Annotated in this window: 56 protein-coding genes, 8 tRNA genes and 1 pseudogene (1 of these 65 cut by a window edge); 19 read left to right on the top strand and 46 right to left on the bottom strand. The window is 46.7% G+C overall.

The window, feature by feature from the left end; translation table 11 throughout:
- The 8 genes from ASG16_RS06325 to ASG16_RS06290 all read right to left on the bottom strand — a co-directional run.
- Window positions 1-981 carry the 5' portion of a sensor histidine kinase gene (locus tag ASG16_RS06325; protein WP_056491621.1) on the bottom strand. 429 nt of this gene lie to the left of the window's left edge, so 981 of the gene's 1410 nt are visible here — the first part of the coding sequence; it begins with the start codon at window positions 979-981; its stop codon lies beyond the left edge, outside the window.
- The gene (locus ASG16_RS06320; protein ID WP_048036069.1) at window positions 978-1658 is read right to left on the bottom strand and encodes a response regulator transcription factor; all 681 of its coding nucleotides are present in this window, start codon (window positions 1656-1658) and stop codon (window positions 978-980) included. The genes ASG16_RS06325 and ASG16_RS06320 overlap by 4 nt, the downstream gene beginning before the upstream one ends.
- A gap of 272 nt (window positions 1659-1930) precedes the next feature.
- On the bottom strand, window positions 1931-2548 hold the full coding sequence (locus ASG16_RS06315; RefSeq protein WP_198674188.1) for an alpha/beta hydrolase: 618 nt from the start codon (window positions 2546-2548) through the stop codon (window positions 1931-1933).
- Window positions 2545-3495, bottom strand: a complete 951-nt coding sequence (locus ASG16_RS06310; RefSeq protein WP_056491623.1) for a ring-cleaving dioxygenase — start codon at window positions 3493-3495, stop codon at window positions 2545-2547. Before ASG16_RS06310 ends, ASG16_RS06315 begins: the two co-directional genes overlap by 4 nt.
- A 19-nt stretch (window positions 3496-3514) precedes the next feature.
- Entirely contained in the window at window positions 3515-4156 is a 642-nt protein-coding gene (locus tag ASG16_RS06305; protein ID WP_048036066.1) for a nitroreductase family protein, read from the bottom strand.
- A 213-nt stretch (window positions 4157-4369) separates the two neighbouring features.
- A complete protein-coding gene (locus tag ASG16_RS06300; RefSeq protein WP_056491627.1) occupies window positions 4370-4873 on the bottom strand; it encodes a DinB family protein in 504 nt (167 codons plus the stop codon).
- A gap of 35 nt (window positions 4874-4908) precedes the next feature.
- Window positions 4909-5997: a saccharopine dehydrogenase family protein gene (locus ASG16_RS06295; RefSeq protein ID WP_056491628.1), complete on the bottom strand. Its 1089-nt coding sequence runs from the start codon at window positions 5995-5997 to the stop codon at window positions 4909-4911.
- Entirely contained in the window at window positions 5994-7391 is a 1398-nt protein-coding gene (locus ASG16_RS06290) for an MFS transporter (protein ID WP_056491630.1), read from the bottom strand. The genes ASG16_RS06295 and ASG16_RS06290 overlap by 4 nt, the downstream gene beginning before the upstream one ends.
- Before the next feature lie 134 nt (window positions 7392-7525).
- Between ASG16_RS06290 and ASG16_RS06285 the strand changes: the two genes are divergently transcribed.
- Window positions 7526-8611, top strand: coding sequence for a helix-turn-helix transcriptional regulator (locus ASG16_RS06285; RefSeq protein ID WP_056491632.1), 1086 nt, complete (start codon window positions 7526-7528; stop codon window positions 8609-8611).
- A gap of 82 nt (window positions 8612-8693) precedes the next feature.
- On the opposite strand, the gene ASG16_RS06280 is transcribed toward ASG16_RS06285, so the two are convergent.
- The 4 genes from ASG16_RS06280 to ASG16_RS06265 form a co-directional block, all read right to left on the bottom strand.
- The gene (locus tag ASG16_RS06280; RefSeq protein ID WP_241970704.1) at window positions 8694-9236 is read right to left on the bottom strand and encodes a GNAT family N-acetyltransferase; all 543 of its coding nucleotides are present in this window, start codon (window positions 9234-9236) and stop codon (window positions 8694-8696) included.
- Window positions 9237-10340 carry a threonine aldolase family protein gene (locus tag ASG16_RS06275; RefSeq protein WP_056491634.1) on the bottom strand — a complete coding sequence of 368 codons (1104 nt, stop codon included), beginning with the start codon at window positions 10338-10340 and terminating at the stop codon, window positions 9237-9239. It abuts the gene before it with no gap.
- Window positions 10337-11563 (bottom strand): serine hydrolase domain-containing protein, encoded by a 1227-nt coding sequence (locus ASG16_RS06270; RefSeq protein ID WP_056491636.1) that lies wholly within the window; start codon window positions 11561-11563, stop codon window positions 10337-10339. The genes ASG16_RS06275 and ASG16_RS06270 overlap by 4 nt, the downstream gene beginning before the upstream one ends.
- 104 nt (window positions 11564-11667) lie before the next feature.
- The gene (locus ASG16_RS06265; protein WP_048036058.1) at window positions 11668-12237 is read right to left on the bottom strand and encodes a bifunctional transcriptional activator/DNA repair enzyme AdaA; all 570 of its coding nucleotides are present in this window, start codon (window positions 12235-12237) and stop codon (window positions 11668-11670) included.
- 169 nt (window positions 12238-12406) lie between these two features.
- Between ASG16_RS06265 and ASG16_RS06260 the strand changes: the two genes are divergently transcribed.
- The 3 genes from ASG16_RS06260 (at window position 12407) to ASG16_RS06250 (ending at window position 14861) form a co-directional block, all read left to right on the top strand.
- Complete coding sequence (locus tag ASG16_RS06260; RefSeq protein ID WP_056491638.1) at window positions 12407-13339, top strand: DNA-3-methyladenine glycosylase 2; 933 nt, start codon at window positions 12407-12409, stop codon at window positions 13337-13339.
- Window positions 13340-13358: 19 nt separating this feature from the next.
- Window positions 13359-14477, top strand: coding sequence for a deoxyribonuclease IV (locus tag ASG16_RS06255; RefSeq protein WP_056491640.1), 1119 nt, complete (start codon window positions 13359-13361; stop codon window positions 14475-14477).
- Between the two features lie 84 nt (window positions 14478-14561).
- Window positions 14562-14861, top strand: a complete 300-nt coding sequence (locus tag ASG16_RS06250; protein WP_056491642.1) for an Ada metal-binding domain-containing protein — start codon at window positions 14562-14564, stop codon at window positions 14859-14861.
- On the opposite strand, the gene ASG16_RS06245 is transcribed toward ASG16_RS06250, so the two are convergent.
- The 3 genes from ASG16_RS06245 to ASG16_RS06235 all read right to left on the bottom strand — a co-directional run bounded on the left by ASG16_RS06245 (window position 14858) and on the right by ASG16_RS06235 (window position 16986).
- Window positions 14858-15253: a hypothetical protein gene (locus tag ASG16_RS06245; protein WP_241970703.1), complete on the bottom strand. Its 396-nt coding sequence runs from the start codon at window positions 15251-15253 to the stop codon at window positions 14858-14860. The genes ASG16_RS06250 and ASG16_RS06245 overlap by 4 nt on opposite strands.
- A gap of 10 nt (window positions 15254-15263) precedes the next feature.
- A complete protein-coding gene (locus tag ASG16_RS06240) occupies window positions 15264-16043 on the bottom strand; it encodes a cyclase family protein (protein WP_056491644.1) in 780 nt (259 codons plus the stop codon).
- Window positions 16044-16182: 139 nt separating this feature from the next.
- Window positions 16183-16986 carry a MerR family transcriptional regulator gene (locus tag ASG16_RS06235; protein WP_056491722.1) on the bottom strand — a complete coding sequence of 268 codons (804 nt, stop codon included), beginning with the start codon at window positions 16984-16986 and terminating at the stop codon, window positions 16183-16185.
- Between the two features lie 93 nt (window positions 16987-17079).
- On the opposite strand from ASG16_RS06235, the gene ASG16_RS06230 reads away from it, so the two are divergent.
- Window positions 17080-18090, top strand: coding sequence for an alpha/beta fold hydrolase (locus ASG16_RS06230; RefSeq protein ID WP_056491646.1), 1011 nt, complete (start codon window positions 17080-17082; stop codon window positions 18088-18090).
- A 181-nt stretch (window positions 18091-18271) separates the two neighbouring features.
- A complete protein-coding gene (locus tag ASG16_RS06225) occupies window positions 18272-18823 on the top strand; it encodes a dihydrofolate reductase family protein (protein ID WP_056491648.1) in 552 nt (183 codons plus the stop codon).
- 67 nt (window positions 18824-18890) lie between these two features.
- Here the strand turns inward: ASG16_RS06225 and ASG16_RS06220 are convergent, their stop codons facing one another.
- Together ASG16_RS06220 and ASG16_RS06215 are read right to left on the bottom strand one after the other, a co-directional pair.
- The gene (locus ASG16_RS06220) at window positions 18891-20210 is read right to left on the bottom strand and encodes a hemolysin family protein (RefSeq protein WP_056491649.1); all 1320 of its coding nucleotides are present in this window, start codon (window positions 20208-20210) and stop codon (window positions 18891-18893) included.
- A 198-nt stretch (window positions 20211-20408) separates the two neighbouring features.
- The gene (locus ASG16_RS06215; RefSeq protein WP_056491725.1) at window positions 20409-21170 is read right to left on the bottom strand and encodes an exodeoxyribonuclease III; all 762 of its coding nucleotides are present in this window, start codon (window positions 21168-21170) and stop codon (window positions 20409-20411) included.
- Window positions 21171-21395: 225 nt separating this feature from the next.
- On the opposite strand from ASG16_RS06215, the gene mphJ reads away from it, so the two are divergent.
- The 3 genes from mphJ to ASG16_RS06200 all read left to right on the top strand — a co-directional run bounded on the left by mphJ (window position 21396) and on the right by ASG16_RS06200 (window position 23408).
- The gene (gene mphJ / locus ASG16_RS06210) at window positions 21396-22322 is read left to right on the top strand and encodes a macrolide 2'-phosphotransferase MphJ (RefSeq protein ID WP_056491650.1); all 927 of its coding nucleotides are present in this window, start codon (window positions 21396-21398) and stop codon (window positions 22320-22322) included.
- Window positions 22323-22463: 141 nt separating this feature from the next.
- Window positions 22464-22781, top strand: a complete 318-nt coding sequence (locus ASG16_RS06205; protein ID WP_056491651.1) for a hypothetical protein — start codon at window positions 22464-22466, stop codon at window positions 22779-22781.
- Between the two features lie 117 nt (window positions 22782-22898).
- A complete protein-coding gene (locus ASG16_RS06200; RefSeq protein ID WP_056491653.1) occupies window positions 22899-23408 on the top strand; it encodes a PepSY domain-containing protein in 510 nt (169 codons plus the stop codon).
- Between the two features lie 56 nt (window positions 23409-23464).
- On the opposite strand, the gene ASG16_RS06195 is transcribed toward ASG16_RS06200, so the two are convergent.
- Entirely contained in the window at window positions 23465-23989 is a 525-nt protein-coding gene (locus ASG16_RS06195; protein WP_048036047.1) for a DUF420 domain-containing protein, read from the bottom strand.
- A gap of 187 nt (window positions 23990-24176) precedes the next feature.
- Window positions 24177-25556, bottom strand: a complete 1380-nt coding sequence (locus tag ASG16_RS06190; protein WP_056491656.1) for an amino acid permease — start codon at window positions 25554-25556, stop codon at window positions 24177-24179.
- Between the two features lie 386 nt (window positions 25557-25942).
- Between ASG16_RS06190 and ASG16_RS06185 the strand changes: the two genes are divergently transcribed.
- Window positions 25943-26287: a carboxymuconolactone decarboxylase family protein gene (locus tag ASG16_RS06185; protein ID WP_056491659.1), complete on the top strand. Its 345-nt coding sequence runs from the start codon at window positions 25943-25945 to the stop codon at window positions 26285-26287.
- 68 nt (window positions 26288-26355) lie between these two features.
- Here the strand turns inward: ASG16_RS06185 and ASG16_RS06180 are convergent, their stop codons facing one another.
- From ASG16_RS06180 to ASG16_RS06170, 3 genes are read right to left on the bottom strand one after another with little or no spacing between them, the layout of a single operon-like run.
- Window positions 26356-27303 (bottom strand): alpha/beta hydrolase, encoded by a 948-nt coding sequence (locus ASG16_RS06180; protein WP_056491662.1) that lies wholly within the window; start codon window positions 27301-27303, stop codon window positions 26356-26358.
- A gap of 13 nt (window positions 27304-27316) precedes the next feature.
- Window positions 27317-28387 (bottom strand): LLM class flavin-dependent oxidoreductase, encoded by a 1071-nt coding sequence (locus ASG16_RS06175; RefSeq protein WP_056491665.1) that lies wholly within the window; start codon window positions 28385-28387, stop codon window positions 27317-27319.
- Between the two features lie 53 nt (window positions 28388-28440).
- Window positions 28441-29658: an MFS transporter gene (locus ASG16_RS06170; protein WP_056491668.1), complete on the bottom strand. Its 1218-nt coding sequence runs from the start codon at window positions 29656-29658 to the stop codon at window positions 28441-28443.
- A gap of 249 nt (window positions 29659-29907) precedes the next feature.
- On the opposite strand from ASG16_RS06170, the gene ASG16_RS06165 reads away from it, so the two are divergent.
- Window positions 29908-30489, top strand: a complete 582-nt coding sequence (locus ASG16_RS06165) for a TetR/AcrR family transcriptional regulator (RefSeq protein WP_048036042.1) — start codon at window positions 29908-29910, stop codon at window positions 30487-30489.
- 72 nt (window positions 30490-30561) lie between these two features.
- On the opposite strand, the gene ASG16_RS06160 is transcribed toward ASG16_RS06165, so the two are convergent.
- Window positions 30562-32532, bottom strand: coding sequence for a methyl-accepting chemotaxis protein (locus ASG16_RS06160; protein WP_056491671.1), 1971 nt, complete (start codon window positions 32530-32532; stop codon window positions 30562-30564).
- Between the two features lie 304 nt (window positions 32533-32836).
- On the opposite strand from ASG16_RS06160, the gene ASG16_RS06155 reads away from it, so the two are divergent.
- Window positions 32837-33625 carry a hypothetical protein gene (locus tag ASG16_RS06155; RefSeq protein WP_056491674.1) on the top strand — a complete coding sequence of 263 codons (789 nt, stop codon included), beginning with the start codon at window positions 32837-32839 and terminating at the stop codon, window positions 33623-33625.
- Between the two features lie 256 nt (window positions 33626-33881).
- Window positions 33882-34943, top strand: a complete 1062-nt coding sequence (locus tag ASG16_RS06150) for an SDR family oxidoreductase (RefSeq protein ID WP_056491676.1) — start codon at window positions 33882-33884, stop codon at window positions 34941-34943.
- A gap of 129 nt (window positions 34944-35072) precedes the next feature.
- On the opposite strand, the gene ASG16_RS06145 is transcribed toward ASG16_RS06150, so the two are convergent.
- The 3 genes from ASG16_RS06145 to ASG16_RS06135 form a co-directional block, all read right to left on the bottom strand.
- Entirely contained in the window at window positions 35073-36278 is a 1206-nt protein-coding gene (locus tag ASG16_RS06145) for an MFS transporter (protein WP_198674190.1), read from the bottom strand.
- Window positions 36279-36373: 95 nt separating this feature from the next.
- On the bottom strand, window positions 36374-36676 hold the full coding sequence (locus ASG16_RS06140; protein ID WP_048036094.1) for an ArsR/SmtB family transcription factor: 303 nt from the start codon (window positions 36674-36676) through the stop codon (window positions 36374-36376).
- A gap of 78 nt (window positions 36677-36754) precedes the next feature.
- A complete protein-coding gene (locus ASG16_RS06135) occupies window positions 36755-37147 on the bottom strand; it encodes a RidA family protein (protein ID WP_056491679.1) in 393 nt (130 codons plus the stop codon).
- A 105-nt stretch (window positions 37148-37252) separates the two neighbouring features.
- Here ASG16_RS06135 and ASG16_RS06130 point away from each other — a divergent pair, with 105 nt between their 5' ends.
- Window positions 37253-37612, top strand: coding sequence for a winged helix-turn-helix transcriptional regulator (locus ASG16_RS06130; protein WP_056491681.1), 360 nt, complete (start codon window positions 37253-37255; stop codon window positions 37610-37612).
- A 144-nt stretch (window positions 37613-37756) separates the two neighbouring features.
- Here the strand turns inward: ASG16_RS06130 and ASG16_RS06125 are convergent, their stop codons facing one another.
- On the bottom strand, window positions 37757-39277 hold the full coding sequence (locus tag ASG16_RS06125; protein ID WP_056491684.1) for a chitinase: 1521 nt from the start codon (window positions 39275-39277) through the stop codon (window positions 37757-37759).
- Between the two features lie 412 nt (window positions 39278-39689).
- Between ASG16_RS06125 and glpT the strand changes: the two genes are divergently transcribed.
- The 4 genes from glpT (at window position 39690) to ASG16_RS06105 (ending at window position 42973) form a co-directional block, all read left to right on the top strand.
- Window positions 39690-41054, top strand: coding sequence for a glycerol-3-phosphate transporter (gene glpT / locus ASG16_RS06120; protein WP_056491687.1), 1365 nt, complete (start codon window positions 39690-39692; stop codon window positions 41052-41054).
- 502 nt (window positions 41055-41556) lie between these two features.
- Window positions 41557-41976 carry a MarR family winged helix-turn-helix transcriptional regulator gene (locus tag ASG16_RS06115; RefSeq protein WP_056491689.1) on the top strand — a complete coding sequence of 140 codons (420 nt, stop codon included), beginning with the start codon at window positions 41557-41559 and terminating at the stop codon, window positions 41974-41976.
- Between the two features lie 27 nt (window positions 41977-42003).
- Window positions 42004-42645, top strand: coding sequence for a nitroreductase family protein (locus ASG16_RS06110; protein ID WP_056491692.1), 642 nt, complete (start codon window positions 42004-42006; stop codon window positions 42643-42645).
- A gap of 31 nt (window positions 42646-42676) precedes the next feature.
- The gene (locus ASG16_RS06105) at window positions 42677-42973 is read left to right on the top strand and encodes a putative quinol monooxygenase (protein WP_056491695.1); all 297 of its coding nucleotides are present in this window, start codon (window positions 42677-42679) and stop codon (window positions 42971-42973) included.
- Window positions 42974-43117: 144 nt separating this feature from the next.
- Here the strand turns inward: ASG16_RS06105 and ASG16_RS06100 are convergent, their stop codons facing one another.
- From ASG16_RS06100 to sigW, 10 genes and pseudogenes are all read right to left on the bottom strand, one after another.
- A complete protein-coding gene (locus ASG16_RS06100) occupies window positions 43118-43684 on the bottom strand; it encodes a TetR/AcrR family transcriptional regulator (protein ID WP_056491698.1) in 567 nt (188 codons plus the stop codon).
- 60 nt (window positions 43685-43744) lie between these two features.
- Entirely contained in the window at window positions 43745-44563 is an 819-nt protein-coding gene (locus ASG16_RS06095) for an alpha/beta fold hydrolase (protein WP_056491701.1), read from the bottom strand.
- Between the two features lie 326 nt (window positions 44564-44889).
- Window positions 44890-46170 (bottom strand): MFS transporter, encoded by a 1281-nt coding sequence (locus tag ASG16_RS06090; protein ID WP_111914385.1) that lies wholly within the window; start codon window positions 46168-46170, stop codon window positions 44890-44892.
- Window positions 46171-46431: 261 nt separating this feature from the next.
- Window positions 46432-47221, bottom strand: a pseudogene (locus ASG16_RS31180) (oxalate:formate antiporter).
- A 612-nt stretch (window positions 47222-47833) separates the two neighbouring features.
- Complete coding sequence (glmS, locus tag ASG16_RS06080) at window positions 47834-49666, bottom strand: glutamine--fructose-6-phosphate transaminase (isomerizing) (RefSeq protein ID WP_056491704.1); 1833 nt, start codon at window positions 49664-49666, stop codon at window positions 47834-47836.
- 482 nt (window positions 49667-50148) lie between these two features.
- On the bottom strand, window positions 50149-51495 hold the full coding sequence (gene glmM / locus ASG16_RS06075) for a phosphoglucosamine mutase (protein WP_056491707.1): 1347 nt from the start codon (window positions 51493-51495) through the stop codon (window positions 50149-50151).
- A 43-nt stretch (window positions 51496-51538) separates the two neighbouring features.
- Window positions 51539-52786 (bottom strand): CdaR family protein, encoded by a 1248-nt coding sequence (locus ASG16_RS06070; protein ID WP_056491710.1) that lies wholly within the window; start codon window positions 52784-52786, stop codon window positions 51539-51541.
- On the bottom strand, window positions 52779-53603 hold the full coding sequence (cdaA, locus tag ASG16_RS06065) for a diadenylate cyclase CdaA (RefSeq protein ID WP_007725283.1): 825 nt from the start codon (window positions 53601-53603) through the stop codon (window positions 52779-52781). The genes ASG16_RS06070 and cdaA overlap by 8 nt, the downstream gene beginning before the upstream one ends.
- A 105-nt stretch (window positions 53604-53708) precedes the next feature.
- Window positions 53709-54332, bottom strand: a complete 624-nt coding sequence (locus tag ASG16_RS06060; protein WP_007725281.1) for a zf-HC2 domain-containing protein — start codon at window positions 54330-54332, stop codon at window positions 53709-53711.
- Between the two features lie 17 nt (window positions 54333-54349).
- Window positions 54350-54913, bottom strand: coding sequence for an RNA polymerase sigma factor SigW (gene sigW, locus ASG16_RS06055; RefSeq protein WP_016742677.1), 564 nt, complete (start codon window positions 54911-54913; stop codon window positions 54350-54352).
- Window positions 54914-55083: 170 nt separating this feature from the next.
- On the opposite strand from sigW, the gene ASG16_RS06050 reads away from it, so the two are divergent.
- A complete protein-coding gene (locus tag ASG16_RS06050) occupies window positions 55084-55242 on the top strand; it encodes an aspartyl-phosphate phosphatase Spo0E family protein (RefSeq protein ID WP_007725277.1) in 159 nt (52 codons plus the stop codon).
- Between the two features lie 93 nt (window positions 55243-55335).
- Here ASG16_RS06050 and rocF read toward each other — a convergent pair whose 3' ends face one another.
- From rocF to ASG16_RS06005, 9 genes are all read right to left on the bottom strand, one after another.
- Window positions 55336-56232: an arginase gene (gene rocF, locus ASG16_RS06045; protein ID WP_012684013.1), complete on the bottom strand. Its 897-nt coding sequence runs from the start codon at window positions 56230-56232 to the stop codon at window positions 55336-55338.
- A 170-nt stretch (window positions 56233-56402) separates the two neighbouring features.
- Window positions 56403-56476: transfer RNA gene (locus ASG16_RS06040), tRNA-Gly, on the bottom strand.
- 9 nt (window positions 56477-56485) lie between these two features.
- Window positions 56486-56562 (bottom strand) — tRNA-Pro (locus ASG16_RS06035).
- Window positions 56563-56567: 5 nt separating this feature from the next.
- A tRNA-Arg gene (locus tag ASG16_RS06030) sits at window positions 56568-56644 on the bottom strand.
- A gap of 20 nt (window positions 56645-56664) precedes the next feature.
- A tRNA-Lys gene (locus ASG16_RS06025) sits at window positions 56665-56740 on the bottom strand.
- A 6-nt stretch (window positions 56741-56746) separates the two neighbouring features.
- Window positions 56747-56821, bottom strand: a tRNA-Gln gene (locus ASG16_RS06020).
- Window positions 56822-56842: 21 nt separating this feature from the next.
- Window positions 56843-56927: transfer RNA gene (locus tag ASG16_RS06015), tRNA-Tyr, on the bottom strand.
- A gap of 8 nt (window positions 56928-56935) precedes the next feature.
- Window positions 56936-57011: transfer RNA gene (locus tag ASG16_RS06010), tRNA-Val, on the bottom strand.
- Between the two features lie 86 nt (window positions 57012-57097).
- A tRNA-Glu gene (locus ASG16_RS06005) sits at window positions 57098-57171 on the bottom strand.
- Window positions 57172-57232 lie beyond the last annotated feature (61 nt).

Raw genomic sequence — 57232 nt, 5'->3', positions numbered from 1 at the left:
CTGCAAAACTAAGAGGACTTGCCTGATCTGCTCATCCAGACGAAAACGTGTCGGTTCGTACAGACCTGTCTCTTTGTCCAGGGAAGCGAGCGTCAACAGTTGCTTGCTCAAGGAAGACAGCCGCCTGCTCTCCTCTTCGATGATAGTCAAGTACGTTTCCCGCTGCTCGTTTGTCACACCACCGCTGCGGATGGCTTGAGAAAAGCCTTGGATCGATGTCAATGGAGACTGGATTTCGTGAGAGACATTGGAGACAAACTCTTGGCGCATCTCGTCGAGTTGTTTGAGTGACTCTGTCATCCTGGCAAAATGCATGGCCAACTCGCCGATTTCGTCCCGGCGAGCGATGTCCAGGTGGATGTCGTACTGGCCTTCTGCCAGCCTTTTGGTCGCATGGCTTAGCTTCTCGATCGGCTTCACCAAATAACGGGTAAATATCAAGATCAGGATTAGGCTAAGCACAAACATCGCTGCCAACAGCAAGGCAAACATAATATGCACCTCACCAAACTGCTGCTCAATATTTGGCCGTACAAACAGGGCGTAATTTTTCCCTTCTGCTGTAAGCGGCAAGCCAATGCTGTTTTTTAATGTATTCTCAAAAAATCCGGTCACAAACAAACCGTGCTGTTCTTCTGTAATCCCTCTGTAAGTCTCACCCGCCAACACTTTTTGAACGATGGCAGGCTCTATCTGCTGATCGCGAAAAGGTGCTCCGAATTGGCTTACTTCGCCATTCTCATCCACGAGGTACAATTGAAAATTCAAATTGGCAACGTGGGTCATGTAGGCGGGCAGGTCGAGTGTGGATTTATGCTCGTACAAATCGATTATTTGCTGGCCGATGCTCGTGATTTTTTGTTCATTATAAGCACGCAAATTCCGTTGATAATACTCATTTGCCAACAAAAATCCAAGTGTGCCACTGATCAGTACAATGGCGACGAAGGTAAGAACTACCCGGACGTAGAGAGATTTCACGTGCCTCGTACCTCCAGCTTGTAGCCTAAACCGCGAACGGTAGAAATGACAAAGTCATTTGTTTTCTCCGTAAATTTATCTCGCAGCCGCTTAATATGCACATCGATGGTACGACTATCACTCTCAGTATCGCCGCCCCACACGAATTCCAACAGTTGATCCCGAGTAAAAATCCGATCAGGAAAACTGGCAAGCTGGGCAAGCAGTTCAAATTCCTTTAACGGTAAATGAATCAACTCATCTTTTACCTTCACCACATGGCTGATACGATCGATGACAGTATCGTTTATGACGATGATTTGTTTGCTGACCATCTGATAACGACGCAGCAAGGCCTTGATGCGGTACAGCAATTCGGTAGGCTCAAATGGCTTGGTCAAATAATCATCCGTCCCCGCCAAAAAGCCTTTTTCCTTATCCCGCACCTCTCCCTTTGCCGTTAGCATAATGACAGGGAGGTCGTAAAATTCCCGGATCTCCCGGCACAGCTCCCAGCCGTTTTTGCCTGGCATCATCACATCCACGATGGCGAGCTGGACAGATTCCTGTTCCAACAGCTCCGAAGCCTCATTTCCATCCACACAAGCCAAGACGTTATATCCCTCTTTTGCTAAGTAAAATCGCAATAGCTCACGTACATGTGGATCGTCATCTGCAATCAGAATCGTCAGTTTCATCAAGCTGGCCCCCTTGTTACTCCGCCCTCTGGTTCTCCTGCTTCATTATTTTGAATGATACTCACTTGTTTACCATCCTGCAAATCGTCACTACGTGGATCAATAGTAAAGAAGCAATATGAACAAGAGATGAACGAATCCTGCTGGCTCTTGTAGACTCTTACACATCTGATTAAATCTACGGGAAACATGCTCTTTTCCCGGAAAAACAGCCGTTTGCGCACACAAAAAAGCGGCAGACACCTAAGCCCGCCGCTCTTGTTATTCATCGATTACTTGCGAAACATCTCTGTAAACCACGCAGCCGAAGCCTCTACTTCCTTCACCGTCAGCTGATGACCATACGAATCCCAATGCACAGTCACGTCAGAACCTGCTTCTGTCAGTAGTTGGTTCAGCTCCTCCGTCTCTTGTGCAGTACAGATCGGATCGTTCGTGCCCGCTCCGATGAAAACCGGGATGGCTGACATATCAGGCAGAGCGATCCCACGTCGTGGAACCATTGGGTGGTAAAGAATCGCCCCTTTTAGCGGATTCGGGTAATGGAACAGGAGACTGCCTGCGATATTCGCCCCGTTCGAATAGCCGACTGCCACGATATTATCTCGCTCGATCTGATACGTAACCGCCGCCTGATCCAAAAACTCATGCAGCTCCTGCGTGCGGTAGACCAAATCCTCTTCGTCAAAAACTCCCTCTGCTAGGCGTCGGAAAAATCGCGGCATACCGTTTTCGAGAACATTCCCACGGACACTCAGTACAGAAGCGCCTGGATAAATGCGATTGGCCAGTGGCAAGAGGTCGTTTTCATCTCCGCCCGTTCCGTGAAGCAGCAACAGTGTCGGTACTTCTGAATCGGTTCCTTTTCGAAAAATATGCTTCAAATTCATGATTTATCTTCCTCCAACACTCTGACTGTAATCGGCGGCAAGCCTTGCTCAATCTGGGCACGACGTGGCTCATACCACTCAGGGAGCATCAGTTTTTCACCCAATGTGTCAAATGGCTCATCTCGTTCAAAGCCTGGAGGATCGGTTGCAATCTCAAACAAAATCTCGCCCGGCTCGCGGAAGTAGATGGCGTTGAAATATTGACGGTCAATAATATCTGTCGGATGGAGACCGGATTGAGCCGCACGCTGCTGCCACAGTTGGTGATCCTGATCATCTACTGCACGCCATGCGATATGGTGGATGGTACCTGCGCCACCTGCTCCTCTTGGTATTGGTTCGGCATTCACGTCAATGATATTGCCCAAATCGCCGTGAGCCTGGAAGCGGACAAGGCCGTTTTCTTCGCCAACTCTAGTCAGTCCCATCAGTCTCTCGAGAACATCCATGGTATGGGCTGGAGCCATGCTGTACAGGATCGCACCGCCGAAGCCTTTGATCGCCTTGTCAGCCGGTACTCCGCCAAAGGACCATTTGCTTGCTTGGCCGCCTTCACGTTCTACGATCTCCAACTGTAAGCCGTCTCTGTCCGTAAATTGCAGATACGTTTCGTTAAAACGCTCCACGCGGCGGTACTCGATTCCGAATTTATTCAGTCGATCCTCCCAGAAGGAAAACGCCCCCACCGGAATCAAGAAAGTCGTATATCCCACCTGCCCACCGCCCACGCGTCCGCGGCGACCAGATTCCCACGGGAAAAAGGTGATCGCGGTACCTGGGCTGCCGACCTCATTCCCGAAGTACAGATGATACACATCTGGCGCATCGAAGTTAATCGTTTTTTTCACCATGCGCAATCCGAGAAACCCTGCGTAAAAATCAACGTTATTTTGGGCGCTTGTAACAAAAGCCGTGATATGGTGAATTCCTGCTGTTTGCTGTGTCATTTTGAATAGCCTCCTCAAATTATGATTTACTTGCTTGGAATGTGTTGTAGCTCACGAACTCTCCAACGGGCTTGCGGTATCCTCTGACACGCTGGCTGGATGTATCTTCTTTTCCAATCGTGATCATCAGAGCTGGCACAAAGCTGTCCGGAACCTTTGCTATCTCTTGGACGGCTGCTGGATCGAAGCCGATCATCGGGCACGTATCCCAGCCTTTATCCTTTGCAGCGAGCATGAACAGCATTGCGGACAAATTGGCATTGCGGATCGCTTCATCTCGCTTGAACTGCTCTCCTCCTGACTCGTACATCGCTCTGACTGAAGAATTGTTGTGGTCGTACTCGCGTTGATCCATGATCCCTAAATGAAGAAGACCTTCATTGATGCGCTCTACGCTTTGGTATGCTTCCTTGTCTCCAAATACAAGCACAACTGCCGAAGCGGTTTTCACCTTATATTGTCTATATGCGGCTTCATATACACGCTCCTTGGCTTCCGGATCGGTGACAACTACATAATGGGCATGCTGCAAATTGAATGCAGATGGTGCGAATTTGACCAGCGACATGATTTCATCGATATCAGCAGGTGTTATCGTTACGTCCGTTAGAAACTTGTTTGCGGACCTTCTGTTTTTTACAAGGGTAGTGAATTCACTCATGGGACTTCCTCCTCGATTTTCTCTATCTCATTCACTTTCGAATATCTTAACTTAAAGATAATAGCGTATAAAAATGTTCCTGCTTGGGGAAGTAGGATGACGATGTAACGAAAATTAAATATCTTGAATTTAAGATAATTATAGGACCAAAATTCTCCCTTGTCAACAGCCCAAGGCCAGAAGAATGAAATCTCTTCCAGCCCAAGGCTCTTGTCAGTTAGCGTACCAGTATAGAGCATATTCGGTCATGACAGAAGGATACCCCATTTGGCGCAGCATCGCCGTTATGTTTCCACGATGATACGTTCCGTGATTGACCACTTGCATGATGATTTCTGCCAAGCTCGTATCGCGTACTCTCGTGTACGGATTGTCGAGGACAATACGACGCTCCAAATCTTCTTCTTGGCTGAGAAAAGCTTTGAATTGCTCGACCAGCTTGGCATACATCTGCTCTACTTCCTCCAAGCTTTTTCCCGTTAATTCCTTTTCCTCCTGCCATGCCTCATTCAATGCCGCTTGCATGTCCATGCCTTGCAATATGCGAATCCAGCCTTGGTCCACCATATAAATATGCTCCATCACTTTTGCTACTGTCGGGAAAACGCTTTGGACTTCTTGCTCGTAAACACCTTCCGGAAGTTCCTTCAAGCGATTGATTAACGTCTGATTCGCCCACGCGTGAAAATCATACATGTTTTTGGCATAGTGTGTCATAATAAAGCCCCCTCTTTGGTTCGTCGATAGCTCTATCATAGACCGGCTTCCCTGACAAATACGGTCAGCGATGCTTTTTGCTCCAGCCAAAATCTCATTTTTTCTAAAGAAAACAGTTGTTCTATGTGGTGGACTCCTGGAAGAAACGCTTCTTCATACAGTGATTTTGCTACGGCAGCCGCCACCATTGCGGTCATGTTGGACTGATCGCGCCCGTAAAGCAGACACTCTACTATCGCCTCGTTCGTTCCCCGTTTTCCCCGTGCTTCTACCTTGATGGCAAACCGATCGTCCCCCATTTTCCAACGACCAAACGCTTCAATCGTGGCTTCCCGTACTTTTGGTTGATGAAGTAGTCGGCAAATTCCTATGCTCTTCAAGCCTGCTACCACTCTCGTCATCCCATCCAGGTCAAAACAAAGTCGGGTAGATACTGTGGGGATATCTAAAGTGCGCGCCAATGTCTGCTGATCGGAAAACGGAAATCGATACGCGTGCTTTTTCCCCAGCTCCGGTCCAAAATCAACGAGTTTGCCCTCTGTCATGCTCTCTACGGTCACTCGCTGATGCTTGTTCATCACCTCGTAGCTTGTGCACAAGTTATCGACAGTCCATTCAATCGCAGTCTTCCCATGCCGATCACCGAGACCAAGCATAATGAAGATGTCCAGCTCACTCACCTGATCCAGCAAGCGATGAGCTTCCCCTGCGAGCAGGTTGGTCAGACCTGGCGCCAGTCCTACACTGAGCACGGCAGTTCCCATGTTCTTCGTTTCAGTTTGGCTCCCCCTTTGTTCGATTTGCGTCAAAAAATGGCCATTCGCCGAAATGTCGAGATAATGCGTTCCATTTCGCACACACCCATCCACAAAAGCCGTATTCGTCTGATCCAGACACATGACCACCAGCTTGACTTTTTCCAGCATACTTTGGTCCAACGGCTTGTGAATATCAAGTTGCACCGGCAGCACCTTTCCATTTGCTTCTCGGCAAAATGCTTCAGCCTTCTCCAAGCTGCGTCCGGCAGCATACACCCGTCCCGGATATGCTTCACCCAAATTGTTGCATATGATTGCCCCTACATGACCGTACCCTCCGACTACCACAATTCGATCCTTGCTCATGCCTTCTCCACCTCTGCGCCTCTCTTTTTCTGCCGTTCCAGACGTCCCGCATACCACCAGACCAACAATCCGCTCAGGCAGATCAGTCCACCTGCTTCAAAAACCGCACGATACGCATCGATCACCGGCTGCACAGCTTGATTCGATTCGCCGTTCATCATGCCCAGTCCCAACGCTGCGCCGACCACCATCCCTGCATTGCGCGTCAAGGCGATCATGCCTCCGATCGCACCCGCATGCTCCATCGGAACGTGGCGCATGATGTAGCTGTTGTTGGGCGAAGCAATCAGCCCCATACCTGCCCCTACCAAAGCCAGTACCCCGATGATTTCCACCGTAGATAATGCCTCTAGCCAGATCGCCAAGACGGTCATCCCTACCCCCATCGCACCGAGACCGGCAAAAATGAGTGGTCGTGCCTGAAAGCGGTCGGAAGCCCAGCCACTAAAAGGACCCGTCAGCTCCAGCAGCAGTGGATAAGCAGTCATCATATACCCTGCTGTCAAAGGAGAAACATGCGCTTGATCAAGCAGGTAGAACGGCAGGACAACCAGTACGAGATTAGCGAGCACAAACGAAGTGAAACTAATGAACAGTCCACTGGACACAGCCGATAGGCGAAAGACCGCTACGGGTAAAAACGGTACTGACTGTCGCCGCTCCCACCAGACAAACGCCCATGCCAAGACGAGAACACCTCCAAAAAGGATGAGCATCCCTTCTGAATTCCAGCCCCACCCGTTTCCATTGGAGATTGCGATAATGACTGAGCTGACCAGCAGCATGAACAGACCTGCCCCAAGTAGATCAAGTGAACTGGCCTTCTTCGTCTGCTCATGAGAAGGAATGTAACGAAAAGCCAGCCCCGTAGCCAAGATAGCGACAGGAACATGAATCAGGAACAACCACTCCCAGCTCAGCCACGACGCGATCATCCCACCTGCAATCGGCCCGGTCATGCCGCCAAGCGCAACAACTGTACTCATGATCCCCAGTGCCCTCCCCCGCCTTTCTTTTGGGAGCAAAATCGCAATGAGCGCGATATTGGTGGCCTGGAACATAGCCGCTCCGATGGCTTGCACGATTCGTAGCGCCAACAGCATCGTGATCGTCGTCGAGAATGCCACCAAGACAGAGCTTACCGTAAACAGCAGGAAGCCGTAATTGTGCAGCACGCGATGCCCATATCGATCTCCCAGCTTGCCCATGAATGGAAGAAGAGACGCAATGACTAGCAAATAACCCGTTGTAATCCACTGTGCAATCGCCAGCTCCGTCTGGAAAATGTATGTGAACTGAGGGAGCGAGACATTGACAATCCCCGCCGTAAAATGAGACAAGAATGCACCCAGACAAATCGCGATCATCATGAAAAAGCGCTGCCGCTGGCTCATATGGTCTTTCCAACTCCTCGCGTATCTTGTAAATTTAGACTAAGAATTATTCTCAATTATAGAGAGGAACGAGGAGAGCACCATCCCACAAAGCTGGGATTTTCTAATGTCAATAGACGTACAGGAGAATGCAGATGAGCACAAATCGGGAAGCGAGCAAACGAAAAGTGATAGCACTGGCTGAACGCTTTTCTCACTCCTCACAAGACTATCGGACAGCGCTCTTGCAGCTATTGCGAGAGGTCGTCCCTTTTGACGGGGCCTGCTGTACCGCCGTTGATCCGCAAACACTTTTGTCCACCGGAGCCATTACAGAAGACGGGGTGGAAGCGATTCATCATGGGATTTTTGAGCATGAATACTTGCGCGAGGACTTTAATCGGTATGATGATCTGTGCAAAGCGGCTGAGCCTGTCGCTACGTTGAGTCAAGCGACCGAGGGCCAGCTTGAACGCAGTGACCGCTATCGCAATGTTCTGCTCCCCGCCGGTTTTCATGATGAAATGCGTGCTGCCCTCAAGTACGATGGTGCATGCTGGGGTTATTTAACGTTGTTTCGTTCGCAGGGGCGTCCCTTTTTTTCCGAGCCAGAACGTGAATGTATTTTGGCTTTGGCGCCGCTGATTGCTTATCAGTTGCGAAAGACGAGTCTGTCCTTACCTGCTGAGGAGAATACGTGGATAGAAGAAGAGATGGGGATATTGATGCTGTCGGATCAGTTCACCTTACTCGCTGCCAATCCTACAGCAGCAAAATGGCTGACCCTGCTGCGCCAATGGGAGTCAATTGATCGCGATACCTTGCCCCGACCAGTGCGAGCAGTTTGTTCGCGGGCACTCTCTCAGCTAGCAGAAGCAGGTCACACGACGTCCATGGCAAAAGTCTGCATTCGCATGCCAGATGGCCCTTACATGACGATTCAGGCAAGCCCCATGAATAGCCAAAGCAGCGGGGTCCACTTGGCTGTCTTGTTCGGTCCCGCAAAACCTGCTGACATGCTGCCGCTCATCGCCGAAGCATACGGATTGTCAGTACGGGAGAAGCAAATACTCGACCAGATTGTCCGCGGCGCTTCCACGAAGGAGCTCGCACGCACACTGCACATCTCCGCCTATACGGTTCAGGATCATTTGAAGTCCATCTTCGCAAAAACCGGAGTGTCCAGCAGACGAGAGCTGATCTGGCAATTGTTTACCCGATTTGGCGTACAGGCGAACTAGTGAAAACCTAACCAAAAGCCCCCTTCTTACAGCACACGCTGCCAGAAAGGGGCTTTTAAACAAAGCTACTACTTGCAACCATTCATGTTGAAGCTGTCAAATCGAGATGAAAAATCAGCTCCTCGCCATACTCGCCCGCAAATCTCCATCCCTGATCGACGAGTCCCGCCTTTTTATACAGTTGGATCGCCGGCGTATTCGTATGATGCACCGTCAACACGATTTCATCTCGCCCCGGGTAATGCTCTCGCGCGATGTCAGCCAAGCCATGGAATACTCGCAAAGCATAGCCCTTCTTTTGATGGCGGAAATCGATCGACAATGATTTGAAAATAATCGCCTGGTCATTTGGTGTGTAGGGATTGCCTGTGGATGGTGTGAATAAGGCAAAACAGCCGATCAGATGGCCTTGGTCGAAAACTACATACGGCTTATAACCAAGATTGTTTTGAGATGCTTCGATCACATCAACTGGTAAAGACGTGTAGATCGCTTGTTCCTGCGGCAAATCGTAAGCCATGATCGAAGGGTAGTCGCTTTGTTCGTACTGTCTGATAGTGAACATATCGATTCCTTTCTCTTCTTTCGGAAAAATTCGCGGCAGCCCGGTATGAATTTGATTCATTTACTCGGCTTTTGATTTCTGCCCTATTTTTTGATACAGCTTTTCGAATGCCAACCCTAGCTCTTCCTTCGGGATCATCGCATACCGATCGCCAATACTTACCTCATAGGAGCTAGAAGATTCGTCGTCTTGTCTTACATAATGCGTGAAGCCAATCCCTGTTTCTTCACTAAGTGAGACCATGATACGCTCGAGCTCTTCTTTCGACAAATCTGCGTGCACATGAAACATGTTGGATACAGGCACGACCGGTCTCGTGGATATCCCCTGGCATTGGTTGTAGAGTGCCGCCAGCTCTTTTGCATCCTCGTAATATTGACTGAACTTATGTTTTCTCTGCTCAAAATGGTATTCTGCCGTGACAATATACGGGTACAAACTAATCAGGTCCCCGCCATGACGTCTTTTCCATACCTTCGATTGCTTCGTGAAGTCTTCATCTCCAGCCAGGATCGCTCCGGCAATTCCTCCTATCCCTTTGTAAAAGGAAACGTACACACTATCGAACAACGCGCATACCTCATCGGCTGACTTCTGGTAATACGGCAAGATTTCCAAAAGCCGGGCACCATCCAGATGCAGACGAATTCCTTTTTCCCGACAATAACGGGAGATCGCCTCCAAATCCTCATACGCGGGCAGTTGTCCGCCAATCTCACGCTGCGGCAATTCCAGCAACAGGCACGCGATATCGTCGTCCATGCCGAGAACATCGTCCAGTTCAATCACTCTATCTTTATCCGCCAGCAAGACAGCCTCGATCTGATGCAGCTCCTTCAGCCCATCTTCCTCGTGAATCTCCAAGTGGCAGAGCGGATGATAGGCGACCTTTTTGATTCCCTTCTCATCGCACCAGAGGCGTAACGCGATTTGTTGGGCCATCGTACCGCTGGGAAAGAACACGGCAGACTCTTTGCCCAAATATTCGGCCATCTTTCGCTGAAAATTCTCGATGAGCTCCCCTTTTCCGTACATATCACCCTCTACATGCCTATCCACCCTGGACAGGACCTGCTGCAATTGATGGATGTCTCTCTTGCTGTGCCCAGTGATTTGATAAGTCGTCTTTTTAAATACTTCTCGCAAGGTTTTCGTATCGTTCATCTTGGCAGGGCTCCTTTTTCTTTCTCATCTTCAATCGCTTGATAGGCAGTAGTCCAGAAATCAAGGAAAGCACCAGGTGGTTGTGGTGAATCCATCAGACGCTGCGTCAAGAGAATGCCAATCATTTCTTCCTGCGGATCTGTGTAGGCTGACGTTCCGAAACCACCGTCCCAGCCAAATCGCCCAGGCACTGTCCACAGATCATAACGCCTTATGTTTACGGCCATTCCGAAGCCCCAACTGCTATGTCCACCGAAGAAAACGTGGAAATCAGCCTTCTGTTGTGCTGTCAGATGATCCATTGTCATCAGCTCTACAGATGGACGGGACAAAATGCGCTCGCGTCCGTAACGTCCCTTGCCCAGCATCATCTGGCAAAATGCCAAGTAGTCGTCCACAGTGGAGACAAGCCCTCCACCACCTGACTGGAAAACCGGCGGCTTGCTCCACTGACCCGTTCTCGGATCATCGTAAACCTTCAGTCCTCCATTGGTGGAATCACTTATGTAACTCGGTGGCAGCCTATCCAGCTTCTCCGTCGGAACATGAAATCCGGTATCCTTCATGCCAAGTGGCTCAAAAATACGTTCCTGTAGAAATGCTCCCAACGATTGTCCGGTTACACGTGAAATAAGTACTCCCAAGACATCCGATCCTATATGATACGCCCAAGATTCTCCCGGCTGGTGGATCAGTGGCAAGCTCTCGAACTGCTTCATCCATTCATCTGGTGATTTTGTAGGGAGGTCCGGTCCTGGGACGAATCCCTTTTCTGCCATGGCGCGCTGAATGGGATACACATCCGGGGGAGCCATGATATATCCGAAACCAAGCTGAAAGGTAAGCAAATCGCGCAGTGTAATGGGGCGCTTAGCTGGTACAGTGTCATCCAGCGTACTATCGATTCTGCGCAACACCCGGCGCTGACTCAGTTCCGGCAGCCATCGATCTACACTCTCATCCAGCCGCACCCGACATTCCTCCACCAATATCATGGCGGCTACTGCAACAATCGGCTTTGTCATGGAAGCGATGCGAAAAATCGTGTCACGCTGCATCGGTTCATCGCCTTCGAGTGATTGCGTACCAATCGCCTCGACATGCACCTCACCTTTCCGATAAACCAGTGAGACCAGTCCTGGCAGTTCTCTGCGCTCGACATAGCCACTCAGCCTGTCATGCATGCGTCCGAGTCTGTCTAAAGAAAATGCTCCCTTGCTCATCCCTTAACCCCTCCGTCCGTTTTCAAAAAACTCTCATGGAAGTGGTGGTTATTCTCGGATGCAGATACTTCTTACTTCTAAAGATATCACATTTCACAAGCAGCTTATGTCGTTTGTTGTTTGACGTACAGATGACGATATTCGCTCGGCGTCTTGCCCGTCATTTTTTTAAACAACGTGATAAAATACGGCGTATTCGGCATTCCTACCAATTGCGCAACATCCGCGATCTGGTTGTTCGAATGAGCCAGCAGCTCCCGCGCCCTTTCCATCCGCTTTTTCTGGATGTACTCCACGGGCGTCATATCCATGAGTCGCTTAAACGTCCGCTGCAAATGAAACGGACTGCCATGGCACATATCAGCCAAATGCTCCAACGTCAGCTTTTCGTTATAATGAGAATCAATATATTGTGTAATTTGTGCCACCCACTCACGATCAGGCAACCTCTCTCCCGTGGGCTTGCAACGTTTACATGGACGAAATTCTTCCCGCAGGGCTTGGCTTGCATGTTGGAAAACCCGCACGTTCTCCCTCTTCGGCGGCTTCGACTTGCACGACGGTCTACAAAAGATTTTCGTCGTTTTTACCGCATAAAAAAATTGATCATCGTAAGACGCATCGTTATGAATAATGGCCTGCCATCGCTCATCGGTTACCCGTTCCTCCAACACATGTCATCTCCTTTGCCATAGCCGTTTTCGAATCGCTTGCTCTTACCGACAGTATACCCCCACGGTACGTGATCCGTACTGCTAGAAGATTAAAATAGCAAGATAACGAAATGACAATATCGCTTTTCTTATTATAAAACTAGGAGGAAGTCAGACAGGAGGTTTTCGCATGACAAGCAGTCTATCCCACTCGGCTTGGGTCGATAATAGAGAAGAAATAATCTTGTCCGTGCCTACGGAATTCAGTTTTTCGCAAAATCTTCAATACTTGTCCAGAGCATCCAACGAATGCATGTTTCACATTCAAAACGGGCGCCTCTACAAAGCCATCCCGATGGAACAAGGTCCACAAGTGGTCGAAATTCACGCAGATAACGAACAAGGATTGACTGTGCGTTTTCTCAGCCCTTCTTTGCCCACTGAAAAAGTCCGGATAGAGGTAGCTCGCTATGTCCGGGATTGGTTCGATCTCGATCGAGACCTGGTTCCGTTTTATGAGCTTGCCGCAGGGGATGCTCTTCTAAAGCAGGCCGTTGAAAAGTTTTACGGGCTGCGGACCATGGGCATTCCCGACCTGTTTGAAGCGCTCAGTTGGGGAATCATTGGACAGCAAATTAACCTGACCTATGCGTACACCCTCAAGCGGCGGTTGGTAGAGACATTTGGAAAACGGGTAGAGTTCGAAGAAGAGACGTATTGGCTTTTTCCCACAGCGGAGAAAATCGCTGAATTGACCGTCGCTGATCTGGATGAATTGCGCATGACGACCAAGAAATGCGAGTATTTGATTGACGTCGCACAACTCATCGTTGAAGGGAAACTATCGAAAGAGCTATTATGGGACGGAGGAGATTATCAAACCGCGGAGAAACGATTGACCAGCATCCGCGGGATTGGACCGTGGACGGCCAACTATGTGCTCATGCGTTGTCTGCGAATGCCTTCTGCTTTTCCCATCGATGATGTCGGCCTGCACAATGCGATCAAATTTTTACTAGGCAAAGAAAAAAAGCCGACCAAAGCAGAAATACGAGAGCTGTCCAAGGCTTGGACGAATTGGGAGTCGTACGCTACTTTTTATTTATGGCGTTTTCTTTATTAATCAAAGGGGGTTCTATCCTATGCTAAAAATAGGTTCGCACGTATCATTCTCCGGTAAAGGACTGCTAAATGCCGCCGAAGAAGCAGCCACTTATGGCTCGAGTACCTTTATGATCTACACCGGTGCACCGCAAAACACCCGCCGCAAGCCGATCGAGGACCAGTACATTACGGAAGGCAAAGAAGTAATGGCGAAGCAAGGCGTGGATGAAATTGTGGTACATGCCCCATACATTATTAACTTGGGCTCTTACAAGGACGATACCTATGAGCTCGCTGTCCGTTTTCTGCAAGAAGAGATTCGCCGGACGGACTACATTGGCGTCAAAAATATCGTGCTGCACCCTGGCGCATACACGGACAAGGATGCGGAGTACGGCATCGCCCGGATCGCAGAAGGCTTGAATGAAGTGCTGACAGGTGTCAAAGACACCAACGTGAACATCGCACTGGAAACTATGGCGGGCAAAGGAACGGAAATCGGTCGCAGCTTTGAGGAAATCGCGGCCATCATCGAGAAAGTAGAAGACAACAGCAGGCTGACCGTCTGCATGGATACGTGCCACATTCACGACGCTGGTTACGATATCGTCAACGACTTCGATGGCGTCCTGGAACAGTTTGACCGGACAATTGGCTTGGATCGTCTCGCCGTCGTTCACTTGAATGACAGCAAAAACTTCCGCGGGGCAGGCAAAGACCGCCACGCGCCAATCGGTGCGGGACTCATCGGCTTTGATGCGATGAATTACATCGTGAACCACGAGAAAATCCGCCACCTGCCACTTGTACTGGAGACACCATGGATCAGCAAGGAAAAAGGCAACGAGCGTCCGATGTACGAAGCAGAAATCGCCCTCTTGCGCGGGGAAGTGGACAAGCGCTTCGGCAACGAATTCATGGATCATGTGGAGCGCCTCGATTTCTTTTTCCGCAAACAAGATATTACCAGACGCGAGTATGTGGTTGGGATTTGGGAGCTGCTCAAAAGCGACGCGAAGGCAAAGAAAGCCGATGGCCGCGAGCCGATGGAGCGCCTGTACGATATGGTGAAGGAAGCGAGATTGTTCCCAGAACTCAACGAAGAGCAGATCAACCACCGCTTGACCGCCTACTTCGCGATTCCGAAATACTCGTAAGGTAAGAAACACTTCATGTAGGCTGACTGTGGTTTCCTCCTTTTGGAGTGAACAGGACACACTACCAATAAAGGAGGGAGCCATATGCCTACGCCGAAAAAGCCAGCACCTCAAGATGCTGACTCTATCAAAACATACACCCTGCTCGGAGCTGATCGCTCCTTTTATCAAAGTGATACTCCGGGTACATTGGGGGGCTACCGGCCACGCAAAATATACGGCCGACTGGATTGCCCCTCTGCCATCAGAGCTATTACGCGAGGCGGTTATGTCCGTCATCGCGTATTTTTTGCGGATGAAGCTACTGCTATTGCTGCGGGGTATCGGCCTTGTGCTGTTTGTTTACGGGAGAAATATTTGTTGTGGAAAGTCCTTCCCCTTTAAGGTTTTAGAACACCTGCGGGGATTCGAAAAAGTACATAGTTGCCCGTCCACATTTGTGACGTGATGATCAGCTTCTCTTTCCCCCGTTCAAAAAAGTATCCGGCCCCTTCTTGCTGGATAAAGGTCCAGCCTTTTTCTGTCACCGCTCGTTTCATCGCTTCTGCCGCTGAAGCCTCATTCGCTTGCGGCCCATACCCATACCAATCGACGTTTTCCTCTGTCGTCAATTTGACGATGGTACCCGTGTTTTCGCCCAACAGCTCCGTCACTTCTCTTTTTGACTTGGAATCGAATGGCAATGCAGGATACCCGATCAGAGAAACATTCGCGATCATAATGAAACAAAAGACCAAGAAAAGTAGGAGAAATAAAACTTTCACTCGCTTGTTCATGCCTATGCAACTACTCCTCTTCTTCAAAAATCGCAACAGGACGCGCCCATCCCGCGCTCGCTCCTTTCACTTTTACAGGAAACACAGAAACGGTAAACCCGTAGGGCCTCGGCAATTGCTCCAAATTTGCCAGCTTTTCAATTTGGCAATACTCTTTCTCTTTTCCCACATAGTGAGCTGCCCATAAAACGCCATCGCGCGGATTTTGTTTATAATCAGCGGCTTGAACGGAAAACGGAATATCCCATCCCCACCCATCGGTTCCCATGACCTTGATTCCTTGATCGATCAGCCAATGTGTTGCTTCAGCGGATACTCCTGCATGTGATTGAAAATAGTGCTCTTCATAGTATCTTTTATCCGCATCCGTCCTGATCAGGACAATATCGAACGGTTTCAGTTCGTATTGGATTTGGGCGAGCTTCTGTTTTACATCATTCGCCGTGATTTCATAGCCAGACGGCTTTTCACTAAAATCAAGCAGGACACCATCTCCGTAGAACCACTCCAACGGCAACTGATCAATCGTTTTCGCTGGCTCTCCCTCTGAAGTAGGCCAGTAATGCCATGGTGCATCTACATGTGTTCCTGTATGTGTCGTGAGTGTCACCGTTTCACTCGCCCAAGCCTTCTGTTCGGGAAAATCCGTTGGTTGCAATCCGAAATACTGGGCAGCCTGGACAGCCCCTTCTTCATGGCTATTGTATTGAATTTCAGGCGGAAACGGTTCTTTTGCCAGACGATCAAGAGGCACACTCAAATCAATGAACCGACGCACTTTTCTATTCATAGCAGAATTCCCTTCTTTCCCCTTTGGAATTTTCTGTATTTTTTATCAACCTTACTGTACTACCTGCCTCTACCAGCGTCAAATGAACATACATAACAAAAGGCCAGTACCTCGTCGTCTATACAGGTACTGGCCTTCTTCATGGCGATTCTATGGGAATTTGTACTTCTACATACGTATCGCCCCCATAAGGGGATTGTAGATAGTTTTCTCTGCCTGGCTGATCTTTTTTGATCCGGTATTGATTGCGCTCTATCCATTTTGCCAAGTCAATGCAGGCCGTAGAAGGAATGAATGGCTCTACGCGTTGGACCAGGGTGGCCATCATCGGCTCCTCTGGCAGCATACGTATTTCCAGCATGTCGGATGGCAAGAAAATGTCCTGTTTGAGTACATAGCCGATCTCCATTTCGAATGCCGTCTCGTCTCTCTCCGATTCCTTCCACAAAACGATGGGAGAAAGCATCCCTCTCTGCTGCTTGCCTGCATAATGAGCCAGTCGATCGAAAAGCATCGGAATCTCTTCCACCGTACCCTCTGCACGGAACGAGACAACTTTTTGGGCTTCGACTCGTTTAAAGACAACTTCTTGTTCTACGTACCCCTTTTGCTCGATTGACAGCAGACGCTCCTTGATTCGATTCAATCGTGCTTGCTCCTCCTCAAGTAGTTGTTCCATTTCCCTTTCTTTTTGCCTGAATATGCCTTGTAGTTGGTCCATGGACATCTCTTCATGAAGCAATTGCTGAATTTGCTGCAACGTAAACCCCAAGTCCTTGTACATAAGAATTCGATTGAGCGTAACCAATTGCTCTGCTGCATAAAACCGATAGCCAGTTTCTTTGTCGATAGCCGCTGGCTTCAAAATGCCAATTTGGTCATAAAAGCGAAGCGTCTTTAAGGACACTCTGCTCAATCGGGAAAATTCACTGATCTTAAACATGGAAAAACCCCAATCTATCATTCCCTTGACTTTCCCCTGTACGGGAACGTTTATAGTTGAAAAAAAATCATGCTTACAAAGGAGCAATGCGAGATGGATTACGACATTTTTCACTTGGGAGAGGTTAACTTGCAGTCAGGAGTGACACTGCCACATGCATTTATTGCTTACAAAACGTATGGCACGCTCAACGCAGCCAAGGATAACGTCATTATATTTCCTACATCGTTTGGAGACCAGCATTACCAAAACGAATGGCTCATCGGGGAAGATAAGGCTTTGAATCCGAAACAATATTTTATCATCATTCCCAACATGCTCGGCAACGGGCTATCGTCCTCCCCGAGCAATACAGCCAGCCCGTATGATCAGGCCCATTTTCCACACGTTACGATCTACGATAATGTCGCACTTCAGCATCGACTCATTACGGAGAGGTTTGGCATCAAAAAAATTGCGCTGGCAACCGGCTGGTCGATGGGGGCCATCCAGGCTTTTCAGTGGGCAGCGAGCTACCCAGATATGGTTGAAAGATTGGCTCCTTTTGCCGGAACCGCAAAAACATGGCCGCATAACATCGTCTTGATCGAAGGGATACGAGCAGCATTGCAGGCCGATGTAGCTTGGAATAACGGGCAGTATACAGCATCTCCCGAGGTTGGCTTGCGTACCTTGGGGCGCGTTTATGCGAGTTGGGGGTTTTCACAGCCATTTTATCGCGAAGAATGCTATAAAGCTTTGGGCTATGAGACACTTTCCGAATTTATCTCGGGATTTTGGGAGGAGAGCTTTGTTCCTTCGGATGCCAATGATTTGCTGGCGATGATGTGGACGTGGCAGCATGCCGACATTAGCCAAAATGAAAAATACAAGGGAGACTTTGAGGCGGCGTTACGAAGCATCCAGGCACGAACGGTTGTGATGCCTGTACGGACTGATTTATATTTCACACCAGAAGACAGTGAATATGAGACCAAGCACATCCCTAACGCTACCTTTAAACCGATTGAATCAATCTGGGGACACTTGGCTGGGTTTGGTCTTAACCCTGTCGATACCGCGTTTATTGATGCCACCTTAAAAGAACTGTTGGGGACAAATTGAAAATACGAAGTAGAGGGACACCTATCAGGGTGCCCCTTCCTTATTTTTTGCAAGGAGTGACTCGACGGATTCAGCTATATCCTCCGACGTAACCGTTGTATTCATGATCAGAATAAAAATGCGTGCAAGCCCTATAGCGTTTCACATAAAATGGAATGGAGAAAAGAGGAGGGATTTCCAAATGGCCTCATTAATCTATCATGTTGCTGTATCGTTAGACAATTTCATTGCCGATCAAGGAATCATGGATGGAAATATTGAAAACACTCTCTTTTTATTTGAGGGAGAACATGTACCGGACTTTTTATCTGAAATTCAGGAATATGATGCCGTGTTGATGGGCGCTAAAACCTACGAGTTTGGGTTCAAATTCGGTGCCAAGCCGGGCGAACCAGGCTATAAGGGAATCAAGCATTATATTTTCTCAAACTCCATGCAGTTTGAATCCAATGCAGAAGTCGAGCTGGTCAAAGGCGATGCCATCGAATTTATCACAAATCTCAAACAGCAAGGAAACGGCAAGCTGTGGCTATGTGGGGGCGGTGAATTGGCAGGAGCGTTACTGGCACATCAACTGATTGATCAATTAGTGCTGAAAGTGAATCCGGTGATGGTCGGTGAAGGTATCCCGTTATTTGGAAGTGTGAAGCCACGTCTCAAACTCGAGTTAGTGGACATGAAGCAGTACGCGAACGGTGTAACGAAGCCTACTTACAATATTGTTTATATATAATCCTGCCTACTAAGAGCTTCCTTACCTTCTGTCATATAAAAAAGATGGGGAATTCCCCATCTTTTGATTACGTTACATCCTGCAGCTCACGAGTTGGAACTTCTACTGCTTTTTGAATTTCAATTTTCCGTATGCGATGCTTATCTTTCTTTCTGATCGTAAAGACCAGATCATCGTATTGCCATTGGATACCTTCTTTGAGTGTCGGATTTTGACTGTATAGCCAGCCCCCGATGGTATCGAGCTCTTCTTCATTAATATTGGCGTTAAGCAAATCGTTAACCTCGGACAGAAGTACCTTTCCGTCCACAATCACATGGCTATTCTCTTCCATGATTTCGATTTCGGCTTTTTCCTCCGCATCGAACTCATCACGGATCTCTCCTACAATCTCTTCCAAAATATCTTCGATCGTAACCATTCCGGAGGTACCGCCATACTCGTCGATTAGGATAGCGATATGCGTTCTTTGTTTCTGCATTTTTTTCAAAAGGTCTTTTACAGGAGTAGCTTCTGAAACCGTCAAAAACGGTCGGATGAGCTTGGAAATGTCCAAATTCGGATCATCGGCATAATTCAGAAAAAACTCTTTCGTGTTAATCATCCCGATAATATGATCTTTGTTTTGCGAAATAACTGGGAAACGGGTGTATTGCTCTTCTTTCATGATTTGCAGGTTTTGCTCAAGGGTATATTCCTTGTGCAAGCAGCTCATATCTGTTCGCGGGACCATAATCTCGCGTGCAAGCATCTCGTCAAAAGCAAAGATATTGCTTACATACCCATACTCAGACTGATTAATTTTGCCGCTCTCATAGCTTTCCGTCAGAATGATTCGCAGCTCTTCTTCTGAGTGACTTTCTTCATGCTCCTTGGTCGGTTTCATACCGAATGAACGCACGAGGAGAGCAGCAGAGCCATTCAGCACCCAAATTGCAGGGTACATTAATTTATAGAACCAAATAATGGGTTTCGCACACAGTAAGCTAACCGCTTCTGCCTTTTGGATCGCCACTGTTTTCGGTGCCAGCTCCCCGACAACCACATGTAGAAACGTAACGAGCGAGTATGCAATCACAAACGACAGAACTGCAACGACTTGTTCGGGTAAATACGGCGTAAGAAAAGGGCTAATGATACTTTCAATCGTCGGTTTCCCCAATACCCCCAAGCCAATAGCTGTCAACGTAATCCCCAACTGACACGCTGACAAATATCCATCCAGGTTACTAACTACTTTCTGAACAGCAAGAGCATTCTTTCTCCCTTCCATGACCAGTTGGTCTACACGGCTTGGGCGAAGCTTTACAATTGCGAATTCCGTTGCCACAAAAAAAGCAGTAGCAACAATCAGAAAAGCAATTAGTAACAAATTTATGGTTAGCAATATCCTATCCCCTCTTCATTAGAAGTCTTACGTTTTCATTGTACGAAACTCCGCTCCTCCACATCAACGTTCGCTTATATCCAATTTCGTCTTAATTGTTTGATTATAGGCAGTTTTGCTATTTCAGGTCTCTCACCCTCACAATTGCTGACTACAGGCATAGCATACTCACTCATATCCTTCCCTGGCTCCCACTGTTTATTCGATGGTCCCCAGCTCCAACACGACAGGACAATGATCGCTTCCCATCACCTGTGAGTCAATTCCCGCCCCGACCAACGATGGAGCCAGTCTCTCAGACGCGAGAAAATAATCAATACGCCATCCGATATTTCGTTCTCTTACTTTCGGCATAAAAGACCACCATGTATAGGCATCTGTCTGATCCGGATAAAAATATCGATAGGTATCCACAAACCCGGCTGACAGCAATCTCGTCATCTTCTCACGCTCTTCAGGAGTAAAACCGGAATTATTGCGATTCGACTTCGCATTTTTCAAATCAATCTCTTGATGGGCGACATTCAGATCCCCACAAACCACCACGGGCTTCTTCGCATCTAGCTGCAACAAGTAGCTCCGAAACCGCTCCTCCCATTCCAGCCGATAATCTAATCTCGACAGATCACGCTTCGCATTCGGGGTGTATACGGTGACCAGGTAGAAATCCTGAAACTCCAGCGTAATGACTCGTCCCTCAGGCTCATAGTCTTCTTCCAAGCCGTAACGCACAGATAGTGGTTTCATTTTTGTAAAAACAGCCGTCCCGGAATAGCCTTTTTTCTCAGCGTAGTTCCAATATTGATGGTACTCCTCGCCGATTTCCATCTCGATTTGACCTTCTTGCAGCTTCGTTTCCTGCAAGCAAAATATATCGGCATTGGCCTCTTTGAAGTACTCGTAGAAACCTTTGTTTACACATGCGCGAAGTCCATTTACATTCCAAGAAATCAATTTCATCATCACTAATCTCCTCGTCGCTATTCGTTAGATTCTATGGTACACTAACTTTGTTTTCAATTATAGGAGGTTACAATGATGGACATCGCAATGGGCATCGCATTCATGAGACTTCGTTAAAATCGACAAGACCCCATGTAGGCTCAACCATTTTCAAAAAAGAAATGGGATGAGTTTATTTGTGTTTGATTGATTTTAACTATTCATAAATGAGGTGTTTTTGTTATGTCAAAAAACAATGTAGAGCACATGCTTGCACTCGCGAAAAAAAACGGAATCCTTGTAGACCCAACTACCGTGAAGGTGAATGAATCCGGCTTAGATTTCCTTGCGATTTTTGCAAGTACGATAGACGGTGTTCCATGGGTATTACGCCAACCGCGTCGGGCCGATGTCGTGGAGACAGCTCGTTATGAGAAAAAGGTGTTAGACCTCGTTGCCAAACATCTACGTATCGAAGTACCGGATTGGCAGGTTCACACCTCTGAATTCATCGCTTATCCGATCCTGGGTGGCACACCGATGGCAACGATCAATATGGAAACAAAAAATTATGAATGGTATTTGAATCCTGAATCTCTACCTGAATTGTGCATCCAAACATGGGCGGAAGCATTGGTGGAATTACACGGTATTCATCATGATCTTGCTCGAGATGCTGGTATCCGCGTCAAGCAGCCTAGCGAAGCACGAGCAAGCCTTCGAGAAAAGATGAATGAAGTCAAACGCGTCTTTGGCGTTTCCGGGGCACTATGGGATCGTTGGCAAAAATGGCTTGCGGATGATACATTCTGGCCTGCTCACTCTGCTCTTGTGCATGGTGACCTCCATCCGGGGCATATCCTGGTTTCTGAAAACGGTAAGGTAACAGGGCTTCTGGATTGGACGGAGGCCGAGGTCGCTGACCCAGCTATTGATTTCACGGTCTTTTACATGTTGTTCGGAGACAGTGGCTTGACCGATTTCATCCAACGGTATGAGAAAGCAGGAGGCAATGTTTGGCCTCGTATGCATGAGCATATCGCCGAAATGACATCCGTGTATCCCGTCATTCTTGCCACCTTCGCGTTGAAATCAGGGCTGGAAGAATTCAAGATCATGGCACGACAAGCTCTGGGTGTCGACGAAAACGGCAAAGAGATCTCTTCATAGATAAACCAACCACCGTCCCAGATTGGAGGCGGTGGTTTTTATGTAAATAGCTACATTGAGCCATTACTGACTTGGAGATAAGGTGTTACAATAAATCGGCTTATTTGGACAATCCTTTACTAAATAGATGGAGTGAATAGGATGAAGCGAGGACTTCTTATTGGCATTGGTGCTGTAATCGTAGTAGCAGGCGTGCTTTCCATTCCTGTTGAGGCAGACCCCTCACCCGATACACGAATCATATTGGAGCATACGAACAAGACGTATATTTCACCGCCCTGTTATGAGCAAGCAAACAAAACCAACAATCTAGCCGAAGCCGATATTCAAAAAGCACAAGAATTGAATTATCAGCCAGAGTCCAGTTGCACGGCAAATTCACTTGCCCCCATCAAGCAACCGATTGCTTCCATACTCGCCGTAAATCTCGGAATCAAACAAAGCCAATGGGATTGGTAGATGCAGTACGCCCCGTTTTCACGAATTGTTCAAGGAAAATAGCTAATCTGAGCCATCTCCTTTTATCAACGAAGTTTATATAATCATCTAGAACGTCATCGAGAGGAGTAACCCTGCATGCTATTTAAGAAGTGGAACCGTAACTTCCACCGCTACATCGGACTCATCGTTAGCCTTTTCTTGCTGATGTGGGCCATTACTGGTTTTCTCCTGTTAAATGTCCCTTGGTATCAGGAAAAAGCCACAGACTTGAAAACCACAATGATCGAGGTACCTGCCCAATCAGAAAAGCTAACTATTGCCTATGTGGGGGAGAAGTTAGTAGAAACGGGGGAATATTCTTGGGATGAAATCAGATCGATCGCAAAATCAGGTGACTCTTTCAAAGTGTACGTCAATAGAGATCCGATTCTGCGGCTGACTGTTTCTTCTGAAGGGCACATCACTGCCTTGAAACAAGATCCCATTTTAGATTTCTTCTACGGATTGCATGTGGGCGAATGGGAAGATCTTAACTATGTGACTGTGTTAGAGATTATCTCCATCTTAACGGCTTTTCTTGTCGTGTCTGGGCTTATTTATTTCCTGCCCAAACGCTGGTTTAAGAAACGTGAATCGAAAATATAAAGGCATCGTCCATAAAAAAAGAGCGTTAGCTATAGCAGCTAATGCTCTTTTTTTGATTAATAATACGGAGAAATCATGATGTAAACAATGACACCCGTCGCACTGACATACAGCCACATCGGCATCGTCCAGCGTGCGATTTTTTTATGTTTTTCCACCTTCATGTTGAGTCCACGTGCAGTCGTAATCAGCGCAAATGGAACGATAATCGCCGACAACAAAATATGTGTAATCAAGATGAAGTAATAAATCGGACGCAGAATCCCCTCTCCCCCGAAAGAAGTGCTAGGTGCCATTCCGTGGTAGATCACATACGAAACCAAGAAAAGCGCTGTTGTGGAGAAGGCTGCAAAAATATATCCTCGATGCATCTTAATGTTTTTGTACTTCACGATGGAAACAAGCGCAGCAATCAAAAATACAAAGGTGAAGCTGTTCATGACCGCATTAAAAAACGGCAGAAACGTCAGGTCGAGATGGCTGAAATCATTGTTTTTCGGCATGAAGTACAAGATGGCGATAAGCGTGTTAATCGCTATGGTGAGAATAACGATAATCGGTGTATAGTTGCGTTGTTTCATTCTTATGCTCCTTTTTTCTCAGATCATGAATGAGTATCCCGCTTTAGTCTACCCATTGACGAGCCCGGACATTGGCAGTTGAAGACGGTTAACCAGTCCAGTCATCCTAATGATAAACGAAGTAGGTATGCCGTACAAAGGCGATTTGATGAACAAAAAAAAGACCAACAAATGTTGGTCCCTTTCGTTATTTCTTGTTTGCTTGCTCGTCCAGTGGTACTGCCTTGTTTATTCCTAGTGCAAAGAAACTGATGACCACGATCGCCAAGAAGACAATCCCGGCAATCAGGGAGACGCGTGTCTCATCATTGATCCACATACCGATGAGTACCGTGATGAGAAACGCAATGGTCAAATAGTTGGTCACTGGGGCAAAAGGCATTTTGAATGGATGGTTGTCCATTTCAGCTCCCTTTGCTTTACGGAATCTGATTTGACTGATCAAAATGACAAACCACGGAACCATACCAGGTAGTACACTCGCACTGTACACATACACGAAGAGATTTTCTGGAGCGATATAGCTTAAGATAACGCCAATACCCAGACCGAGCAGAACACCAATCGTACCTAACAACGGTACACCATTCGAAGACAGCTTCGTAAAAACTTTCGGGGCTTGGCCATTTACACCTAAGGTATACAGCATACGCCCTGCACTATAAATCCCGCTATTACAGCCAGACATGGCAGCAGTGATCACGACAAAGTTAATGAGACCTGCCGCCGCGGTAATACCAATTTTCGCAAAAGTAGCAACGAACGGACTACCGATTGCCTGCAATTGATCCCAAGGGTAAACGGTTACAATAACAAAAATCGCACCAATATAGAAAATCAAAATGCGCCAAATGATACTTTGGATCGCACTTCTTAATGTTTTTTTCGGGTCTTTTGCTTCCCCTGCTGTAATCCCGATGAGCTCGACACCTTGATACGCCCCGATCACCAAGGAAAGGGCAAAGAAAAAGCCTGTCCAACCGCCTGTAAAGAATCCGCCATTCTCCCACAGATTCGATAATCCGATTGCGTTTCCACCATTTCCAATGCCAAAAAAGATCAATCCAAATCCTGCAATAATCATCAAAACGATCGTTACAATCTTGATCATGGCAAACCAAAACTCAAATTCACCAAATGATTTTACCGAAACTAGGTTTGCTGCACCGAGAATCACCATCGCAATAATGCCTGGAATCCAAGGCGGTAAATCCGGGAACCAATACTGCATGTACGTCCCGACGGCAATGATCTCTGCCATCCCGACAATGACCCACTGGAACCAGTTACTCCAAGCCGTCATATAACCTGCTAACGGATGGATATACTTATGTCCAAAGGTCGCGAATGAACCCGTACTCGGTTCCATATACAACATTTCACCCATTGCACGCATGATGAAAAAAATAAAAATTCCTACAATTGCATAAGCAAGCATGACGGATGGTCCTGTCCATTTGATCGTGCTGGCCGACCCCATAAATAGCCCAACACCAATCGTACCGCCCAAAGCAATCATCTGAATATGACGTGCTTCCAGACCCCTCTTCAATTCCTTGTTTTCCACGTAAGCTTCCTCTTCCTCTCTGCTGTTGGCGGTATTTTAGGATAGCTTCTAGTCATTCTCGTTTTATTGATTGAAAAACTGCCCCTTAAATCTCTCGTCACTTCTTATCAAGCATTCCTACTAGTTAGTAAGATTATTCACCCCTCTTGTCTTACGCTATATTTGTTGATTACTCCATATATTTTAATATGTTTTTATAATCTCCACAATTATATTTACAAGGAAAATAATTGATAACCAAATATGTTCATATGAAAGAAGAAGAAAAATACATGACAAATCAATAAATTCGAAATGTAATTCTACCTTTATATAGGATAAGCAGTATGAAAATTTCCCAGCAAAGAAATACTAACAGCGAGTTTAAAACAGGAGGAAATGGAACCATGGAGCACTATTTGGCCGAACAGTATCGAGAAGGACTGCAAGCTTTTGGACACCTGATGCCAGAGGCCTTGCGAGCATATAATGAATTCACCAGCCAATGCTTTTCGTCCGGTGAATTGTCATCCAAGCATAAACATTTGCAGGCACTGGCTATCTCCCTTTACTCCGGAAATGAGCACTGCATTGTCTATCATTTGGAAGCAGCTCTCAACGACGGAGTTTCCCAAAAAGAAATTGCTGAAACAGTAGCGGTAGCCGGAGCATTCGGCGGCGGAACGACCCTTTCGCATGGCGTCATATTAATCAATGATGTGATGGAGGAAAAACAGGGAACGATTCAATGAGAAGATGACCGAAAATAGCACAACAATCGCCGAGATCCCCCTCGTTCGGTTGTTGTGCTTTTTGTCTCTTAGATTTTGCCAGGATTAAGCGCTCTTGCCATCGCATCTATATACCCTTGGCTGGCGCGCTGGCTCACTTCCGCTTCGGGAACAAATACTTCAAAGCAGTGGTAGCAGCCGGGATACAGATGAAATTCTACGTCTACACCCGCTTGCGCAAGGCGCGTCACATATTCGATCGTCTCATCTCGGAACAGATCGAGCTGTCCTACGCACGTATAAGTCGGCGGCAGTCCCGCCAAGCTTTCTGCTCTCGACGGCACCGCATATGCGGATACCTGACTGTCCTCGGCATCTTCGCCTAGGTACATGCTCCAAGCAGCCAAATTGTTTGTCCGGTTCCAGGTTGCGTTTTCCGCCTCAATTTCATAACTCGACGCTGTATGATTACGGTTATCGATCATCGGATACAACGGCATCTGGAAGATAAGGGCTGGTCCGCCTTTGTCGCGAGCCATTAAAGCAAGTGCTGCGGTCAGCCCCCCTCCCCCGCTTGCACCGGCAATCGCAACCCGCTCCAAATCGATACCGAGTGACTCAGCTTCGTCTGTCATCCACGTTAAACCGGCGTAACAGTCATGGATGGCAGCTGGATAAGGATGCTCGGGAGCCAGACGATAATCGACCGATACGACGACACAATTAGCCGCTTGTACAAAACGTTCGCACAGAGCGTCATCCATATCGGGATGCCCCATCACATAGCCTCCTCCGTGAATCCACAGCATAGCAGGAAGTTTACTACCTGTTCGCTGGACGGGCTCGTATATTTTAGCTAGCATCTCTCCTGCTGCGCCCGGAATCATTCGACTTGTGGTACGTACTTGCTCCGACTTCACAATAGGCGGATTTTTCAGCATGTCCCTGCTCGAGTCCAAATTTTCTTTGAGTTGAAAACCAGGGAATTGTGCTAATGTGTGCCTTAATTCCGGCAGTACTCGACGATGAAAATCCACATGAATCCCTCCATTAAGCAAATGCTGATTCTTGCTTCGTCTCTGCTTCCCACTTGATTATTTCTTCTCGCACCCGAGGGGCTACCTCTGTTCCTAAGAGCTCAATGGCTCTCATTACCTGTTCATGCGGCATCGTGGATATCGGCACATACATCATAAAGCGCGTCATGCCTACATGTTTGCGAAGGTGGATGATCTTTTGAGCAACCGTCTCCGGATCACCCACATACAATGCTCCTTCCAAGCTGCGTGCGGCATCGAAGCTAGCACGGTTATAATGAGCCCAGCCCCGCTCCCTTCCGATTTTATTCATTCCTGCTTGGGTAGAAGGAAAGAAAGTATCTGCCGCCCGTTCCGTATCTTCTGCAACAAATCCGAGTGAATGTGACCCAACCGTTAATCGCGATACGTCATGACCAGCGTGCATGGCCACCTTCTTGTAAAGCTGCACAAGTGGCGCAAACTGCCGCGGACTTCCACCAATGATCGCCAGCATCAGCGGCAATCCCAGCAGACCTGCACGAACAACAGATTCCTGATTGCCTCCGCTGCCAATCCATATGGGTAAAGGATTCTGAACGGGCCGTGGATACACGCCCAAGTTCTGAATAGCTGGACGATGGCCGCCTCTCCAGGTTACTTTTTCTGACGCCTGTATTTTCAGGAGCAGTTCCAAATGTTCTTCAAACAGCTCATCATAGTCATTCAAGTCATAGCCGAACAGCGGAAAAGACTCGATAAAGGAACCCCGTCCCGCCATAATCTCTGCCCGTCCATTCGAAATGCCATCGAGTGTAGCAAAATCTTGAAACACACGCACTGGATCAACCGAAGAAAGCACCGTCACTGCACTGGTCAGCCGAATCCTTTTTGTCAATGGCGCAGCCGCAGACAGCACCATTGCTGGAGAAGAAGCAGCATAATCTTTGCGATGATGTTCACCTATGCCAAATACATCAAGCCCAACCTGATCAGCGAGGACAATTTCCTCGACAACTTCACGCAATCGCTGTGCGTGGCTCATCACTTCACCTGTCTGAACATCCGGTGTCGTTTCCACAAACGAAGTAATCCCAATCTCCACAGACCATCTCTCCTTTATCTTCACTTCGAACTATTAGCACATCCCTCTGCAAACTAGCGTCTGGTCACTGCCCAATACACCAGAGCCAAAGCACTGACTGCGGCTCCGAACAAGCATACTCCCTCCCAACCAAAATGCGCATATGTATAGGTCGAGGCAATGGAGCCAGCAGAAGAGCCGATCGAATAGAAAACCATATACCCTGCGGTGAGCCGACTCCGCGCCTCTGCACCCAAGGTGAAGATCATACTTTGATTCGTAACATGCACGGCCTGTACCGCCAAATCAAGCAAAACAATACCGATCACCAAGGCAACTAACGACTGTTCTATATAGCTGATTAACAGCCACGAAAGTAGCAATAGGCTCAAAGCGATGCCCGTCGTTCTCTGTCCGTAACCGCGATCTGCAAGCTTCCCTGCCCTTGCTGCAGCTAACGCTCCGGCAACTCCTGCGAGACCAAAAGCCCCGATTGCCGTATGCGACAAAGATAATGGAGGCGCACTCAGAGGCAGTACCAATGGCGTCCACAAAATACTAAAAGCAGCAAAAATCAGCATAGCCAGAACAGAGCGAATACGTAATAGCCGTTCTTGTGCGAACAACATCAGTACCGACCTAAGCAACTGGAGATAGGATAGCGGTTTTACCTCCCGCTCTCTATTTGGCAATACCCGAAATAATACGCAAGCCATTATTAATAGAAATGCAGCAGAGACCAGATATACAGAACGCCACCCCGCAAGATCTGTTAAAACTCCTGCAATGGTTCGCGCTAGAAGTATGCCAATGACAATTCCACTTGTAACTACTCCAACCACTCGTCCTCGCTCAGCAGGGGCAGCCATTGTCGCCGCGAATGCAACAATCGTCTGCGTCACAACGGCAAGCAACCCAATTGCAGCTATCCCTGCGAATAAAACCGTGCTGGTGGAGGCAGTCCCTACGATAACCAGTGCTACCACAGATAAAAACATCTGTCCGATAATCAAGCGGCGCTGGTTCAATAAATCGCCCAGTGGCACAAGCAATAACAGTCCTACTGCATAAAAGATTTGTGTAAGGGTGATCAGAAGCCCAATGATGGAATAGTCAATTCCGAACTCACTCGACAAACGATCAAGTAGTGGCTGCGCGAAGTAGATATTCGCAACGGACATCCCGCAAGCAACCGCAAACAATAGTGTTACATAGCGAGGCATGGGAGAGCCTTGCACTGAATCCGCCTTTCTATCGGCTTTGGCCGTTACTTTTTTAATAACTTCCTCCATCTGATTTCACCTTACCTCCTTTCCGTTTACGTTTTGAGTAAAATAACATACCGATCAGTACGTTATTTTGCCCAGTAAATATATCCCACTATTTCTTTTTCTGTCAACACCATTCTTTTCACACTAGGATAAACAGCCCTGAAATTGACAAGGCAGATGAAAAACAATAAAATATAAAATACCATTCAGTACAAAAATTTATTGGTTGTTACATAGATTCGAATACATGAGTAATGAAAGGAACTCTTTATGGCAAGAACACGCGAATTTGACGAAGAAAAAGTACTAGAAGCAGCTATGCAGCTCTTTTGGGAGAAGGGGTATGAAGCTACCTCATTAAGTGATTTAACTTCCCGTATGGGTATCCAGCGCCCCAGTATTTACTCAACCTTTGGGGACAAAAAAGAATTGTTCGAAGCCGCACTACGCAGATACACGATGTCTCGTGCTTCCGAAATACGAACGAAGCTTCAAAACCAGCCATCCGTAAAAGAGGCATTTCGCCATTTTTTTAAAGAGGTGGCCGACGAGGAATATACGGAAGGTCTCAGCCGAGGATGCTTTTGCATTAATACCATGGTCGAACTTGCCCCTCATGATGAAAAATTTGAGATTTTGACAAGGGAACATCAAATGTACCTCTCTGTCATCTTTCAAGAAACGATCGAGCGAGGTATCCAAACAGGTGAACTCGATTCGAGTATAGACGCGAAAGCTACCGCACAAGCGCTTATCGTATCGTTAATTGGACTGACCGTAATCATGAAATCTCGCCCAAATCGATCATTTGTTGATAATTCGATAGAAGTTACACTTACATTACTTAGGTAACTATCTCAATTAACTAGGATAAAAAAGACCAACGACTGTTGGTCTTCTTTCTCTTTATCACTACAACTACTGTTAGCGCTCCAATTTAAAACGCTGTACCAAAGACTGCAACTCTTCCGCAATGTTAGCAAGATGCGCTGCCGAAGCCGCCACTTCCTCCATCGAAGCATTCTGTTCTTCACTGGCTGCTGCGACTTGGTCGACCTCTTGGGCAGTGGCTTGGCTCATGGCGCTCGATTCACCAAAGGCAACAAGCATCGATGTATTTGATTGCACCAATCCTTCGCTGACGCGAGCTACTTGCGCGAGGTGCGCGTCAATGCGGTTAATAGCCGCATACATCTCCGTAAAACGCTGCTCAACCGATTGTGTCAAATCACTTCCCGCTGTAGCAGAATCCACGCCTTCCTCCGTGCGTCTAACCATGTGAAGGACCCGATTCTGAACCTCGCCGATCAAACTGTCGATCTTTTCAGCAGCAGAGCCTGTCTGATCAGCCAGCTTGCGAACCTCATCAGCGACGACAGCGAACCCGCGGCCTTCTTGCCCGGCGCGCGCCGCTTCAACAGCAGCATTCAACGCAAGCAAATTCGTCTGAGAGGCGATATCCTGGATGAAATTCGTCACCCCGCTAATTTCTCCAGCAACCCGTTTTAATTCCTCCATCTCATCTTTTGAACGAGTGGAATGCTCCACAATCATATTCACCTGTTGTCTCGCCGCTCCGAGGGACTCCTCTCCAGTGCTGGCCAGACCTGTAATGAGCTGCGACATTTCCGTGCTCTCACGAAGAATGCGGATGGCATCATCCAGCTCCTGTTGCGCTTGCGTCGCCGATTGCTTCACCGTATCTATACTCTGATTCATATCGGAAGACATAGACGCTATTTCTTGCATAGAGGCAGCTACTTGTTCAATCGTTTGCACGTTCTCCTCTGAATTCGCAGACAGATGCTGAGAGGAAGCAGAGATCTGCTCGGAATGATCGGTAATTTGACGCAGGACATCCGACAACGATTGCGACATCGTATTGAAGTTGGATTGCAACTGCCCAATCTCGTCCGTTCTTCCACTTTCAATAGACCGGACTGTCAAATCCCCTTGTGCGATCGAGTCGGTCAGTTGCTTTAATTGCAGAATTGGTCGCACCGTGCGTTTCATGAATATCCAAACGAACAGGGCAATGAGGGCAAGCAAAAGAACGATGAACAAGAACGAAGTCCGCATCAGCGGCCCCGTTTTTTGATTGATTTCACTCCAATCAATCACGGAAACGACATTCAAGCCGAGCGAATTTTGCTTGTTGAAATGATAATACTCACGAAGCTCGTTATCATCCATTTCGAAAGACCCCTCCGCTTGATCGCGCATCACTTGGAAGCGCTCGTCTTCAAGCGGCTTACCTTGCGGGAATCGCGGATGCGACAGTGTCACGTTGTTCTGATCGAACAAGCTCACATATCCCTTTTCTCCGATCTTGTACGTCTTTACCAGCTCGTTTAAGTGATCAATAGAAACGTCGATTCCCGCTACTCCTTTACCGTCCGAGAGCGTCTTGGCAAACGTAATCACGTAGCTTCCGCTTATCGCGTCGATATAAGGTGGCGTCACAACAACCTGCCCTTTATGCTGCATCGCCTGCTTGTACCATTCACGGGTAGTCGGGTCAATTTCCTTTTTCGCCGAGTTGTAGTATCGATTGTCGTAGTACATGAACGCAGCCAAAACATTGTCGATATCTTTCTCTATATTGCGGATGCGATCATAAATATACGTATCCGCACTTTGTCCCGGCGGAACTTGAACATCCGCAAAGCTATCGATCGTAACAGAATAATCCTGGTACGAATTATTGAGTACTTGTGTAATCATCGTAGTAACCGATTCGATTTGGGACAACAATTCGCGCTCTAACTGGTTGCGTGCCAGTTGTGTCAAGGTCAGGCTCAGAACGACAGAAGGAACAACAATAAGCAAGACGAGTAAAAACAGGATCTGCTTAGATAGCGATGCTCTATAACCAGTAATCATTTTCTTAATCATCTGTGATGACTCCTCTCTAGTGAAGTAAAATAACGAGTTGCAACGCAAACAACGCCTCACCGGTTGTCAGAAGGCGCGTTCCTATCAGACCAGATTCATCCCTATGCCCACCTTTTCCATATGGACATTTCTGCAAAGTATATTTTCCCTGTTAGTACCTATTTGAAACTTCACGGCATTAAATAAGTAATATTTGGTAAATTACTATCCGATACAAATAATAGCCAAACATCAGTAATCCGCATTCCGGATTGGCTGCCGTTTTGGCCAACAACTCGATTCATGAAAGGAGGTAACCTCATTCATGTTGTCTGTTACACCTAGATACGCCGTAAGCTCGTCTGTCCAGTATAGAAGCGCAGGAATTCACCCACAGACGAAAGCACTGGGGCACGACAGTAACAAAAAGCAGGATCATGTAACGATTAGCCAGCAAGGCCTACAGCTAAGCAATGGGAACAACGCCCTCAATAAGAATAAAATGCTGCAAAGCCTCATGGAACAAAAGCAAGCGATGCTGGAGAGACGGAACAACTATTATGCGGATGCGGTTGAAAAACTGACAGACCCGAAAGTCATGAAAGAACGACTGGATGAGATGGACAAACAGATCGAGGAAATCGATACGCAGATGAAGCAAATTCAGTTGGAAGAACAACGCAAGGCGAGAGGCACAGATGAAGAGAGCAAGCAACAGAAAGCTTCTGATTCCGCCCCCCAACAAGATGACTCACCACATTCCTCACCTACCCTCCATGCTGTTTTAACGGCAACCCACGATCTCAAGAATGTACATAGTGTTAAACGCGCTCAGATTACCTTGGAAGTAGAGGCTAAGGCGTGGGAACCCGCGTCAAAGGACGGAGATTTTACGAAGTCAGAAGAACTGAAGCGGAAGGCAGAAGGCTTGGACGGCAAACTGCTGAAGATGACGGCCGAGATCGACAAAAAGCTTGAGAATTCTCAAGAGGCTAATCAGGCAGAGCGTTCTTCTAACGACAAGCAATTAGATGAGCAAAAGAGAAATCCTTACCTGCAACAGCGAATGGAAAACCAACATGTATCTGGATCTACCATCGATTGGATTGCATAACTTGTAAGCGAAAAACCTCCTTCCGCTACACATTAGTAGCTCTGGAGGTTTTTTCGATTGGTCTTCAGAGGAAAAATACCGGGAAATCTAGGGCAAATGGCTATTCATGTGGCTGTTAAACAGTTGTTTGAAACTACCCAGTTGTTCACGATACCGTTTCATCCGCACTCGTCACAGCTACATTTTTCATCATATAATGAATTATTGATATATAAGCAACTCCCTACCTACCAAACATACGGAGCTGGTTAACCATATGAATATCCTTGTAACCGGAGCAACAGGTTTTCTCGGAAAAAAACTATCCCATGATCTATTAAACGAGGGTCATACCCTTTACTTACTCGCTCGAAATGAAAAAAAGGCAAACGATTTGTTACATAGCTTTGCCGAAAAGCACCGGGCACAAGTACATATTTTGCTAGGTGATGTTTCGAAAAAAGACTTGGGCGTCTCTGAAAATGATCTAGGACAGCTCAACCAAAAAATAGAGGCAATGTACCATATTGCCGCATACCTTTCCTTCGATCCCGCTCAGAAACCGCAGACGTACGAGATAAATGTAGAGGGAACAAAAAATACCTTACAATTCGCAGAAGCCATTCGATCCCCCCGCTTTATCTATGTGAGTACGGCTTATACCATCGGCACTGAAACAGAAGGACAAGAAGCGCTGTACAACCCGGAACGCTCCTTCGTGAACAACTACGAAGAGACAAAATGCTTGGCAGAGCACCTCGTCTTCTCCTACAGCGACAAAATGGAGACCATCATTGTCAGACCTTCAATCATTATCGGTGATTCCAAAACAGGCGAAGCCGATACCAATTTTGGTTTGTATGGATTACTGAAAGGTCTTCGCGTTCTGAAAAGAAGGGCGTCCCGAGCAGCAGGCTGGGAAAATCAAAAGTACCGAATTTTGGTGGATGTTGACGTGAACTCGAACCTCGTCCCCGTTGATTATGTCTCTTCTGTCTTGCTCGCTGCACTTACCCATGGTGAGCATAAGGAAATCTATCACGCTACCAATCCTGTTCCACCGACCCAACAGCTAGTGGTGGAATGTATCAAAGAAGTCTTGGATTTTCCTAATTTAGTTCCTGTTCCATTCGAAACAAACGAGCTGTTATCTGAAGAAGAGAAAGCCTTTAATGCTTCTATGAGCTTGTTCCATTCGTATTGGAAGCGGAGTATTTCTTTCCCGAATGGCAACACCAAGAAACTGCTGCAAAAAGTGGGTCAAAGCGAATTGCAGATGGATAAAGAGATGTTGATTGCGATTATGAGTGGATTTCAGAAGCAGGCTGTGCTTAGTTAGTGCAGATAAAAACCCGGATGATTAGGTTCCTCAAAACAACAACAGGCCGCCCTTAAAGGATGGCCTGTTGTTAAGATCGCGTCACTGACGGAACCGTCCCTTCGAGCCTGTGTCTTTTGGGACTGGCGATCAGCGGTTGCTGGACCGTGTCTCGTATGCGCCTGGTTTATGTCTAACTTTTTCTCTTAACATCGCCTGTAAAATCAGTGCAGCAACGATAGCGATCACCACACCAAACATACCTAACCAAGTGATTGACGATAAGGATACTTGATCAACAGCGATGCCTCCAATTCCAGCCCCTGCCGCCATCGCGAGTTGCATCATAGATTGGTTCAGACCAAGCATTACCCCTGAATTATTCGGTTCAATCCGAACCAAATTATACTGTTGCGTTGGCCCAGAAGACCAAGCAGCGAAGGACCATAATACCAATATCGCGATCACCGTGAACGGTTCATGTGAGATAGATACGGTAATCGAGAGCAAAATGAGAGCTGCAACGTGCAGAACCATTCCACCAAGTAATGTAGAAAATACTCCCCATTTGTCCGTACTGTAACCACCGAATTTGGAACCGATCAGACTAGCTAAACCGAATGCCAATAAAGCGCTACTCAACAAATTTTCACTTATATCAGCGGCTTCGAGAAGATAAGGAGATATATAAGTATAGGCAATGGAATACCCGCCCAGCCAAAAGAACGTAACCGATAAACCAAGCCCGACTTTCGGGTTTTTCAACAGTGCTAATTGCTTCGAAAGAGGTACGGGTACATCTCCTTTTACTTGTGGGATCGTGCGGGACAGGACAAACATTGCCAAAAGTCCTGCCAGTGCAATAAACCCGAATACAGATTGCCATTCAAATGCGGCTGCCGCTACTCGTCCAAGGGGAACACCGATAATTAAAGAGGCTGTAAATCCCATAATGACAGTTGCGATCGAACTTGCCTGCTTGCCTTCAGGAGAGATCTTGGCCGCGATATCTAACGCAGTCACAACCACCATTCCAGCACCTACAGCCATGATCACACGGGCTATAATAAAGAATTCAAACCCCTGAAGAGCGAACGACAGTATATTGGCAACTACGAAAATTCCTAGTGCACTAACAAGAAGCCTCCGCCTATCCATTTTTGCCGTTATGGCCATCATCACAGGAGTTACAATGGCATAAACAAATGAAAATATAGTAACCAACTGTCCTGCCGCTGTAATGGAGATGCCCATAGTATTCGAGATCTTATCCAGGATGCCTGAGATCACATACTCTGAAGTACCCACTAGAAAACTGACCAATGACAAAAAGTAAACCTTCCATGTATTCGACATGAATAGCACCCCTCAAAGTTTAAACATATTAAGATATGTCGATATGAAGCTTGAAATAAAACTGAATACTGCATGAAGCATTCAGTTTTATTCGATCATATTTGATTGCTGAAAAAAGCGCCTATTTCACGTATTTTTTCTTCGTCCCTGGTATAGTACGTATATTTTCCAATACGCTCCGTCTTGATCAGCCCAGCGCGTTGGAGAATGGACAAATATTGGGACGCGGTTGATTGGGTCATATTCAATTTCTCTGTTATTTGACTGACGCATACCCCGATCTTTCTCATATCAACTCCTTCATGGGGTGTAAAATGTTTTTCAGGCTCTTTTAACCAATGTAGAATTTGGAGTCTAGACTCGTTGGACAGCGCTTTAAAAATTTCAATTGGATCCATACGCATTATTATATCGAGAATTGTCGATGTGTCAAGGGTTCATGCCATAACACCGCATTCTGTAGAGCGGCAGCCGAGTTAGTTGGTGTGTGCGACAGCCCGGATTTCAATCAGTTGGTGAGGAAACGCAAGACCAGACACGCCGATGAGGGTAGCAGCCGGACGATGGTCACCGACATACTCTTTGTACATACTGACGCACTTCTCGAAATGCTCTTGCGGATTTGTCAGAAAGACCTCCATCTCAGCGATATTCGACCTTGTGACACCAAATCCCGCCAGCACGCGATCGAGATTCTCCAGCGTCTGCCTGGTCTGTGTCTCGATATCGCCCTCGCCAACGAACACACCCTGCATATCGTGGGAAAATTGCCCCGAAATGTAGATGGTTCCATTGACGCTATAACCTTGTGTGACACCGAAACCTTCTTCCCAAGCAACACCGTGATTGTAGGTTTTACCATGAGTCATTTTATTCTCTCCTTTACTCAAAGTAAGGTTAGAATAAAATGAGATCAAATAAAAAAACAGTACGCACTTTATTGATAGCTACTACCAGAAAGGATAGTGTAAAAAATGAGCATGGCTGAATATAAAGGAAAAGTTAAGAATATTCAAGATACACCTTTTGGTTATACATTGTCAGTCATAGGTGGCAAATGGAAAATGGTTATTCTTTACCTCCTGGCAGAAAATCAGCCGGTTCGCTTTAATGATCTGAAAAGACAGATTGGAGCTATTACCTATAAAACATTGAGTTCCCAACTGAAAGAATTGGAAGCAGATGGTATGGTGACGCGGAAAGAATACCCTCAAGTTCCTCCTAAAGTCGAGTACAGTCTCACACATAAAGCGGAAACACTATTACCTGTTTTGGAACAGTTATGTGAGTGGGGAGTGAAGAACCAAAACCGCAAAATGGACCCAGGCTGCTGAACTCACAACATCTTCTCAGGAAATAAATCAACCGACTCCGATTCCTCCAGGTTGAGTCATTCCAACCGCTCCATCAGGCTTTTGTATGAATAACAATGACACCCACCCGTGAGAGCGGGTGGGTTTTTTCACAAGATTTCGTCCTTACTGGTTCAGTGCATCAAGCGAAATGCGAACATGATTAGCAAACGAATAGTTATTTTTAGCATCCCAGTTGATAGACCAGGTCATAACTCCATGGAACTGTGGATAACCTGCTGGATTTTGGAGTTTGTAAGCTCCTCCAAATGACGTGCCTTTTACCAAGTATTGAAGGGCTTTTTGGATATCGGCTGGAGACGTATAGCCTCCCCCGGCAGCACTTGGAGCAGAAGGTAGCCCGATAGCGACTTGGTTCTCTCTCAAAGCTGGAAACATGTTGTTAGGATTACGACCGATAGGGAATCCTTTCAAGAGCATTTCTGCCATTGCTACTTGGAAATCAGCCGTTCCTTGTTGATACGTACGACCATCTAATGCTTCTAGCGCACCAGAATTATAGTGTTGCACGTGGATATAATTCATTCGATCGCGAAGAGCATGAATCACAGGTAGATAAGCGCCCCACGGCCCACCATAGGAAGCGTAACCTCCTTGGACATAAGCCGTTTCTGGCGCCATTGTCAAAATGAAAGATGGGCCAAATGTATTCGTGATCGTCTGAGTCGCTGAGATTAAGTTTATAATTTTTGGCGTTGTCGGATTTCTAAAATCAGTGTCCCCCGCATTGAGCGACAGGGAGCTTCCTTCTAGATCAATATCCATACCATCAAAACCATACGTTTGAATGATCGAGGTCATCGAGGTAATAAAATTTTGTTTGGCAGCTTCCGTCGTTAGCTCGACTGTCCCATTCGCTCCGCCAATCGAGATGAGGACCTTCTTCCCCTTTGATTTCAAAAAGGCGATATCCGACTTAAATTCCTCAATGGATGCATTGAACGGCACGAATCCCATTGTCGCATGATCGCCACCGACTGGTTCTGCGAATGCCACATTGATTACATCGTATTTATCTGAGACATCTCTTAGCTTGAGTACCGTAGAACCATTGTCAAAATTATGCCAGTATCCGATCAAAATTCGTTTGGACACCGGTTCAGTTGGGGATTTGGATAAAGTGGTTACCGTTAGCGAAGCGCTGGGTGGGGATACATTACCTGCGGCATCTTTTGCCTGTATCTTGAATGAATAGGTCGTATTTGCTAGAAGCCCTGTCACGGTATAGGATGTTGTATTCGCTGTGCCAGCGAGTGTATCTCCGTTGTAGACGAGATACTCCTGAACAGCAATGTTATCCGTAGAAGCTGTCCAAGATAAGCTGACCGAACTACTTGATTTCCCTACTTCACTAAGATTTGTGGGGGACGTAGGTGGAATGGTATCGGGAGCAGACGGACCTTGCAGTTGCCACAGTGTTGGTACGTTAGGCGGTTCCCATCCGACAAGCGATGTATGAGCAAATGTACATTTGTAATCTTGCCCTTGATACGTAACCATGTCGCCTAAGTTGTATGCGGTGTTGGGAGTCCACGGTGTCATGGCGTGAGAAGACTGCGGGAATATAGAAAAGATTAAGATAAGCGACAGTACTACCAAAAATCCTGTTTTTCTTATCAAATACATCAAACAAATCCTCCTTCATTTTTACTTGCAATAAAACAGAGCGTCCCTTACATCTTTGCTTAACCCCCCTCATACAGATGAGCTAATATAAAGATATCCTTATATTTGGAAAAGATGTATTTTTTTGATTTATATACACATAAAAAAACCTCTATCGAGGCTTTTCGAAGAGGTGCGACCGCGTTTTTGTGGAAAATTTTCTTACGCTCCAGAATTTTTAAGCGTGATTCAGTGGCTCGGCATTGACAACGTTTTCACAGAATAATAGAATACATTTACGACAAGTTAACTATGATGGAGATTCGGAGACTCATACTTTTTGGCACTTTCATTTTTGAAAGCGCCATTAAGGTATGGGTTTTTTTACGTGTATCGCCATCCTTGTTAGAAATAACTTAGGGGGAGGATTAAGATGCTCAAACTGTTTAAGCCTGCACCGCCTATTGACAGATTGCCTGACGAACAAATTGATTCTGAGTATAAAAAGCTCAGGCTTCAGGTGTTTCTCGGAATCTTCATCGGTTATGCGGCGTACTATCTCATCCGCAAAAACTTTTCGCTCGCCATGCCTTATTTGATTGAAGAAGGATATACAAAATCAGAGCTCGGTTTTGCATTATCCGCCATTTCGATTTCCTACGGGATCAGCAAGTTTGTAATGGCCATTTTTTCAGACCGAAGCAACCCGCGAATGTTCTTGCCTGCCGGTTTGATTCTTTCTGCACTTATTAGTTTATTGATGGGCGTTGTTCCTTACTTCACCTCATCCGTCTCAATCATGTTTGTGATGCTGTTCCTGAACGGTTGGTTCCAGGGTATGGGCTGGCCTCCATCCGGACGTGTCCTCGTACACTGGTTTAGTGTAAGTGAAAGAGGAAACAAAACAGCCATTTGGAATGTAGCCCATAACGTTGGCGGAGGCTTGATGGCCCCCCTCGCTGTTGCAGGTGCAGCGATGTTCGCCGGACTTTCGGGTAATACCGCTTCCGGGTATGAAGGCGTGTTTATCCTGCCTGCTCTGGTTGCCATTGTCTTTGCATTCATTACGTATTTCTTAATTCGCGATACTCCGCAGTCAGTCGGCCTGCCGCCTATCGAAGAATATCGCAATGACTATCCAAACAAGGCGAAGAAAACGTTTGAAACAGAGTTCTCGACAAAAGAAATCCTTTTCAAATATGTGTTGAACAACAAATGGGTTTGGGCAATCGCGATTGCCAACATTTTCGTCTACTTCGTCCGTTACGGCGTTTTGGACTGGGCTCCGACCTATTTGAGTGAGGAAAAAGGCTTTGATATGAGCAAGTCGAGCGTTGCCTACTTCCTGTACGAATGGGCAGGTATCCCGGGAACTCTCCTGTGCGGCTGGCTGTCCGATAAATTGTTCAAGGGCCGCCGTGGACCCGCAGGGTTTGTCTTTATGCTCGGCGTATTGATCGCAGTTCTGGTCTACTGGTTCAACCCACCTGGAAATTCCGTAGTCGATATGATTTGCCTGATCGCTATTGGTTTCCTGATTTACGGTCCAGTCATGCTGATTGGTTTGCAAGCCCTTGATTTTGTACCAAAAAAGGCTGCTGGAACCGCTGCAGGGCTGACGGGTCTGTTTGGTTACCTGGGCGGTACAGTCACAGCGAATGCATTGATGGGAGTTATCGTTGATGCCTCCGGCTGGGATGCAGGATTTATGTTGCTGACAGCTTCGTGCGCATTAGCTGCTCTTGTTTTTGCCCTTACGTGGAATGTGCGGGGGCAGGAAGTCGTTAAAAATCATTAAAATAGTAAAAAGAAGGATGAAAATCGTTGTGATTTTTATCCTTCTTTTTTTATGGCATGAATAACCAGTCCTTTCCTAGTATCCAGATCAGAGGTCAGACAAAATTACGTAAGTATTAGCCCCAAGCTCTACATCTCTTCTTAGGTATAATTCTACAGATCATTTCCCTTTATTTAGATTCATTCACTTGTCTCGGGTCTTGTTCCATACCTCATTTGTGTTCTATCACCAATTTCCCTACTTCATATACTCCCCAAGACCAATCCGTCCCGTCTTTTTTTGAGGGAGAACATGATGATACCCTGAAGAAATTGTTATCACATCCGTTTGCCCAGCGACTTTTGCAGGGATCATATGTTGCAAACGTTGAAATAAGGTGTTATATTAATTGACGCATCAATTGTTGATGCATCAATTATCATGCTCAACTGACTGTATGTTGTCATTGCTTGTGGATAGTTGACTGAGTTCCTACTCATCTTGCCCCCGGGAGGCATTTTTCATGACACACAAGGAATTTGAAGAGGAGCACATACTGAATCTGCTCATCGGATTAACCAATAAAATAAGTCCCAAGTTCGAACGCTGTACCGGAATCAGCTCTACTCGTCTTGCGATCTTGCAAATCCTTTGCGAATGCAACGAAATCAATCAGTCCCAGCTACAAAAGCACATCAATATCGACAGTGCTGCCATTACACGCCACCTGAAGCAACTTGAAGCGGATGGTATGGTGACCCGACACAAAAATCCAAATGATAACCGCGAAACCTTCGTTCGCCTATCTGAAGAAGGACATCAGCGGATTGAAGGGTACAAAAGCGAGAAACGAATTTTTATCCAACAGATTCTGGAAGGCTTTAGCGAGGATGAAACGCAGGTCTTAACTGATTTTCTCAAACGGATGCAAAACAACATTTGATTGTTCAAGAAAGGAGTCTGTTTTTACATGATAAACACAGTACAAAGAACAAATGATTTTCGTGAAATCACGTTTGGTCGTCGTTCTGTCAAACTTTATGATCCTGAAATAAAAATCAGCCGCGAGGAAATGATTGAGATTTTAGCGGGAGCTACACGCGCTCCATCTTCAGTCAACATGCAGCCTTGGCGCTTTGTGGTTATCGAAAGTCAAGAAGGGAAAGAAAAGCTTGCAGAGCTGGCACGCTTCAACAAAACGCAGGTACTCACCTCTTCCGCCGTCATTGCCGTATTCGTCGACATGAAAAATGCAGAATATATGGATGAGATATTTGGAAAAGCTGTCGAACTCGGATACATGCCGCAGGAAGTGAAGGACATGCAGTTGAAAGCCGTCAAGCCTTACTACGCCAATATACCAGCCTCTGACCTGCGGGATGTCAATTTTATCGATGCCGGCCTCGTATCCATGCAATTGATGCTGGTTGCCCGTTCATTCGGCTATGACACGAACCCAATCGGCGGCTATGAAAAGGATCAAATAGCAGAAGCGCTTGATTTGGACAAGGATCGCTATCAACCGATCATGCTGATCAGTATCGGGAAAGCAGCCAAGGAAGGATACCCATCTTACCGTCTCCCTGTTGAGACAGTGACAACCTGGAAATAATTCAAATTCGTTGGAAGAAAGGGAGAAAACCATGCTTATTATACATGCCCATCTGCAAGTGATACCCGCACAGGAAGAAGCCTTCCTTCAAGCGGCCAAAGCCCTGGTTGCTGCAAGCCAAGCTGAAGAAGGGAATTTGGGATACTCCCTTCTGAAAAGCACAGAGCAAGAATATCACTACACCATGGTAGAAAAGTGGAAGGACGCTGCCGCAGTAGCGGCCCACAATGCAAGCGCTCATTTTCAGGCTTTTGTGAAAGAAGCTCCCTCCTTTTTTGCAGCAGCTATGGAATTAGAAGTATTCGCAGGAGAGCCTGTGAAGTTGTAATTCGTGATGTACGGAAAAACAGCAAGGTTGATCCTGCGATCAGCCTTGCTCTTTTTTTGCATGTGGAGGGGGGAACTTGATGCACGCCGAAGTCCAGCTCCAGCCGTACAGCTCTTTATCTTGTTAACCCTTGTGTCTCTGCCTTCACGGTAAAAAGTAAAGCGAACTGCGCACAATGTTGTCCAGCATTTCACGTTCCGCGGTTACCGTGGTCACCGTAATCCCGTGCATAACATTAACCAGGTATTGGGCCAATGCTTTCAAATTCCAGGTTCCCTTCAGCTCACCGGTCTGCACCGCACGTTCCAACAGTTGGTAAAAGGCTTCCTCGTTCTCAGCCATATTTGCTTGGACCCGCTTAAATACCTCCGGGTGGGAAGCTGCCAGCTCTAACGAGGCATTCACCATAAAGCAGCTTCTGCGGCGCGTATATTCGATGACCTCGTGAAAATAGCGCAGCAGCAGTTCTTTCGCCGGCCCTTGTTCATACAGGATAGCCGCCAGTTGCTGTTTGGATTGCCGGTCGTAACGCTCCAGCGCCTGAAGGTACAAGTCCTCTTTACTTCCAAACGTCTCATAAATGCTGCTTCGACTAAGTCCAAGCTGCTCCACCAAATCCTGCATAGAGCAACCCACGTACCCTTTATGCCAAAAAACGTCGATTGCCAGATCCAATACTTTTGGAATTTCAAAACTTTTATTTCTGCTCATACCCCACCTCTTCCCAACAACCTTAAGCGGCAAAAAAGGTGCGTGAAAATCCGGTTTTACTTAAGCTTCTACAAACTTCAGAATTTCGATGTTAAACTTGTCCTTCTCTTCAAACACGAGTCCATGGCCGCTTTCTTCAAACATGATGACTTCCGCATCTGGAAACCCATTAATCTGAGGCTCAAAAGACATTGTATCATGTTTGCCTTGGAAAATACGAACGGGCACATGAATCTGGGCCAATTCTTCCCGCGAATCTTCATAGGCAAGGCTCTTGAGCGACATTGCAAGAGCTATGGGATCGGTCTCCAGCGACATCCGGTTGTACCAGTCGACAAAAGCCTGGCTCGGCTTTTGATGGAACAAAGAACTGTTGAATCCTTCAATCAACTGTGGACGGTCCTGCTGTGCAGCTTCGACAAGGGACTCCACCACCTCAACCGGCAAGCCATAAGGATAATCCGGTCTTTGCGTGAAGAGGGGCGTAGCGGCGGAAGCAAGCACCAGCTTGGAAACGCCATAACCCTGATGTCTTGCCATATATCTCACCGCAACGGCCCCACCCATCGAGAAGCCGACCAGTGTCGCATTTTCAATCTCCAACTGCTCAAACACCCGGCGAATGTCATCCGCAAACTGATTGTACGAATAGCCGTTGATCGGACGGTCAGATTTCCCGAAACCTCTCAAATCAATACCGATGTAACGAATTCCTTTGAACGGAAGAACGTTTCTTTGGTATTCATACATGGCTTGCCCGACAGGAAGGCCATGTATGAACACAACCGGCTTCCCTTCGCCGACATCTTCCACATACAAGGTTACGTTGCCTCCCACAGGTACATAATGTCCGGAAGCTGTTATTAATCTTTGAGTCATAATAATGATCCTCCTATATTATCCGATTTTAAGACCTTTGACGCATTCTGGAATGATCGTTCCTGAAAAGGGTTTAAAAAATCGAGTCCCTGAGACTCGACGGTTGCTTCCTAAATTCTTTCCGAAACAAACCTGTTTCTTTCTGGAACGATCATTCCTTTATGGAAATGATTGTACTCTTTTTTACGCTTTGGAGTCAAGCGGGAGGAGCGTTTAGTTTAAAACTGAACCCAATAAATGAAACAGCGGCGACCTAAGACCTGTAAATAAAGGCTTAGACTCACCGCTGCTTTATTATGCGATCGAACCGATTAGTTTAGCACTCCTTAGCTCTTTATAAACACATCTTTTTCCAATGTTAATTCATGAAATGATTTCACACGCAGTTGTAAAAATGGGGTGAACAATAATGTACAAGCCGAAGCTAACAATCCAATGCCACCCGCAAATAAAGCGAACCGTAAACCCATTGCCCCCCCGATCATCCCTCCCATTAACGAACCAAGCGGTAAAGAACCCCACGAGATAAATCGAAACGTAGCATTCACCCGACCTTGCAGGGCATCGGGTACAATTACTTGACGTAAACTGACGGTACTAATGCTAAACATGGAGACACCCATTCCGAAAAGAAGCTGTCCCAGCATCATAATCAACGCCATACTTAATTCTGATCCTACTGCTAATGGAGCAAGCAAACCGCCACTTGCTGCGATCGTAGCGGAACCCACAATTGTTGGACCTACTCCAAAACGACGTACAGCCCTTTGAGCAAGTAGAGAGCCAAATAGGTACCCTACTCCTAGCGTTCCATAAATGATGCCAAGAATGCTCGCACTGATTTTGAGTTCTTGCGATGCATATAGCACATAAACACTAAAAATAACATTCCAGGAAAGGTTAAAGATTGTTGAGCAGCGCACCACTCCCCACAGCAACGGTTTTGTGTAAACCGTATGCAGCCCTTCTTTAATTTCCAGCCACATGTTTTTTTGTTTTTTCGCATCTGTCACGACTGTCTCCAACTTGCGAATCCGGGCTATGTATACAGCGGATACAAAAAAGGATACAGCCGTGAACAATATTGCAAATGGAGCGGTGATTAACTGTTCCAGTCCACCTGATAAACCCGGCCCAGCAATTTGTGCGGTAGATTTACTTGTCTCTAGTTTGCTATTCCCATCAACAAGCTGCTCCTTGCTCACAATGGAAGGCAAAAAGGATGTATAGGCAACATCAAAAAAGACAGTACAGATCCCTACTATGAAGGCTACCAAATATAGAACTGTCATATTCAAGAATCCAGTTAAGGCTGTCAGCGGCACAATGAGCAGCAATGCACCCCTGAAAAAGTTAGCGGCGACAAGAATTGGTCGCCGGGGAAATCTGTCTATCCAAACACCAGCAAGCAAACCGAAAATGATAAATGGCGCATACTCGGCAAAACCAAGCAACCCCATTTGCATGGGACTGGCCCCTAAATAGAGAGCTGCCACTAATGGCATTCCTAATAATGCAACCTGAGTCCCAAACTGTGATGCAGTTTGCCCAATCCAGAGCCTGCGAAAATCTGTGTTAGTTAACAATCCTTCCACCTTGTTACTCATGCTCGTTCCCCCATTGCCATTCAAAATTTGCATTTTTAGTATAGGGGAAACTACGTTTCAAGATCTTGCGCTTTCATTATGAAGACCTATGTCTGCTTTTTTCGGTTCCGCCAGTATCGTTAAAATATTTGAATTTCAATTAATTACCCTTTTTATTAAAAAACCTATATCCTACCGTTAGCGTAGAAAAGGCAGCCGATTAATTTCGACTGCCTTTCCACATTGTTATTGAACTATCGTTCCCTTTTGTTTAACAAGTTGCTATTGGGATTGTCCTGAATATATACCGTCGAGAAACTCGATTGAGACGCGTTCTGCTTCCTTCCTAAGTACAATTTCCGAACCTTGGCGTAGACGTTGGTACATCTTGATCGTATTTTTTAGCGCGTGGTAGCAACTTTCAAAGCTGTGGATGGGAATCGTACCTTTTAGTTCCTCCAGTTCCTTGAGAGCGTATTTCTCGAGCTTTCGAACCCCTCTCGGGGAATGACCGTTGCGAATGAGTACCAACGGCCCTAACACTACATTGCGCATAAAAGTTAGAGTATCGATTAATTCGAATCATTCACCTCTCCCTAATTTTGTAGCGCAGTAATGCACCCATACCCAGAAGCGATCTTCGATCCATTGAAGCTGAGGGAAAGGGAGAGATGGACTTGTTTTACTGAGTATCGTTGCAATACCAGAACCTCTCTCCCAAAGAATCAGCGGGTTCTCGACTCGGGATTCGAGCTCTTCCAGTTGTACAAATTTAAGGTCGACATGAAGAGGGGCTGGGCCATATAAACAAATAAGCAATCTCGGTTCCCCGACATGCTCGCCTGTGAATGCAGAAAATAAATTACCGAGTCTTTCGGCAATTCGGAAGCGTTGTTCCATGATCTCATTTCGAAAAGCATAATTGTAGACGATTATTAAATCCAGATCACTATACTCATCCATTTCTCCGTACATCATAGATCCGCCTGCGAGGAGACCTAAAAGTCGTTGATCCTTGGCTTACATACTCAATTGCTTGCTCAATGAATCGATCATGTAAAGGTATCCTCATGCCAAGCACTCCTTAAATAGTGACCCATAAAATGGGTATTATTAAAAATTAACATTTACAATTAGTGGTAGTCAACTGTATGTAGATCCATATAGCAACAGATCGCACTATCCTACCCGTAGCGTAATGACCTATCGTAAGTCTTATAGTATATTTACTCAGTCTACAACAATATTTTCTTTGAACACTTGGCCACCAGTCTAGAACTTTATTATCACTGAACAGAATCATTAAAAAGAAGCGTTAGTTCTTTACTAACGCTGCTAAACTTATTTACAAGCTTTGCACTTATTAACTACTTTTTTTGACTACCAACTTTATTTCCTCTAAAACATAACTTTTATTGTTAGAAATCATATTGAAACAATAGTTTATTGCTCAGAACAATACTTCATTATAATGAATCAACTCTCCGTTGATAAAAGCTCCTACTATTACTAAAGAAAAAAAGCCCCATATAACCAATTTCATTGGTAATGGGGCACTTATCGTTCTATATTTCAGTGACAGACATAATTAATTGGTAGCACACTTTATTATTCGGTGACAGTGTCTATTATTTAGTGACAGACTATTTTATCACTGAACAGGATGTTCTTATTCCCTTCAACCCTACTCAACCGTCACACTCTTCGCCAAGTTCCGTGGTTTATCCACGTCAAGGCCGCGAGCGACAGAAGCGTAGTAAGCAAGCAATTGCAATGGAATGACGGTCAGAATCGGTGTGAGCATTGGCAGAGTGGCTGGCATGTAAATGACCTCATCCACACTCTTCGCCAGGTCGTGGTTGCCTTCGGTCGCAAAGCCCAGTACATGAGCGCCTCGAGCTTTTACTTCCACGATATTGCTTACCGTTTTTTCGTAGATGTCTGGTTGCGTAGCCAAAGCTACAACTGGAACATTATCTTCAATCAGCGCAAGTGTACCGTGCTTCAGCTCACCAGCCGGATACGCCTCGGAGTGAATGTAGGAGATTTCCTTCAGCTTCAGAGAGCCTTCCAGTGATACTGCATAGTCGAGGCTGCGGCCGATAAAGAACAGGCTGCTTACCTCTTTTGTGCCCTCCGCAAAGCGACGAATTTGATCATCGTTATTCAGCATAGAAGCGATTTTGCCAGGGATCTCGCTCAGGTGTTCAACGACTTCAGCAACCTCAGCAGCCGCCATGGTGCCTTTTACTTGAGCCAGATACAGGCTGAACAAGTACAGGGCAACGACTTGGGAGGTGTATGCTTTCGTAGATGCTACCGCTACTTCCGGACCAGCCCATGTAAAGATCACTTCGTCAGCTTCACGGGCTACAGAGCTGCCTACCACGTTGGTGATAGCCAATACCTTCACGTTGCTCTTCTTCGCCTCGCGCAGCGCAGCCAACGTATCTGCTGTCTCACCAGATTGGCTGATGACGATCATCAGTGTCTTGTCTGTGTAGATCGGATCACGGTAACGGAACTCGGAAGCGACTGCTACCTCTACAGGTACGCGAGTCCACTTTTCGATAACATCCTTACCGACGAGACCTGCGTGCATGGAAGTACCGCATGCCACGATGTAGATGCGATCATATGCCGCCAGTTCCGCATCGCTCATTTTCAGCTCAGGCAAAATCACTCGCTTATTGTCCTCGTCAATGCGGGCACCCATGGTATCGCGAACAGCTTGAGGCTGCTCGTGCATTTCCTTGAGCATGAAGGAATCATATCCGCCTTTTTCTGCTTGTACCAAATCCCACTCGACATGGAACAGTTCCCGCTCGATTTTCTCTCCGGTCTCTGCGTTCATCAGTTCCACACCATCGCGAGTCAACACAGCCATTTCGCCTTCGTTCAAAATGTACACGTCACGAGTATGCTCCAAAATAGCAGGGATATCCGAACCGATAAAGCTCTCTCCTTGACCCACACCAACTACCAACGGGCTAGCCAATCGAATCGCTACCAGCTTCTCTGGCTCGTGCTGCGTCATGATTCCCAATGCATAGGCACCACGCATGCGTTGAACAGCACGACGAGCTGTAGAAACGATATCGCCATCGTACATGTCCGCGAGCAAGTGAGCAATAACTTCGGTATCTGTCTCAGAAGTGAACGTGTAGCCTTTTGCCAGCAGCTCTTCTTTCAATGGCAGGAAGTTTTCGATGATCCCGTTGTGAACGACTGCAAAAGCCGATTTCTCGTCTGTATGTGGGTGGGAGTTCTCGTCAGACGGTTTTCCGTGTGTTGCCCAACGTGTATGCCCGATTCCCATAGAACCAGTCAATGGCTTCGACTCCAAACGACCTTCCAGAACAGCCAGACGTCCCTGAGCTTTTGAGTACTCCAAGCCGTTTTCGTTCACGACAGCAACCCCTGCTGAATCATAGCCGCGATACTCCAGCTTGCGAAGTCCTCCGATCACGATATCTTGCGCTTGTTTATTTCCAATATATCCAACGATTCCGCACATAAGTGTATGGTCCCCTTCCAATTTGGCGAGGGACTTCCACCCGAACAATGGTACGGGGGTGAGTCCCCCGCCATTCCATGTTTTTTATATGATCATACTGTTTCTTCTATTTCGGCAATGGCAAATAACGTATCACACACAAGGTTTTGTCCACCAGATCACCCTGATGTTTTGTCCCTGCGCTCTGCGGCAGTGATACTGCTGCCGGGAGGTATCCGCCGAATCCTTCGATAAACCTCCACCTCGTCCACTGGGCTCCATGTCGGGCAGCCTCAGTGCTGGCGCTTTCCAATGGTCTGCATTTGATTTACGATGCTTATTCTTTTTTGCACAACCCCTCCCATTTTTTTCTTTCTGGGTGCTAGCGCACATGAACACTGTACCACAGATTATGAAGAGCGACAACATCTTGTCGCCGTATTTTAGTTGTATGCAAAAGGGAGCGGCATCGAAACCGCTCCCTGCAACTTTTTACACTAATTTTACACCAGTTCTTGTTTGACTACGTCAACGATCCGATTCACGAGTCCTTCCAACTGTGACGCATCTGGGCCTTCTGCCATGACACGTACGATTGGCTCTGTTCCGGACGGACGAACCAGAACGCGACCATTGCCAGCCAAATCTTCTTCCACTTCACGGATGGCCTGTGCAATAGCTTCATTGCCATTCAGCTTTGACTTGTCCTCTACACGGACATTGATCAAAAGCTGCGGATACTTGACCATCACTTGTTTGAGCTCGGACAACGGCTTGCCAGACTCCTTGATGATGTTCAAGAGTTGCAGACCCGTTAACAGACCGTCTCCTGTCGTATTGTAGTCCAAGAAGACAATATGACCGGACTGTTCGCCACCGAGATTATAGCCGCCGCGCAGCATCTCTTCAACTACATAGCGATCCCCTACAGCAGTCTTCGTCGTATTGATGGAGCACTCCTCCATCCCTTTGAAGAAGCCCATGTTGGCCATTACGGTTGTAACAACTGTATTGTTGTTGAGCTTTCCTTTTGCCTTAAGTGCTCGTGCACAGATCGCCATAATATAGTCGCCGTCGATGATTTCACCATTATCATCTACAGCAATGCAGCGATCCGCGTCCCCATCAAAGGAAAGACCCAAGTCAGCTTTATGCTTCAAAACTTCTTCTACTAGACGTTCAGGATGCGTTGAACCGCATTGGTCATTGATGTTGATTCCATTCGGGTTCGCACCAATCGTGATCACTTCAGCGTCCACATCCGCAAACAGACGAGCTGCCAATGATGAGACAGCACCATTTGCACAGTCTAGGACTACCTTCAGACCGTCAAATCGCTCAGATACGGTACTTTTCAAGTGAGAGAGGTACTTTTGACCACCCTCCAGGAATTCCAGAACCGTCCCGATTTGTTCGCCTGTTGGTCGAGGCATGGTATCCTCTGTCGCGTCCAAATACTGTTCTACTTCAGCTTCCACTTCATCGGACAGTTTAAAACCGTTGCTGCCGAAGAACTTGATTCCGTTATCCGGAAACGGATTGTGAGAGGCGGAGATCATAACACCCGCATCTGCACCAAGTGCACGTGTGAGATACGCTACCCCCGAGGTGGAGATAACACCCAATCTGACCACTTCTGCTCCAACCGATAACAGCCCAGCCAAAAGTGCGTTTTCCAGCATTTGTCCGGAAATGCGCGTATCGCGCCCAATCACCACTTTTGGTTTCCCTTCCTGCTTGTGTCTGGTAAGAACGTAACCGCCCACGCGTCCGATTTTAAATGCCAGTTCGGGTGTCAGTTGTGTATTTGCTACACCGCGTACACCGTCTGTTCCGAAATACTTCCCCATGATTGTCCCTCATTTCCTTCCTTGTGCACACAACAGCTTATGTCTACCTTTGCTTGTTCGTGATTTGAATTGTGACCTTTTTCGGTGCGCTCGCAGAAGTCTTGATATACTCCGACTGATTGAAGATGTAATTCAATGGTACTTCGTATACACCCGCCGGCATATTGCTGACATCTGCTACGACCTGCAAGTCTTCATGACTCAACTGATTCAGCACTTCTGGTGCGCCGATCACGTCGAAGTCGATTGTAGACATCTCCTGGCCATCGGTGGATAGTACCTTTGCTTCCATGCTTTCTGATAGCCCGCTAATGCGAATCGGAATCTTATCCAAACGCTTGGTCGTTGATGGAACGACTTTCAGCGATACGGTCAAATACTCCGGCTCTACCTTCACAATATTATCCATTAACGGTATCTTTAGCTCTATATCGCGATCTGATGTAATGTTGCCGAGATCGATTTCCGGCCCTGGGTATGTGTTGGATTTGATGCCATCAATGACTTCCTTCGGTCCATAGACCGTGACCTCTTCCACATTCATACCCATACTAGCCAAACTATATCCATTCGGCAATTCATTCGTCAAGTTTAATTTGATTGGCACTTTGGCAAACGGACTCGTAACGGGGATGTTGACTTCTACCGTAAGTGGCACCACATCCGCCCCTTGAATCACGTTACCAGACTTGTCCACGACTTTGAGCGGAACCGTTGTTTTGATTGCGGAAGTAGCCCCTTCCAGGTCAACCGAAGCCTTAACTGCTGCTACCTTATTCACTTGGCTTTCAGGTACCCTTACAAGTGCTCTAAACGGCTTTACAATAGGCTCTCCAGCCGTATAACCTGGAGCGACCTGTCCCAATTTCTCCACGGAAACTTCACGCTCAACGGTCTTCTTCTCTTCCAAGGTGATTTCCACGATATTCGGGATGATCCCTACCTTGACTTCATCCGGGAATCCCTTGTACTGAACAGGTACACGATGTGTTCCTTTGCCCAGGTTCGTCGCATCGACATACACTTCCCACGATTCCTCCGGGAAGAAGTTGTGTCGATAAAAAGGATTATTGCTTTCCAGGGCGACCTTTACCGTTCGTTGCTGCTTAACCACCTGATAACGATCAGTATCGTATTTCACATGCAAATTAACACTATCAATAAAAGTTGGCTGACTTGCCTCAGGAGTCGTCGTTTGTTCGGCTTCCAGATTGACAATCATCCACGTCATGATAGCCAAAAGCAACGCAACAGCACGTGCAAACCAGTGACTGTTTAACCATTTATCCATGTTTTCGCCTCCATTGCCAACGACTTCCCATGGATTTGCCTTTGGACAGAGGCTGAAGCTGTTCTGTCAGCATCTCTGCCAGTTGCGCCTCCGTCAGATTGCGATTCATTGCTCCATGTGCGGCAAAGGACACCTGACCAGTCTCTTCGGATACGATGATCGCAATGCCATCGGAAACCTCACTTAACCCTATTGCCGCTCGATGACGCGTCCCCAACTCCTTCGAGATGGAATTGTTTTCAGACAGTGGAAGATAACAGGCAGCAGCCATAATCATGTCTTTTCTCATAATGACTGCACCGTCATGCAACGGTGTATTCGGGATAAAAATATTGATCAACAGCTCCGAGCTGACGCGCCCGTTAATGCCAATACCCGTTTCCACGTAGTCATTTAGACCCGTCTCTCTCTCAATGACGATCAATGCACCAATACGACGCTTGGCCATGTACGTAACCGATTTGCCCACTTCTTGAACCAAACGGCTAACCGCCTCGTCATCCTGCGTACTGCTTGAACGGGAAAAAAGCTTGCCTCGACCAAGCTGCTCCAGTGCTCGACGCAACTCCGGCTGGAAGATGATGACGACCGCCAAAACCCCGAATGTAAAAGCTTGATTCATCAGCGCGTGCAGTGCCGTCAACTGAAAATATTTACTGAGGAACCATGTGATGACGATGACCATAATCCCCTTCAGCAATTGTACAGCGCGCGTCCCGCGAATAAGCATAATGATTTTATAGAACACGTATGTAACGAGTAAAATATCCGTTGCATACCGTAGCAAATCCCCATAATCCATGGATATCGATATCATAACGAAGCCCCCATATCTCGCTCCATCTAATGAAGTCAGTCTATCTCCTGCGGAAAAAGCACGGCTCCACTGCCGTGCTCTGATAGCTGTACTCTCTATTTTCTCTTATGGCAAGATCGGAAGCAAGTCATTTCCAATATTTTTCACCTCATACCAAATCCAATCTACGATCGCTTCGATTGATTCGGTATTTCCCACGACTTGGGCGGTAGATGCCACGAACACTTTTCCTTCAATAGCCACAACATTTCCTGTTACATGGCCTCGAACATCTACGTTTCCGTTGCGGACAACCAAGTCTCCATCAATATTGGTTCCTGCTGGTACAACTACGACATTGCGTTCACGATCTATTTTTAATTTATCCAAATTAGCAGAGGATACCTGTAGAGTGTCATCCCGATCAAACCAACTGTTGAATACGCTGCCGGTCATCAAAAAGAGAAATACCGCTGCAGCTGTCAAAAATGGGTGATTACGAAGCCATCCTGATAACAGATTCGCTTTCGTCGGCGCAGGCAATTGCGCAAGTACACGAGCTGTAAAATCAGAAGAGACATGAATATGTGAAGCGCTTTGAACAAAAGCGATGGCTCTCTGCAACTCATGCATATGCTGACGACAACTCACACAAGACTTTATATGTGTTTGCAATTGCAGATTGGCTAATTCATCAGTGTCCCCATCTAGATATTCGTGAATGAGGCAGATCATATCCCGGCATTCCATCGTGATTTTCTCCTTTCTCACATCAATCGCAACTTGCTGCGTAATGCTTCCCTTCCTCGGTGAATACGCGTCTTGATTGTCGTTATGGGAAGCTTTACGATATCGCTGATCTCCTGCAACGACAAATCCTCGATATAACGCAAGATCATAATCGAGCGATATTTGGGCTGTAAGTGAGACAAAGCATCTTGCACCGTCTCCTGCAGCTCCTGCGTTACGACTTTGTCCTCCGGTGTTCGCTCGTTAGAAGACAGGCGTGAATACCAGTCCAGGCCTTGCCCTGGTTCGGTTTCTTCATCCAATGAAAAGTCAGGTCGTTTTTTCCGGCCACGGTCGATACATAGATTGGTCGCGATCCTGTAGATCCACGTGGAGAACTTATAGCTGTCATCGTATGAATGCAAATTGGCATAGACACGCAAAAATGTTTCTTGCGCGATGTCCTCTGCATCCTGACGGTTTCCCACCATACGATATGCGAGCTGAAATATCTTGTCTTTATAAATCTCGATTAACTCCGCAAAAGCTTCACGGTCTCCACGTTTTGCCCGCTGAGTCAACCGTTTCTCTACAAAATCCATGCGATCCTCCCCACAATACCGTAATCCTATATACGGATGATACTGCATATGGTTTCATTTTTAATCTTGTGTTTGTGCGGATAATTTGTTGGGAAATAGAGGAATAAGCGTATTGCTTTCCTCTATATATAAGTAATGATAGCTCATTTATCTCACGGGTGGAAAGGAGAGTGCAACGATTGTCAAAAAAAGACGTTCTCCTCGAGATTGAAATGCTGCGAAAAGAACTGAACGATCAGTACAAAAAACAAGCCTGCATTACTCCAGAATTAGTTACGCTAAGCGTACAACTGGACCAGCTATTAAATAAACTTCGACTCCATCCTTAGAATGTACAGCTTTCCCCCATCAATGTAAAGATGCGGTAAAACAAAAAAAGAGGGCCAAAAGCCTCTCTTTTTTCATGATCTTCTTTATTTATTTTACAGTAATTTATCACCAAAAACGGAACTCATCAAAGCGACTGCAACGCGAGCTGTCATGTTTTCTCGGTCAAGAATCGGGTTGACCTCTACGAATTCTGCAGAGCAAAGAATATCTGCATCTGCCAGCATTTCCAATGAGACATGCCCTTCGCGATAGGAGATACCGCCTATTACTGGCGTCCCTACTCCTGGAGCATCGTGTGGATCAAGTCCATCCAAGTCAAGGCTCAAATGCACGCCATCTGTGTTTTTGGACACATGCGCAATTGCTTCATCCATCACTCGAGCCATACCCAATTTATCAATTTCATGCATGGTGAAAACCTTCATGCCAATACGCTTGATCAATTCACGCTCACCTTGATCCAGATCACGCGCACCGATGATGACCACGTTTTCTGCCTTCACCTTTGGTGTATATCCCCCAATGTTCGTCAGACGCTCATGTCCATACCCCAAGCTCGCTGCCAAAGGCATACCGTGAATATTTCCCGATGGAGAAGTGGCACCCGTATTCAAATCACCGTGAGCATCAAACCAAATCACACCCAGGTTTTTTACGTGCTTAGCCACACCTGCTATGGTTCCCAGGGCAATGCTGTGATCGCCACCCAATACGAGCGGGAATCGACCAGCAGTCATGATATCGCTTACAACATTGGCAAGCTTTTCATTGGCTTCCACGACTTCATCCAGGTATTTATGGTTTTCCGTCTCGGTGAAGTGATGAGGACGCGTTACAAAAATATCTCCTCGGTCTTCAATATTGAAACCCATCTTTTCCAGGCGGGCTACAACACCTGCATAACGGATAGCGCTAGGTCCCATATCAACTCCACGGCGGTCTGCACCTAGATCCATCGGTACACCAACAATGCTCATGTTTTTGTTCATAAAAGTGCCACCCTTTCCTTCGTTCATCATTCTCTACTCCTATATTGTAGCCCCGGAAAGCAAAATGACTCAACTCGACATGATTTTGCATAAATAACCTGTCGGACATGCTTTATCAAAAACACAAAAAAACGAGCAACCATGTCGGTTTCTCGTTTCTAAAAAGCATATGGAGCGGGTGATGGGAATCGAACCCACGCGACCAGCTTGGAAGGCTGGAGTTCTACCATTGAACTACACCCGCATATAAAAATGGTCGGGAAGACAGGATTCGAACCTGCGACCCCTTGGTCCCAAGCCAAGTACTCTACCAAGCTGAGCTACTTCCCGATAAGTGGCGTGCCCTGAGAGATTCGAACTCCCGACCTTTTGATTCGTAGTCAAACGCTCTATCCAGCTGAGCTAAGGGCACTTATTATGATTTTAAAAAACTGGTGAGCCATGAAGGACTCGAACCTTCGACCCTCTGATTAAAAGTCAGATGCTCTACCAACTGAGCTAATGGCTCGCAAAATGGCTGGGGTACTAGGATTTGAACCTAGGAATGACGGAGTCAAAGTCCGTTGCCTTACCGCTTGGCTATACCCCAACAACCCGCAAAATAAAAAAATGGTGGGGAGAGACGGATTCGAACCGCCGAACCCGGAGGGAGCAGATTTACAGTCTGCCGTGTTTAGCCACTTCACTATCTCCCCATTTTTTATGGTGGAGGCTGACGGGATCGAACCGCCGACCCTCTGCTTGTAAGGCAGATGCTCTCCCAGCTGAGCTAAGCCTCCAAATCCCTGACAAAGTGACGAGTATGCTCCTTGGCATACTCTGATAACTCTGCAGGTACCTTAACCACTGTTAAGGTGTTTTTAAGTGACCCGTAGGGGATTCGAACCCCTGTATGACAGCGTGAAAGGCTGCTGTGTTAAACCGCTTCACCAACGGGCCAAGATCATAAGATTACTTCTGGTGCTCCCGACAGGAATCGAACCTGCGACCTCTTCCTTAC

The sequence above is a fragment of the Brevibacillus sp. Leaf182 genome, assembly GCF_001423865.2.
Classification (GTDB): Bacteria; Bacillota; Bacilli; order Brevibacillales; family Brevibacillaceae; genus Brevibacillus; species Brevibacillus brevis_C.
Note: the sequence above shows the minus strand (reverse complement) of the source record. Positions and strands in the feature narration are given on the sequence as shown.

Excerpts from the sequence above, each read along its gene's own strand:
- ASG16_RS06320 (WP_048036069.1), bottom strand. The coding sequence starts at position 1,658 with ATGAAACTGACGATTCTGATTGCAGATGACGATCCACATGTACGTGAG.
- ASG16_RS06315 (WP_198674188.1), bottom strand. The coding sequence starts at position 2,548 with ATGAATTTGAAGCATATTTTTCGAAAAGGAACCGATTCAGAAGTACCG.
- ASG16_RS06310 (WP_056491623.1), bottom strand. The coding sequence starts at position 3,495 with ATGACACAGCAAACAGCAGGAATTCACCATATCACGGCTTTTGTTACA.
- ASG16_RS06305 (WP_048036066.1), bottom strand. The coding sequence starts at position 4,156 with ATGAGTGAATTCACTACCCTTGTAAAAAACAGAAGGTCCGCAAACAAG.
- ASG16_RS06300 (WP_056491627.1), bottom strand. The coding sequence starts at position 4,873 with ATGACACACTATGCCAAAAACATGTATGATTTTCACGCGTGGGCGAAT.
- ASG16_RS06295 (WP_056491628.1), bottom strand. The coding sequence starts at position 5,997 with ATGAGCAAGGATCGAATTGTGGTAGTCGGAGGGTACGGTCATGTAGGG.
- ASG16_RS06290 (WP_056491630.1), bottom strand. The coding sequence starts at position 7,391 with ATGAGCCAGCGGCAGCGCTTTTTCATGATGATCGCGATTTGTCTGGGT.
- ASG16_RS06285 (WP_056491632.1), top strand. The coding sequence starts at position 7,526 with ATGAGCACAAATCGGGAAGCGAGCAAACGAAAAGTGATAGCACTGGCT.
- ASG16_RS06280 (WP_241970704.1), bottom strand. The coding sequence starts at position 9,236 with ATGAATCAAATTCATACCGGGCTGCCGCGAATTTTTCCGAAAGAAGAG.
- ASG16_RS06275 (WP_056491634.1), bottom strand. The coding sequence starts at position 10,340 with ATGAACGATACGAAAACCTTGCGAGAAGTATTTAAAAAGACGACTTAT.
- ASG16_RS06270 (WP_056491636.1), bottom strand. The coding sequence starts at position 11,563 with ATGAGCAAGGGAGCATTTTCTTTAGACAGACTCGGACGCATGCATGAC.
- ASG16_RS06260 (WP_056491638.1), top strand. The coding sequence starts at position 12,407 with ATGACAAGCAGTCTATCCCACTCGGCTTGGGTCGATAATAGAGAAGAA.
- ASG16_RS06255 (WP_056491640.1), top strand. The coding sequence starts at position 13,359 with ATGCTAAAAATAGGTTCGCACGTATCATTCTCCGGTAAAGGACTGCTA.
- ASG16_RS06250 (WP_056491642.1), top strand. The coding sequence starts at position 14,562 with ATGCCTACGCCGAAAAAGCCAGCACCTCAAGATGCTGACTCTATCAAA.
- ASG16_RS06245 (WP_241970703.1), bottom strand. The coding sequence starts at position 15,253 with ATGAACAAGCGAGTGAAAGTTTTATTTCTCCTACTTTTCTTGGTCTTT.
- ASG16_RS06240 (WP_056491644.1), bottom strand. The coding sequence starts at position 16,043 with ATGAATAGAAAAGTGCGTCGGTTCATTGATTTGAGTGTGCCTCTTGAT.
- ASG16_RS06235 (WP_056491722.1), bottom strand. The coding sequence starts at position 16,986 with ATGTTTAAGATCAGTGAATTTTCCCGATTGAGCAGAGTGTCCTTAAAG.
- ASG16_RS06230 (WP_056491646.1), top strand. The coding sequence starts at position 17,080 with ATGGATTACGACATTTTTCACTTGGGAGAGGTTAACTTGCAGTCAGGA.
- ASG16_RS06225 (WP_056491648.1), top strand. The coding sequence starts at position 18,272 with ATGGCCTCATTAATCTATCATGTTGCTGTATCGTTAGACAATTTCATT.
- ASG16_RS06215 (WP_056491725.1), bottom strand. The coding sequence starts at position 21,170 with ATGAAATTGATTTCTTGGAATGTAAATGGACTTCGCGCATGTGTAAAC.
- mphJ (WP_056491650.1), top strand. The coding sequence starts at position 21,396 with ATGTCAAAAAACAATGTAGAGCACATGCTTGCACTCGCGAAAAAAAAC.
- ASG16_RS06205 (WP_056491651.1), top strand. The coding sequence starts at position 22,464 with ATGAAGCGAGGACTTCTTATTGGCATTGGTGCTGTAATCGTAGTAGCA.
- ASG16_RS06200 (WP_056491653.1), top strand. The coding sequence starts at position 22,899 with ATGCTATTTAAGAAGTGGAACCGTAACTTCCACCGCTACATCGGACTC.
- ASG16_RS06195 (WP_048036047.1), bottom strand. The coding sequence starts at position 23,989 with ATGAAACAACGCAACTATACACCGATTATCGTTATTCTCACCATAGCG.
- ASG16_RS06185 (WP_056491659.1), top strand. The coding sequence starts at position 25,943 with ATGGAGCACTATTTGGCCGAACAGTATCGAGAAGGACTGCAAGCTTTT.
- ASG16_RS06170 (WP_056491668.1), bottom strand. The coding sequence starts at position 29,658 with ATGGAGGAAGTTATTAAAAAAGTAACGGCCAAAGCCGATAGAAAGGCG.
- ASG16_RS06165 (WP_048036042.1), top strand. The coding sequence starts at position 29,908 with ATGGCAAGAACACGCGAATTTGACGAAGAAAAAGTACTAGAAGCAGCT.
- ASG16_RS06160 (WP_056491671.1), bottom strand. The coding sequence starts at position 32,532 with ATGATTAAGAAAATGATTACTGGTTATAGAGCATCGCTATCTAAGCAG.
- ASG16_RS06155 (WP_056491674.1), top strand. The coding sequence starts at position 32,837 with ATGTTGTCTGTTACACCTAGATACGCCGTAAGCTCGTCTGTCCAGTAT.
- ASG16_RS06150 (WP_056491676.1), top strand. The coding sequence starts at position 33,882 with ATGAATATCCTTGTAACCGGAGCAACAGGTTTTCTCGGAAAAAAACTA.
- ASG16_RS06145 (WP_198674190.1), bottom strand. The coding sequence starts at position 36,278 with ATGTCGAATACATGGAAGGTTTACTTTTTGTCATTGGTCAGTTTTCTA.
- ASG16_RS06140 (WP_048036094.1), bottom strand. The coding sequence starts at position 36,676 with ATGGATCCAATTGAAATTTTTAAAGCGCTGTCCAACGAGTCTAGACTC.
- ASG16_RS06135 (WP_056491679.1), bottom strand. The coding sequence starts at position 37,147 with ATGACTCATGGTAAAACCTACAATCACGGTGTTGCTTGGGAAGAAGGT.
- ASG16_RS06130 (WP_056491681.1), top strand. The coding sequence starts at position 37,253 with ATGAGCATGGCTGAATATAAAGGAAAAGTTAAGAATATTCAAGATACA.
- ASG16_RS06125 (WP_056491684.1), bottom strand. The coding sequence starts at position 39,277 with ATGTATTTGATAAGAAAAACAGGATTTTTGGTAGTACTGTCGCTTATC.
- glpT (WP_056491687.1), top strand. The coding sequence starts at position 39,690 with ATGCTCAAACTGTTTAAGCCTGCACCGCCTATTGACAGATTGCCTGAC.
- ASG16_RS06115 (WP_056491689.1), top strand. The coding sequence starts at position 41,557 with ATGACACACAAGGAATTTGAAGAGGAGCACATACTGAATCTGCTCATC.
- ASG16_RS06110 (WP_056491692.1), top strand. The coding sequence starts at position 42,004 with ATGATAAACACAGTACAAAGAACAAATGATTTTCGTGAAATCACGTTT.
- ASG16_RS06105 (WP_056491695.1), top strand. The coding sequence starts at position 42,677 with ATGCTTATTATACATGCCCATCTGCAAGTGATACCCGCACAGGAAGAA.
- ASG16_RS06100 (WP_056491698.1), bottom strand. The coding sequence starts at position 43,684 with ATGAGCAGAAATAAAAGTTTTGAAATTCCAAAAGTATTGGATCTGGCA.
- ASG16_RS06095 (WP_056491701.1), bottom strand. The coding sequence starts at position 44,563 with ATGACTCAAAGATTAATAACAGCTTCCGGACATTATGTACCTGTGGGA.
- ASG16_RS06090 (WP_111914385.1), bottom strand. The coding sequence starts at position 46,170 with ATGAGTAACAAGGTGGAAGGATTGTTAACTAACACAGATTTTCGCAGG.
- glmS (WP_056491704.1), bottom strand. The coding sequence starts at position 49,666 with ATGTGCGGAATCGTTGGATATATTGGAAATAAACAAGCGCAAGATATC.
- glmM (WP_056491707.1), bottom strand. The coding sequence starts at position 51,495 with ATGGGGAAGTATTTCGGAACAGACGGTGTACGCGGTGTAGCAAATACA.
- ASG16_RS06070 (WP_056491710.1), bottom strand. The coding sequence starts at position 52,786 with ATGGATAAATGGTTAAACAGTCACTGGTTTGCACGTGCTGTTGCGTTG.
- cdaA (WP_007725283.1), bottom strand. The coding sequence starts at position 53,603 with ATGATATCGATATCCATGGATTATGGGGATTTGCTACGGTATGCAACG.
- ASG16_RS06060 (WP_007725281.1), bottom strand. The coding sequence starts at position 54,332 with ATGGAATGCCGGGATATGATCTGCCTCATTCACGAATATCTAGATGGG.
- sigW (WP_016742677.1), bottom strand. The coding sequence starts at position 54,913 with ATGGATTTTGTAGAGAAACGGTTGACTCAGCGGGCAAAACGTGGAGAC.
- rocF (WP_012684013.1), bottom strand. The coding sequence starts at position 56,232 with ATGAACAAAAACATGAGCATTGTTGGTGTACCGATGGATCTAGGTGCA.